The organism is Agrobacterium sp. ST15.16.055 (assembly GCF_027956555.1).
GTDB lineage: Bacteria > Pseudomonadota > Alphaproteobacteria > Rhizobiales > Rhizobiaceae > Agrobacterium > Agrobacterium salinitolerans.
Window position 1 is genome coordinate 54,818 of sequence record NZ_JAQKGN010000018.1, and the last position, 47,311, is coordinate 102,128.

Here is a 47,311-nt window from a genome sequence, read left to right on the forward strand (position 1 = left end):
TCAATCAGGAAATCCGACGCGGCGAAACGCTGCTTGTCGCCGCCAAGGTCATCATCGCCGTCATCAATGCCAATGGTCGGCCGAGGCGCCTTCCGGAGACGGTAGCGGAAAAATTCCTGAAGTAATCGGCGGCCCGGTCCAGTAAACTCGTCCTGCGTCGCCGGGCTGTAACATTCCTTTAACCATAATGGTGTCTTACTTTAGCAACTGGTATTTGTGCGGCGCACGCCTTCCTTTCACCAAATTTATTGGCAAGTAAGGCTTACTGGCAAGTATCGGGGTATGGCTAAGGGGTTGGCGGCTGCGGCCGCATAGCTTCGAGCGTTAACACGCGTTTGAATCGCCCGGTCCCGTACCGGGCGTTTGGATTCGGGGATTGGATATTTATGGAACAGGCAGGTTTGGCAGCGGCGACGCACGATGTAAGTCTCTGGGCGCTGTTTATGCAGGCGGGCCTCATCGTGAAGCTCGTGATGATCGGACTTATCGCCGCCTCGGTCTGGACGTGGGCGATCGTCTTCGACAAGTATGTGAGCTTCGGCAAGGCAAAACGCCAGTTCGACCAGTTCGAACAGGTGTTCTGGTCGGGCCAGTCGCTTGAAGAGCTTTACCGCACGCTGGCGGAACGCCAGAACGGCGGTCTTGCGGCGATTTTCGTTTCCGCCATGCGCGAATGGAAAAAGTCCTTCGAGCGCGGCGCACGCTCGCCCATCGGTCTGCAGATGCGTATCGACCGGGCGATGGACGTGACGATTGCGCGTGAAGGCGAACAATACGAGGCGCGCCTCGGTTCGCTCGCCACCATTGGTTCGGCCGGTCCCTTCATCGGTCTCTTCGGTACGGTCGTTGGTATCATGACCTCGTTCCAGGCGATTGCCGGTTCGAAGTCCACCAACCTTGCGGTCGTGGCGCCGGGTATCGCCGAAGCGCTTCTGGCGACAGCTATCGGTCTTGTCGCGGCTATTCCCGCGGTTATCGCCTACAACAAGTTCACGGCCGACGCGCATAAGCTTTCCGCCCGCATGGAAGGTTTTGCCGACGAGTTCTCCGCGATCCTGTCACGCCAGATCGATGAAAAACTTCAGACACGGCAGGCCGCCCAATAAGCGGCCGCATGCTGTGCAGTAATTTGCCGCAAGGCAAAATGGAGTAGATGATATGGGTATGTCAGCAGGTGGCGGCGGCGGTTCCGGTGGACGCAGGGGGCGCGGCGGACGACGCAGGGGCGGTGCGATCAGCGAGATCAACGTGACGCCGTTGGTCGACGTCATGCTCGTGCTGCTCATCATCTTCATGGTGGCGGCGCCGATGATGACTGTCGGCGTGCCGATCGACCTGCCGCAGACATCCGCCAATGCGCTGAACTCGGACACGCAGCCGATCACGATTTCCGTCAATGCCAATGGCCAGATCCATTTGCAGGAAACCGAAATCCAGGCGGCCGAAGTGGCCGACAAGCTGCAGGCGATTGCCACGACAGGTTATAACGAACGCATCTTCGTGCGCGCGGATTCCGTTGCTGCATATGGCGTCGTTGCCGATGTGATGGCGCGTATCCAGGCGGCTGGTTTCAAGAATATCGGCCTCGTGACCCAGCAGAAACAGGACAATTGACGTAAAGCGATGAAGGGCAGCCTTACCACATCCGCGATCGTGCACGCGTCGCTTCTGGCTTTCGCCCTTGTTTCCCTGGGCTCGCCGGAGCCGCTTGACGTGTCGCAGGCAGAGGCCCTGCCGGTGGAACTGGTGCCTATCGAGGAGCTGAGCCAGATCCAGCAGGGCGACAAGAACGCGCCGAAAGCGGAAAAGTCAGCCCCGGTGCCGACTACGCGGCCGGATATTGTCGAGAACGCCCAGAATGTCGGCAACAACACGGCCGATATCGAAGCGCCGCCGACCCCGACCACCAAGCCCAACGACAATCTCAGCGCCGCCGCTCCGCCAAAGCAGGAAAAGCCGCAACCCGTCGTCGATACCAAGGCGAACGAGGTAAAGGAAATCGTCAAGGAAGAAACCTCGGCTCCGAAGCCGCAGGAAATGGCTGCCTTGCCGCAAACCAAGCCCGAGATCGCGCCGCAGCCGAAGCCGGAACCGCCGCCGCAGGAAACCAAGGCCGAAGAGCCGCCGCCCGCGCAGCAGGAACCGGCCGAAATCCCCGTGCCGCAGAACGTTCCTCGCCCGAATTCCCGCCCCGAGCCGCCGAAGCCGGAAGAGCCGAAGCAGGCTGAGACCAAGCCCGCAGAGCAGAAGCCCGCTGAAAAACCGGCCGAGACCAAGCCCGATCAGGCGAAGTCAACTGACAAGCCTTCCGACAAGAAACCCGGCGAGAAGAAGCAGGAGACTGCGAAATCGGCCTCTTCGAAGGAAAGCGATTTTAACGCTGACGATATCGCCGCGCTTTTGAACAAGCAGGCGCCTTCGGGCGGCGGCGCAAAGCGTTCCACCCAACAGGCCTCGCTTGGCGGCAAGAAGACGACGGGCGGTTCGACGCTCAGCCAGACGGAAATGGATGCGCTGCGCGGCGCGATCCAGAAGAACTGGCAGATCATTCCCGGCATGGCAGATGCCTCGGACGTTCGCGTCCGGGTCACCATGAAGCTCGACCGTGATGGGTCGATCATCGGTCGGCCCGAGATCGAGGCGACCGGCGGTTCCGAAGGGACGCGCCGTGCTCTTTCCGGCGGAGCGTATCGCGCCATCATGCGTTCTGCTCCTTTCACGAACCTTCCTGCCGATAAATATGACGCATGGAACGAAGTTGTCGTGAACTTCGATCCCAGTGAATTGCTATGAATGCTGAAAGGCCTGGCAACATGAAGATATTTTCGCCGATCCGGCTGGTGCTCGCTGTCGCGGCCCTCATGTCGGTTTTCTCCGCACCGGCTTTTGCGCGGGTGGAAATCAACATCAACAAGGGCAATGTCGAGCCGCTGCCCATCGCCATCACCGACTTCATGTCGAGCGACGGCATCGGCGCACAGGTTTCCGCGGTGATTGCCGCCGACCTGCAGCGCTCCGGCCTATTCGCGCCGGTCAACAAGAACGCTTTCATCGAAAAGATCAGCAATCCGGATCAGCAGCCGCGTTTCGAGGACTGGAAGGTCATCAACGCCCAGGCGCTCGTGACCGGCCGTGTCACGCGTGAAAGCGATGGCCGCCTTCGCGCCGAGTTCCGTCTGTGGGATACGTTCGCGGGCCAGCAGATGACCGGCCAGCAGTTCTTCACCCAGCCGGAAAATTGGCGGCGCGTCGCCCACATCATCGCCGACGCCATCTATGAGCGCATCACCGGTGAAAAGGGCTACTTCGATACCCGCGTCGTTTTCGTCTCCGAAAGCGGCCCGAAGACGGCCCGCAAGCGCCAGCTGTCGATCATGGATCAGGACGGTTTCAACGTCCGCAACCTCACCAATTCGAACGATATCGTTCTGACGCCGCGTTTTTCGCCGAACCGTCAGGAAGTGACCTACATGTCCTTCGAAGGCCAGCAGCCGCGCGTTTACCTGCTGCAGTTGGAAACCGGACAGCGTGAAGTTGTCGGCAATTTCCCCGGCATGACCTTCTCGCCGCGCTTTTCGCCGGATGGCCAGAAAGTTATCATGAGCCTGCAGCAGGATGGCAATGCCAATATCTACACCATGGACCTGCGTTCGCGCACCACAACGCGGCTGACGAATACAGCCGCTATCGATACCGCGCCGTCCTATTCGCCGGATGGTCAGCGTGTTGCCTTCGAAAGCGACCGTGGCGGCCGCCAGCAGATCTACATCATGAATGCCGATGGTTCCGGGCAACAGCGCGTTTCCTTTGGCGACGGTTCCTATTCCACGCCGGTATGGTCTCCGCGCGGCGATCTGATCGCCTTCACCAAGCAGTCGGGCGGCAAGTTTTCGATCGGCGTGATGAAGCCCGACGGTTCGGGCGAGCGCATCCTGACCAGCGGCTTCCATAATGAAGGTCCGACCTGGGCGCCCAACGGTCGCGTGCTGATGTTCTTCCGTCAGAACGCCGGCGCGGGCGGTCCGCAGCTCTATTCGATCGACCTGACGGGCTATAACGAACAGCTCATCAAGACGCCGACTTTCGCTTCGGATCCGGCATGGTCGCCGCTTCTGGACTGATATGACTGCCATGACGGCGTCGGTATGAACCGGCGCCGTCATGTTTTACTTGATACGATGGGGAAGTGCGCCTCTTTCTTGCCGCAAAGTGTTGTGAGGGAGCAAAAGGTGGGACATTTCCTTTCTGTTAACCATAAGCGTTTGCCGGCTATTAACCGCGATCAGTTAGTGTCCGGCAACGTTATTGAAATCCTAAGGAGAGACCGGCGATGAGCCGTACACACATTTCGGCACTCAGCCCCATGCAGAAACTGGCCCGTAACCCGGCTGTCATCGCCATGACGCTCGCGCTTGCTCTCGCAGGCTGCGCGAACAAGAAGAACATGCCGAACAGCGCCGGTGAACTCGGCCTCGGTGGCGCGGGCTCCGCAACGCCGGGCTCCCAGCAGGACTTCACGGTCAATGTCGGCGACCGTATCTTCTTCGACACCGACTCCACTTCGATCCGCGCCGACGCCCAGCAGACCCTGCAGCGTCAGGCCCAGTGGCTGGCCCGTTATCCGAACTACGCCATCACCGTTGAAGGCCATGCCGACGAACGCGGCACGCGTGAATACAACCTGGCGCTGGGCGCTCGTCGTGCGGCTGCAACCCGTGACTTCCTGGCTTCCCAGGGTGTTCCGGCAAGCCGCATGAAGACGATCTCCTACGGTAAGGAAAAGCCGGTCGCGGTTTGCGACGACATTTCCTGCTGGTCCCAGAACCGCCGTGCTGTGACGGTTCTCGGTGGCGCGGGCATGTAATGGCCTGACGTTATTGTGAACGAGAATGAAAGGCGGTCTTCGGGCCGCCTTTTGTTTTTTTCATAGTTTGGCCGAAGTTAAGTTGCTTTTTCGGTTGATATGGAAAAAATCCGGCTTGCGCCATTCCGGTGCAAATCAGTTAAGGCAGGACGAATGAGATGAAGAAACTTGTCGTGGCGGGAATGCTGGGGCTTGCAGCCTGCACCGGCTTGAGCGGCATCGCCGTTTCGGGTCCGCTGTTCGGTGCGGGGGGTAGCTTCGGCACGATCAACTCTCAGCAGCCCCCGGTCGTCCGGGTTCAAGCCAATGAAGCCTATCGGGTTCAGCAGCTTGAAGAACAGATCCGGCAGCTCAACGGCCGTATCGAGGAAATGAGCTTCCAGCTTCTGCAGATGCAGGAGACGATCCGCAAAGCACAGGAAGACAATGAGTTCCGCTTCCAGGAACTGGAAAGCGGCAAGGGTGCAAGCCCGACCGCTGCGCCGAAAAAGAAGGCTGAAGCCAGTCCGGTCAATCCGGCCACGCCACCGACCGACGACGTTGCAACGATCATCGAAACGCCACCCGAGGGTGGCGCTTCCGTTTCTCCGTCTGCTCCCTCCAGTGCTCCGACAGGCGCGCCGGGTGAGACGACGCTCGGCTCGATTGAACTCGATTCCAAGGGAATGCCGGTTGGCGGCACGTTGAATCAGGGTGCAAACAATTCCTCCGCCAGCCTTCCAGGCGTCAACACGGGCAATAGCCAGCGCAAGACCGATCCGGTGAATACGGCCGCGCTTACCAGTGAAGGCGATATCTATCAGGCCGCTTACGGCCATGTTCTTTCGGGTGACTACAAGCTGGCGGAACAGGGGTTCCAGCAATATCTGCAGGGTTATCCCAAGGGCGCGAAGGCCGCGGATGCGAGCTTCTGGTTAGGCGAGGCGCAATATTCTCAGGGCAAATTCAATGAGGCCGCAAAAACCTTCCTGAACGGCCATCAGGCCTACGGCAAATCTCCGAAGGCGCCGGAAATGCTGATGAAGCTCGGCATGTCGCTTGCCGCTCTCGACAATACCGAAACCGCCTGCGCCACGCTGCGCGAGGTGCCGAAGCGTTATCCCAGTGCCTCGAAGACCGTGCTGAACAAGGTTGCCAGCGAACAGAAGCGCCTGAGCTGCTGATTTTTCCCTGTCATGGCGGGTATTTCCATGCCGGTTGACGCCCGCATTCTGAGCGAAAAGACTGTTGCACCGCTCGCGGCGGCGAGGTCTTTTGTCAAAAATCTGCACACGCCCGCCCATATCCTTGTCGCAATCTCTGGAGGCAGTGATTCCTGCGGCCTGTTGCTGGCATTGCATGAGGCAGCGGCGGAGATGGGTCAGGAACGGTTACGCCTTTCCGCCGTCACAGTCGACCACGCGCTGAGAGCGGAATCCGCCGATGAGGCGCGCAAAGTGGCGACGCTCTGCGCCGAACTTGGCATCCCCCATTTCATCCGCCGATGGGGGGGCGACAAACCGGTCTCCGGCCTTTCCGAAGCCTCCCGGCTTGCCCGCTACCGCCTGATTGCCGAGGTCGCCCGCGAGACCGGCGCTGATCTTGTCGTGACTGGACATACAATCGGCGACCAGCGCGAAACCGTGGCGATGCGCGCCGCCCGGAACGGCGGTTCTGACAATCTTGGTCTCTCCGGCATGGCGGATGCGGTCTTATACGATGGCCGCCACTGGGTCATGCGGCCGTTCCTGAGGTGTGAGAGGCAGGCGATCCGCGACTATGTGTCTTCCCGCTCACGCGGCTGGTTTGACGATCCGAGCAATGAGAACACCCGATATGAGAGAGTGCGTGTACGGCAGACGCTTCTCGTCTCTCCCGTCCGGATCGATGCGGAAACCTCTTTCAAAAGGCAGGCGCTTTCCGAAACAACGGCCGCTTTCCTGCGCGGCCACACACAGGTCTTTCATGCTGCGCTCGCCAGATTGCCCGGCAATAGTGTCAATCCCGATCTTCCCGCGTTCCGGCATGGGCTGGCGACGCTGATCGCAACCCTTGGCGGAAGGGCATATTTTCCGGCCGCAAGCAGCTTCGAGCGCGTTTTGCGGTTCCTCGATAAGGCTGAAAACGGGCGGTTGACGGTTGGTCGCGTCCTGCTCGATCGCCGGCGGGACGGGCTTTATATGTTCCGCGAGCAGCGAAGCCTGCCAGAGCTTCATATTGGCGCATACGAACAGATGCTGTGGGACGATCGCTTCTTCGTAAAGAACGGATCGGCTTTTCCAGTGCATGTCAAAGCGCGCAGAGCGAGCAATGCTGCGGAAGCCGCCGCACTTTTTCCGTCATTACCTGTTGGCGTAGCGAAACAGGCAATGGCGGGCCTGCCGCAAATTGCCGTAGCGGCCGACGGGCCGGTTTCGTGGGTGGAGACTGTCACCATCACGCCGAGGCTTGCGCCTTTCGATCTTTTCCTACCGCGTTTCGACCTTGAGTTGGCGAACGCAATCTCCAATTTATTCGGGCGCGCCGCATATCCACAGCCCCCGGTTTAAATCCGGCCTCTTTTTCGTGAATTGCCATGGAATAGTTTTTACACCAAAACGCATCAGAAAATGCGCTTTGCCTTGGCAACGGCATATGTCGTCCTTATGTTAGGGGCACATAATGGCGGGCAGCAGATATGTCCGTGTGAGTTCGGGGAGTTCGATGAACCCAAATTTCAGAAATTTCGCCTTGTGGGCCGTGATCGCCCTGCTGCTGATCGCGTTGTTCAGCATGTTCCAGACGTCGCCAACACAAACGGGTTCGCGGGAGATTCCGTATTCCCAGTTTATTCGTGACGTGGATTCCGGGCGAGTTCGCGACGTGACCGTCACCGGTAACCGGGTTCTTGGAACCTACACCGAAAACGGCACGGCCTTTCAGACCTATTCCCCCGTCATCGACGACAGCCTGATGGAGCGCTTGCAGAGCAAGAACGTGACCATCGTGGCGCGTCCCGAAAGTGATGGTTCCTCCGGTTTCCTGAGCTATCTCGGCACGCTTCTGCCGATGTTCCTCATTCTTGGCGTCTGGCTGTTCTTCATGCGGCAGATGCAGGGCGGTTCGCGTGGTGCGATGGGCTTTGGCAAGTCCAAGGCCAAGCTCCTGACGGAAGCCCATGGCCGCGTGACGTTTGATGACGTTGCAGGTGTGGACGAAGCCAAGCAGGACCTCGAGGAAATCGTGGAATTTTTGCGTGATCCGCAGAAGTTCCAGCGCCTCGGCGGTAAAATTCCGCGCGGCGTGCTGCTCGTCGGACCTCCCGGTACGGGTAAGACGCTTCTCGCGCGTTCCGTCGCCGGCGAAGCCAACGTCCCGTTCTTCACGATTTCGGGTTCGGATTTCGTGGAAATGTTTGTCGGCGTCGGCGCGAGCCGTGTGCGTGACATGTTCGAACAGGCCAAGAAGAACGCGCCCTGCATCATCTTCATCGACGAAATCGACGCCGTCGGCCGCCATCGCGGCGCTGGCCTCGGCGGCGGTAACGACGAGCGCGAACAGACGCTGAACCAGCTGCTGGTCGAGATGGACGGTTTCGAGGCGAATGAGGGCATCATCCTCATCGCGGCCACCAACCGCCCCGACGTTCTCGACCCCGCACTTCTGCGTCCCGGCCGTTTCGACCGTCAGGTCGTCGTGCCGAACCCGGATATTGTCGGCCGCGAGCGCATTCTTAAGGTGCATATCCGCAACGTGCCGCTGGCGCCGAATGTCGACCTCAAGGTTCTGGCCCGCGGTACCCCTGGTTTCTCGGGTGCGGACCTGATGAACCTCGTCAACGAAGCCGCCCTCATGGCTGCCCGCCGCAACAAGCGCGTCGTCACCATGCAGGAATTCGAAGACGCCAAGGATAAGATCATGATGGGTGCGGAGCGCCGCTCTTCCGCCATGACCGAGGCCGAAAAGAAGCTGACTGCCTATCACGAAGCGGGCCATGCCATTACCGCACTCAAGGTTGCCGTGGCCGATCCGTTGCACAAGGCGACGATCATCCCGCGCGGCCGTGCGCTCGGCATGGTCATGCAGCTGCCGGAAGGCGACCGCTATTCCATGAGCTACAAGTGGATGGTGTCGCGTCTCGTCATCATGATGGGTGGCCGCGTTGCTGAAGAATTGACCTTCGGCAAGGAGAACATCACATCGGGCGCATCTTCCGATATCGAGCAGGCCACCAAGCTTGCCCGCGCGATGGTCACGCAATGGGGCTTCTCCGATGCTCTCGGCCAGGTGTCCTATGGTGAAAATCAGCAGGAAGTCTTCCTCGGCCATTCCGTCTCGCAGTCGAAGAACGTCTCCGAGGCGACTGCCCAGACCATCGATACGGAAGTTCGCCGCCTGATCGACGAGGCTTACACGGAAGCACGGCGTATCCTCACGGACAACCACGATGGCTTTGTCGCTATTGCCGAGGGTCTTCTCGAATATGAGACCCTGACGGGTGACGAGATCAAGGCGCTGCTGAGGGGTGAGAAGCCCGCGCGCGATCTGGGTGACGATTCTCCCGGCAGCCGTGGTTCGGCGGTGCCGAAAGCCGGCGCCAAGAAGGACGGTCCCAGCGAAGCGAAGCCCGATGGTGAAACAAAAGGCGACGGCGAGGCCGAAGGCGGCATGGAGCCGCAGCCGCATTGATCGTGCGCGCAAGCTGAGAATTGTAAAAGGCCATCCGGGTTTCCGGGTGGCCTTTTCATTTTGGTAACAAGATATAAGCCATTTTTGCGGTAATTTACGTGCTGTTTGTCGTGGTTTGTGGCATCTAGCCAAAAACGCTTCCGGCTGTTTTCAGCTTTTGCCGGAATGCTGGAAAAGATTTGGAGTTTAAATGGCACGCCGTTATTTCGGAACCGATGGTATCCGCGGACAATCGAACGTATTCCCCATGACGCCTGATCTGGCGATGCGTGTGGGCATTGCGGTCGGGACGATATTCCGTCGTGGCCATCACCGCCATCGCGTCGTCATCGGCAAGGATACGCGCCTTTCCGGCTACATGCTGGAGAACGCGCTGGTCGCCGGTTTCACCGCCGCCGGTCTCGATGTCTTCCTGCTCGGGCCCATTCCCACACCGGCCGTCGCCATGTTGACCCGCTCGCTGCGCGCCGATATCGGCGTGATGATCTCGGCCTCGCACAATCCGTTCTCCGACAACGGCATCAAGCTTTTCGGACCGGATGGCTACAAGCTCTCCGATGAGCTGGAACTGGAGATAGAGGATCTTCTCGACAAGGATATCTATGCGCAGCTTGCCAAGCCGAGCGAGATCGGCCGTGCCAAGCGTGTGGACGGCGACATTTATCGTTATATCGAATTCGTCAAGCGCACCTTGCCACGCGACGTGACGCTGAGCGGTCTGCGGATCGCCATCGACTGCGCCAATGGCGCGGCCTACAAGGTGGCGCCCGCTGCGCTCTGGGAACTCGGCGCGGAAGTCGTCACTATCGGCAATGAGCCGAACGGCATCAATATCAATCTCGAATGCGGCTCCACTCATCCTGAAGCCCTGCAGAAAAAGGTGCACGAGGTGCGGGCCGATATCGGCATCGCGCTCGATGGCGATGCGGACCGCGTCATCATCGTCGACGAGCGCGGCGAGATCGTCGACGGTGATCAGCTCATGGCTGTCATCGCCGATAGCTGGGCTGCCGACAACATGCTGCGCGGCGGCGGCATTGTCGCGACCGTCATGTCTAACCTCGGGCTGGAACGCTTTCTGGGCGACAAGGGCCTTACCCTTGCCCGGACCAAGGTGGGCGACCGGTATGTCGTCGAGCACATGCGCAACCACAACTTCAACGTCGGCGGCGAGCAGTCCGGCCATATCGTCCTGTCGGACTATGGCACGACGGGCGATGGCCTTGTCGCGGCCTTGCAGGTTCTCGCCAAGGTCAAGCGCTCGGGCCGCACGGTCAGCGAAGTCTGTCGCAAGTTCGAGCCTGTGCCGCAGCTTTTGAAGAATGTGCGGATTTCCGGCGGCAAACCGCTCGAAAACCCTGTTGTGCAGCAGGCAATTGCGGATGCGGAAAGCGCATTGGCCAATAATGGCCGTCTCGTCATTCGCCCTTCGGGTACGGAACCGCTGATCCGCGTCATGGCGGAAGGCGACGACAGTGCGAAGGTGGAACAGATCGTCAACGATCTCGTCGGCGTTATCGCCAACGCCCGCTCGGCGGCGTAAACGTCCGCTATGGTAACGTGTAAAAAAGCCGGCTCTGCAGCCGGCTTTTTATTGGGTATTTGTTGATAAATGGAGTGGACGGTCGTGGTTGTCATCGAAGCGATGGACTGTCTGAATAGATTCGAAGTTCGTTGCCGCCTTCGGCCTGCCGCCATAGATACCGGGACGGCGCTTGGAGCCAATCTGCGCCTTGACCTCGGCGAGCCGGATCAGACGGCAACGCGGTTCGGGCAGCACATCTCTCCTGATTTCCTCGGCCTGGTCGTTGTCCTTGGCGTTTGACGCAGCAAACTGATCGGGTCATGTGCACGTATCCTGCCCAGGGCCTTCGAAGGTGACCAATGGCAGGATTTGACGAACCGAAGCTAAAAGCATGTCGCATCCCGCCATGCTATGTTCAGGTTCAACATGTTCTGCCTCGTTATGACTGAGACCGTCGCGGCACGGAACAAAAATCATGGCTGATGGGGCGACCCTATTCATAAAAAGTGCATCGTGAAATGCGCCCGACAACATGCGTTCGGTCGGAAAACCACGCTCCCGCGCAGCGCGGTCCAATGCCGAGACGATGCTATCCTGGAAATTCGCGGGTGACATGTCGAATATCTGTTCAATCTTCGCGTCGCACTTTTGGCCCGTCGCAGCTTCGTGCACGATCGCGCGGATTTTGCTCTCCATCTTGGCGAGCGTTTCTGATGATGGATGCCTGATATCGACGGTAAAAGTCACGGATTGTGGAATGGCATTGACGGCGCCAGGTTGCAACGCCATTCGGCCGACGGTGAACCGGGCCGCAGGATCCTGCGGCATCATGGCGGGGAAAAGCGATCCCAGTGCATTGACCGCCGCATGAAAGGGATCGCGTCTGTATGCCAAGGCTGTTGTGCCTGCATGGGCGGTCTGGCCGGTGATTGACACCTTCAGCCAGCGTGTGCCCTGTATGCCCGTCACGATCCCGATGGGAATGCCCTGTTTTTCAAGGGATGGACCCTGCTCTATATGCACCTCGACAAAAGCAAAGACCGGAAAACCAAGATCGCGCATGGTCGCTTCCGGCAGGCTTTTAAGGGTGGCGTCAAGCTCACCTGCAAAACCGGCGCCGTCATCCGTTGCCACAAGATGAAGCCAGTTGTCGGGGATATTACCGGAAGCAAAAGCCATGGAACCCATGCAGCCGGGAGCGAAGCGGCAGCCTTCCTCATTCGTGAAGGCGACCACCTCAATGGGGCGCTCCGTATCGATTCCGAAATCTTCGAGCGTTTCGAGAACCTCGAATGCCGAAAGCGTTCCCAGCGCTCCATCAAACCGGCCGCCTGACGGCTGGCTATCCAGATGGCTGCCGATCAGAAGCGGTGCAAGGCTCTCGTCGCGGCCACTCCTGCGAATGAAAAGATTGGCAAGGGGATCCTGAAACACGGAAAACCCCCGATCAATGGCGAGTTTCGCCAGCAGTCGTCTCGCCTCTCGATCCAGTCCGGTCAATGCCTGCCGGTTGACGCCGCCCTTTTCAGTCGCGCCGATCGCCGCAAATCGATCAAGATTTGCCAGCAGTCTCTCGCCGTTGATCGAAAGTTTTGCCATTGCTGTCTCCTTTTCAGCCATCGAGGCCGCTCTGAGCCGCTGCAACGAAAGAACGTACCCGGGACAGTTCGACCGGGTTCCACCAGACACCGCCTTCCTTCAGCGATGAGGCTACGATCACGCCGCTGGTGCGTTTGAGGATGTCGATGATATTGCCTTCATTGACGCCCGACCCGACCAGCAGCGGCAAATGTGTTGCCGCACCGATTTCCTCGATTTCTTCCAGGGTCGCGCTGTTGCCGGTGCGCTGGCCCGTGGCGATGACCCCGTCGGCGTCGAAGAAGGCAAGGTCGCGAGTCAGTTCATCAATGCTACGATCCGCCGTTATGGCGTGGGCGCCATGCTTGACATGGCTGTCGGCAAAAACCTTTATGTGCTCTGCCCGCAGCAACGAACGGTAGCGCATCGCCTCGGCTGCACGCCCCTCCATGAAACCCTCATTGGCCACATAGGCATTGGCCCATTGATTGACACGGATGAACTTTGCCCCGCCCGCCATTGCGATGGCGAAGGCAGGAATGGGGGCATTGGCCAGCACGTTGACGCCAACGGGAACGCCGGCGGCGCGAACGATACGGTCTGTCACAACGCTCATGAAAGCCGAGGTTTCCGGCCCGATATCGTCGGGCTTGGAAAACGGCACGTCGCCATGGTTTTCGATCATCAGACCGTGCATGCCACCTTCGACAAGCCGTTCGGCATCGCGCATGCACGCATCGTAGATGGCATCCATGCTCGCGTTGCGATAACGCGGCGCTCCGGGAAAGGCCGGGCAATGGATCATGCCGATCAGCGCCTTGCTTCGACCGAAAATTTCCTTGATAGCATTGGCCGCATTGTCGGATATGGTCTGCATTTCAGTCCCTTTCGAAAGTTCTCCATGCGCGCCTTTGTTATCGGCAATATCGCACTTGATGAAACCTATTCCATTGCCGCGCTGCCCGAGGCAGGCGCTTCAATCTTCGGCGAGCAGGCCTCGCGCAGTCTGGGTGGCAAAGGCTGCAACCAAGCCATCGTTCTTTCGCGGTGCGGTGTCGAAACCACGTTGGTCGCCGCCGTCGGCAGGGATGACCGCGCCGTTGCGATCAGAGAAGCGCTTGCCCGCGAACGCCTGACACCAAAACTCATTCCCGTCGACAGCACCAGTAGCGATATTTCCATCATTCTGACGACCCCGGACGGCGAAAACTCGATCATCACCACCCGGTCGGCAGCCGCAGCGCTTGATAAAGACGCGGCTCTGGAGGCATTCGGTGATGCCGTATCGGGTGACCTCGTTGTCCTGCAGGGCAATCTATCGGAAGAAACAACCCTCGCCATTCTCCATGCGGCGAGATCAAAGGGGCTGACGACTGCCTTCAATCCTTCGCCCCTGCAACCCTGGTTCGCAAGCGTCCTGCCGCTCATCGATATCGCCGTCCTCAATCGCATCGAGGCAGAGGTGCTATCAGGCGAGAGTGGCGCTGCGGCCGGCGCTTTTCTGCTGCGGGCCGGCGTCGGCCTCGTTGTCGTCACACTCGGCGGACAGGGCTGCGTGCTCGTGTCTGCCAATGGTGCAATCGAGGTGCTGGCCGCGCCCGCCACGATTGTCGACACCACGGGTGCCGGCGATTGCTTCGCGGGTGTTGCGCTCGCCTCCGCCACGCGTCGCGGCGTCGCGGTGGATGCGCGTGCCCTTGAGGATGCCGCGAGGGCCGCAGCCATCACGGTCGGCCGCCGTGGCACGCAGGACGCCTTTCCCAGCCATGAAGAACTGACAACCATCCTGCGGGCCTGAGCCTGCCGATCACGGCTTTTCCGTCAGCCAGCCGAGAATGTTCTTCCACAGGCGCCCATAGCCGTCCCACTCGCAGAAGGCGGGAGAGAGCCAGTGGGGGCCGATGTCCGAGGTCCATGCGGCCGTGCGGCCCTGGCCGAAACGTCCGGTGACGAGCAAAGGATGGGAACCCTGATCTTCCGGCAGACGGGCAACCACCTCGACATCGGCGCGGTCACGCACCTCGACCTCGTTCACCCCCAGCAGAAGCGGCCATTCGCCGGAAAGGCCTGCGACGGTTGGATGGTCGGGTTTAAGAATATCGGCTGTCGAGCCCTCCGGAATTTCCACACGGTCGTCCCACGGAAGGCAGGTAACGGGAAGGGTGTCTTCCACCGGCGTGCGACGCCAGCGCGCCTTGCCGTCGATGCCCTGGAAGGAAAAATAGCCGCCGACCATCAGCAGGCCACCGCCCTTTTCCACCCATGCCTTGATGAGCTTCAACCGGTTCGGCACGGTCTTGGATTGCAGCCAGACGGCGGGTGGCAGCAGGAGCGAATTCGCACCGATATCCGAGAGAATGATGACGTCATACGCGTCTAGCCCGGCCATCTCGAAGGGGAACTTTTCCACCGCATCATGGGCTGTCATGTAAGTCAGCTCATATTCGCTGCCGTCTAGCGCTTTCACCAGCGGCTCGGCACCGAGGTGAAACGTCACGCTGCCAAATTGATCGAAGCCCTTGTAGTGGGTGGCGGAGCTGACCCAGCTTTCACCGACGAGGAGCACTTTTTTTGTCATGATCTTTCCATTTCCATAGTTTCGTCAGGTCTTTGCCTGGAAGACCGAGCGCGGATTATCCCGCATGAGGGTTTGAAGGGTGGCGTCGTCGAGCCCGTACCGCTTCAGGCGCGGCAGGAAGTGCTTGAGAATATAGGCGTAGCCATTGCCGCCATATCGCGTCAGCATCATTTTCAGGAAGACGTCGTGGGAAAGCAGAATGCGGTCGAGGTAACCGCCCTCCGCCAGCGTGACAATCGAACGGGCGGCATCCTCGTCGCTGGGGCACTGCACCTGCTGGTCGGCATAGAAAAAATCCATGCCGATCATGTCATATTCGATAAAGGCGCCGCGGCCTGCGAGTTCGCGCTGGTAGGTAATATCCGCGTGGGAAGGGTTCATATGGCAAAGAACGGTGTGGTTCAGATCCGCACCTTGCTCCGCGACGATGTCGAGAACCTTATGCCCCAGCCGCAGCCATCCCGGCAGATGAACCATCAGGGGCAGGCCGGTGCGAACATGCGCCTGCGCCGCTCCCCGCAGGGATTTTTCCTCCGCTGCCGTGAAATCCGCGGAAACACCGATTTCGCCGATCAGGCCGATGCGGACATCGGTCCCATCGACACCGTGGAGCGCCTCGTGCACGATCTCGTCGGCTATGGCTTCGACCGTCAGCCCGGCCACCTTTTCGGGGTGAGAGGACGCAAGGTAATAACCCGCCCCCATGACGATATTGAGCCGGGTTGCCTCTGAAATCCTGCGCAGCGCCAAGGGATTTCTGCCGATACCCTGACAGGTCGGCTCAACAACCGTCTGTCCACCGGCCGTGGCGAAATCCTTCAGTTCCGCAATCGCCAGCGGTTCGTCGTCAAGCGTGATATTGTGCTTGTTGACGAAGGGATCCTGACGCAGCTCACCGAGGATTTCCATGCAGACGAATCCCTCGGCAAGATATTGCCGCTCCGGTGTCTTGGGGGCGTGCCACCAGCAACGGCAATCGTTGAGGATGTGCTCGTGCATCAGCGTGACGCCGAGTTGATCCGCAGCGATTGCGCCGCGCACGGTCATGACCTTTCCCGACCGGATATGTCCTTCAGACAGTTCCGTGGTCATCGCATCAGCCCTTTCTCTTCGCGCCCAGGCGGAAGTTCGCGGTGAAGATGCGCGTATTGAGCCAGATTGCGGCAAGGATGATGGCGCCCGTCACGATCTGGGTGAAGAAGGGAGAGATGTGCATGAGGATCAGACCGTTGCCGATCACGGCGATGGTCATGGTGCCCAGCACCGTGCCGAGAATGGTGCCTCGGCCGCCCATCAGCGATGTGCCGCCCAGAACCACGGCCGCCACCACCTGAAGCTCGAACCCGACTGCCGCATTCGAGGATCCAGACCCCAGCCGCGCCGCAATCATCAGGCCGGCAATGGCCGAGGCCACGCCCGCAGCCAGATAGACGGAGGCGAGAATCCATTTGGCGGGCATTCCCACACGGCGCGCAGCTTCGGGATTGGAGCCGACGGCCACGACGCGACGACCATATCGGGTGCTCGAAAGAACGATATAGGCAATCACGGTGACGACGACGCCGATCAGGGCGGGCACAGGCATGCCGAGGAAATCACCCCGCCCGAGGTAAAAGAAACCGGGTGCTTCCGGTATCGGCACGGAATAACCCTGCGTGATATAGAGGGCAACGCCGCGCAGGATGGAGAGGCCGGCAAGCGTGACGATGAAGGCTGGAATGCCCTGATAGGTAATGAACCAGCCCTGCACGAGGCCAAGGCCGCCGCCGAGCACGAGCATGGCGACGACAACCAGCGGCCAGGGGTAACCGGCTGCAAGCAGGATCGCCCCGACGGCATTGATCAGGGCAACCATGGAGCCGACGGACAGATCGATACCGCCGGTGATGATGACGAATGTCATCGCGACGGAGACGATCAGGATAGGTGCGGCCTGACGGACGACGTTCAGAAGATTGCCGGCCGTCAGAAACGTATCCGTCGTCGTGGAGAAGAACACCAGGCAGAGGGCAAAAAAGGCCGCGATGGAAAGCACCTGCGCATTTTCGGCAAAAAAGTCCGAAAGCGGTGAGCCTTTGGCGCGTTCAGTATAGACGGTCAATGACGTTGCCCTCCCACGATCAGCCTTACGAGATCCTCAAGGCTGGTGTCGTTGATCTGGCGCTCCGCCACCTTGGTGCCCTCATACATGACGGCGATGCGGTCACAGACCCGAAAGAGATCCTGAAGGCGGTGGGTGATGAGAATGACCGACACGCCCTTCGCCTTGACGCGATTGATGAGCGAAAGCACCGCTTCCACTTCCGCAACGGCGAGCGCGGATGTCGGCTCGTCCATGATCAGGACCTTGGGATTGAAAGAGGCCGCCCGCGCGATGGCGATTGCCTGCCGCTGGCCACCGGACAGTTTTTCCACCTTCGCGGTGAGACGCGGAATGCGGATTTCCAGCGCATCCAGCATCTTGCGGGCTTCCGAAAGCATGGTTGGCCGGTCGAGAAACGGCCCCCTGGTAATCTCGCGTCCGAGGAAGAGATTGCCGACGACGTCGATGTGGTCGCAGAGGCTCAGATCCTGAAAGACCATTTCAATGTTGCGGTTACGAGCATCGGCGGGGCCTGAAAAGCGAATGGCTTCGCCTTCCATCGTGATCGTGCCTTCATCGGGTATGTAGGTGCCGGAAATCACCTTGGTGAGGGTGGATTTACCGGCCGCATTGTCGCCGACGAGACCGAGGCACTCGCCAGGGAAGATATCGAGATCGACGCCGCGAAGCGCCTGATGCGAGCCGAATGTCTTGCGGATATTGCGCAGGGAGATACGCGCTTCACGGTCGGGCTGCCGGGAGAGAATATCTCCCCCGGCGCCGTCGACAGCGCCTGTGTGCTGTCCGGCCGCAATCATTTGAAGACCGCGCGGTAGGGTTCGACGTTGGCCTTGGTGACGATGGTAACCGGCACGGCGATGGTCTTTTCAACGGTGCCGCCGTCGGAGACGGTCTTGAGCGCCTTGACCGCCGCTGCACCCATGGCGGAAGGATCCTGCTGGATGACGCCTGCGACATAACCCGCATCGATGCCGGCAATCGCCTGTTTGGTCAGGTCCCAGCCAAACACCTTGATGTCTTTCTGCTTGCTCTGGCTTTCAACGGCGGCGACCGCTCCAAGAAGAGCCGGTTCACCCGTGGCATAAATTGCGGTCATATCAGGATTGCCGGTGATGAGGTTTTCCGCTGCCGACAGAGCGGTGTCCTGAACGTTCTGGCCATCGACGACGCCAGCCGTCGTGATGCCGGACTTATCCTTGATCGTGTCTTCAAAGCCCTTCTGGCGGATGTTCTGGATGAAGGAGTTCAGCGCGCCGACGACGCCGATCTTTGCCTTGCCGCCCATGTCCGACTTCACGTAGTCGAGGAAAAATTGCCCCATGTCGGCACCCGCCTTGCCATTGTCGACGCCGATCTGCGCTTTTTGCGGCCCTTCCGGCAAAATGGCGTCAATCGCGACGACGGGAATATTGGCGGCAGCAGCCTGCTTTACGGCCGGCATGATACCGTTGACATCGATGGCGACCACGGCAATGCCGTCCACCTTCTGCTGGATATAGGTCTCGATCGCGCTGTTCTGGGCGGCGGGATCATTGTTGGCGTTGAAGATCACCAGCTTGACGCCGGCTTCCGTGGCGGCCTTTTCCGCGCCTTCATTCATCTGGTTGAAAAACAGCGCCTGCTGGTTGATCTGCACCAAGGCGATTGTTTTTTCGGCGGCGGTGGCAAGACCGGCAGACAGGGTCGCGCCGGCAAGAACGGTCGCAGCGAGCGCTGCGGAAAAATATCGACGTTTAAAATTCAGCATTATCGTTCTTCCTCTGTTGGTTTCGTTGCTTTTTATTTGATCGCGGGCGGCGCAACGGATTCACGCACGACGATTTCGACGGGCAATAGCTCCTCTGACAGCAAAGGAGGTTCCTGGTCCCAATTGGTTTCGAGCAAAAGCGACAGGGCGCGTTGGCCAATGGCGCTGACAGGCTGGCGAATGGCGGTGAGCGGCGGGGCAAACAGATGCAGCGGTCCGACATCATCGAAACCGATCATCGACACATCTTGCGGGATACGCACGTCTTCGGATCGCAGAACTTCGATGAAGCCGATGGCGATTTCGTCCGAACTGGCGAAAACAGCCGTTGCCGGGCGCCCCTCATCCAGAAAGCGGCGCGCGGCAGCCCGGCCAAATTCCACTGTATATGCGCCGCAATATCTGGAAATCGAAAGCTCTGCCTCCGCCACCCGCTCGGTGAGAGCAGATTTTAGACCGCGAAAACGACGCTCCGTACTGATCATGTCCTCTGGTCCTCCGACATAAAGGACATGTTTATGCCCATGCATAGCCAGATGCGCGCCAGCCAGACGACCGCCCTGCTCATTGTCGCAGAAGAGTTTCGGCACGGTGGCGCCGGGCACGTCTTCATCGACCACCACGACCTTTCCGGTGGTATTGATCAGCTCCGCCAGTTCATCGGTATTGGGGTGGTTCGTGATGAAAACGAGCCCATCGACATGATTGCGGGCAAGCAGACGAAGATAGGACAATTCCCGACCCGTACGGTTCAGCGTGGCGAAAAGCGAAAGGGCAAGTCCTCGCCTGTCGGCTTCTTCTTCCACGGCCGCAACGAGCATGCCGAAAAACGGGTTTCCAATATCAGGAACGACAAGGCCGATCGTGTCCGAGCGCCCTCGGCTCAAACGTCTGGCATGGGGATTGGGCACGTAATTGAGTTCACGGATCGCGGCCTCGATGCGCGCTTTCGTTTCTGGCGGCAGCTCCAGCGTGCCGTTCAGAAGCCGCGATACGGTCGCAACTGAAACGCCTGCCGCCAAGGCGACATCTTTGAGGCTGGTCGCAGGGTTTCGCGCCATCACACTCCCGCTTTCTGTTCCACTCTACCGGGTCTTTTCGACCTCTGTTTGGCTTGTAAAGCGATTTACTAAACCGCTTTACAAAAAAGTCTAAAAGCTAGGCCGAGTCAACACGGTTTTATAGCCTCTTTAAAATTTGTCTGTTTCACCGGAGCCGGATCAGGGGACCTGAAAGCCCATGGCGGAGCCTTGCAGCTTCATTTTTCTCCAGAATCTCGAATAGATAGAGACACCCAGGCATGGCGGGTCTCCTCATAAACGCTCTGCGTGGGTTCCATGGCGCTTGAATCTTCAAAACAGCCCAAGGCGATGGCGACGAGCCTGGGCCGAAATTCCGGTAACCAATAAACCGTGGATCCGCAGGCGGGGCAGAAGCGGAACTCCAGGTTCTTTCCGCTATCTCCGGGCCGCATGTAGGTTTTGTACTCTCCCGACGCAGTGACTTGATCGGCTTCATAAAACACTGCGACGCCGAACGCTGAGCCGGTGCGATGCTGGCACGCACGACAGTGACAAACGGATACCTTGCGGGGTTCTCCATTTGTCACGACAGTTAGCTGACGACATGAGCAATGGGCCAAGCGCACAATGTTGTTCCCAGTTCTGAACCCGGACTTTTCGGCTCCGAATATCCCCGCCACAACCGTATCGGAGCAGTCGATTTTGATAAAGGTAACAGTCGGGAAGAATATCAGAACTTTTGCGCCGACATGTCGAAGTAGGGATAAGGAGGCACTGACCCTTGCCTACCAAGCATCTTCGTAGATTCTGGCGGCATCGGACAGCGACACCGTGCGTGGATTGTTAACCAGCAGGCGTGTCTGTTCCATCGCATTTTCCGCCAGCAAGGCAAGCCCGTCTTTTGGTATTCCAACATCTCTCAGTCGCACCGGCAGGTTCAGGCGCACGGGAAGCAAGGCCAGCCCTTCCAGGAAGCCGGCAAGTCGTCCTGACCTGTCGGCAGGCTCCAGCTGAGGAAAAAGACATGGCGCCAGTTCCGCATAGGCATCGCCGCACACCGTTGCGTTGAAATGCAACACATGCGGCAGGACCAGGCTGTTGGAGAGCCCGTGTGGAACATGATAGAGACCGCCAATCGGGTAGGCGAGAGCATGAACGGCCGCCACCGGCGAGTTGGCAAAGGCCTGACCGGCCAACATCGCACCAAGCAGCATGGCCTGTCTGGCAACCATGTCGGTCCCGTTCTTTACGGCGGCCTCGATATTTGCTCCAAGTAGCCGGAGCGCCTCTTTGGCAAGTGTGCGGGAAACAGGATTGTTGTTCGCGCTTGCGGAGGTGAAAGCCTCGATGGCGTGGACCATCGCATCAATTCCCGTCGCCGCCGTTACCGCCGGAGGAAGGCCGACTGTCAGACTTGCGTCCAGGATGGCCGCATCCGGCAGCAGGGTTGGCGACACGACGCCCTTTTTCTGGTGTGCATCCGTGGTAACGATGGAAATCGGTGTGACTTCCGATCCGGTGCCTGCCGTCGTCGGAGCCAGCACCAATGGCAGGCGTTCACCGGTCACCTTGCCGACCCCGTAAATATCGCAGAGCGCTTCACCGCTCCTTGCCAACAGCGCCACGAGTTTTGCGACATCGAGCGATGAGCCGCCGCCGATGCCCAGTATGCCGGTGGCCCCGAATTCGATTGCACGCGCCACAGCGTCGTGGATGACGGCTTCCGGAGGATCAGCGACAACGCCGGTGAAGATCGACGTTTCGGCCCCGCCCTCCGAAAGACTTGCAAGGGCGGGCTGAACAAGCCCAGCCCTGACGACGCCATCGTCGGAAATTACCAGAATACGCGACCCAAGCCCGGTCTTCAGCTCCGAAAGTCTTGAGATACTACCGGGGCCTGCGATTATCTGCGGGACGGTTGCGAATGTGAATGTGGACATCTTATCGGTCTCTCACTCATGCCATTTGACGAGATGCCGATAGTGATGCGGCTGGCGCATAAGGACAAGACCATTTCGCCGGACAATGTTCGTCGGATAGGGTGCATCGGAGTTGGTGGTGTCGGCTGATGCGGCCGCAATCCCGTCCTCGTCCACAATTGCCGGTTTCTGGCGCGGAAAGCTGCGGAAACCCGGCCGCAACACAGCATTTTTTGCCCAAATACACCCGTTGTGCATCCAGCATGTCGTTCACCGAAATCAAGGGCATCGTCGGTTTCGGAGACTGACCGTTACAACCCATCTCCTATCGTGACGCGTTCATCGGGACTCGCCTCGAAATCGGGAAGCGCTAGACCTTCATCCCCATCGCGCAGTGCCGACAGCGATAACAGGGCCGGTTGCCTGACCAGTCGGCGAGCCGCCGAAAGGTTCGACGCTGATGGCGAAGGTTGTGCCTTCGGTGATGCTGTTGCGCATGTCGGCGGGGATGATGAGGTCGCCATTCGTTCCGGGCTGGAAAACGCCGAGCGAGCGGGTCTTGCCGCCGTCCATCACCAGCCACAATTCCAGTGATTTTTCGTCGGTCTTGCCGGTTGCAACAGGCACAATCCGCATCCGTCCGGATTCCGCGTCGTAGGAGGCAAGGAGATTGACCTGGCTGTCCGTCGTTGCAAGTTCGGCCACCAGCGGTGCGGTGCCCTGCCGCTTTTCGGGGAAGGCGGCGTAAACGACGGCGGCAACGGCGGTTGCGCTGGTGGCAACCGAAATCCAGCGCCACAAGGATGCGGAATTCCACAGGCTGCCATTGGTATTGACGGCCTTGCTTCCGAACAGTCGTTGTTCGATACGCTCAAGAACAGTGGCGCTCGGTACGTGCTCCTCGTAATCGGCATTGAAGTCGGAAAATTCCGCTTCCCAACGCTGTACCAGCTGTGCGAAGGCCGCGTCGTCCTGCATGCGTCGTTCCAGTTCCCGACGCTTTTCAAGCGGCAGGACGCCCAGAACATATTCACCGGCGAGGATATCGTCGCGCGAATGCTTGCCGCCGCTCTGTTCGCCCGTGGTCATCGCTGCATGCACTCTCTGAGTTTGAGGAGACTGCGTCGTAGCCAGGTTCTGACCGTGTTGAGCGGCACGCGCAATTCCTCGGCGAGTTCGAGATAACTCAAGCCCTCGACATAGGCCCGGCGAACCGCCTGCGCGTGTACGGTCTCAAGTTCGCGCATGCAGTCTTCGATCCTGCGGCCTTCATCGGCGAGAACGATCTGCTGCTCAGGATCGCGGACGCTCTCGTCGGCAAGATCGTAGGCTTCCTCGATGTCATCGGTTATGGGCTTGCGCGCCCGGATCGTGTCGATGGCATGGTTGCGGGCAATGGCGGCAAGCCATGTGGTGGGTTTTCCGGCACTGGCGGCGAATGTTCGGGCCCGCTGCCAGACCTTGATATAGATTTCCTGCAGAGCCTCTTCGGCTTCCGTCCTGTCCCGCAGGATTTTCAGGCAGATTGCGAAGAGCTTCGGACTGGTCGCCTGGTAAAGCGAGACGAATGCTGAACGATCACCCATGCCGACGCGGTTGATAAGGCTTGCGATCTCTGTGGCCTGCATTCGAACCTTCCTTGCTGCGTCTCCCTTATAGAGCCGTCTTTCGCAGGAAGACAAGAGATGTATGCCGGGAACCCGGCAACGGATACGCTGCAGGGGTATCGGAACGAAGCTGCCGGTAAGAGAGGATGTCGTCATCACAGGCCCGCCGGATTTTCCAGCGGGCCGACGAGCCGCGCCGTTATGAGATAGCCGATTGTGGCCGCCGCTGCGGAGACGAAGGTTCCCCATAAAAGATCGGCGACGGTCAAGGTCGTGGACCAGCTTTTCAACGTCGCCTGATTGGTCAGGTCGTAAGTGGCGTAGGCCATGAAGCCGACCACCGCGCCATAAAGCAGCGCGGTCGTCCATTCCCCCGTCTGAAAGGCCGGGCGAACCGCAAGAAAGGTCAGGCCGGCGGCATAGATGAGGTAAAAGACGACCGCTGGAGCAAGCCTGAAATTGTCCGCCAGAAGATCGCCGATAGCCGGGCGGTAAAGGCGCGACGCCATCGTACTCAACCAGATGAAATCGATCACCAGAAAGGCGACGAGGGTAACAAGGTATGCCGCGAAATAGGTCTTCATCGGTGTTTTCCTTTGCAGGACATTGATGCGGAAGCGAAGATGCGAGGGCAAAGCAATGTGGAGATGTGGCTAGTCGATCCTTGTCCAGTTTATGCCCTTGCACAGCAGACCGGCGACGATACAGCCTTTCGTGGTCATGCCGTTGCCGTTCACTGTCACTGTTATACTGTAGGACTTGTCACGCTGGGGGTCGAAAGCGGTGCCGGAATAGCTGCCCGCCTCTGTCTGCTTTATGTCCATGATCAACTGGTCCCCGGTTTTTTCTTTCGGGGTTCCCGGCTTGATCCAGGTATTTGTGGCGCAGATATTTTCGCCGCAGGGCGCGATCATTACTTTCGCCTTGCCGTCTCCGCGCGCCCAGTTGCCGTCGATATCGGCCGCCATGGCGCTGGATGCAACCAGCAGTGGCCACAGGACGGAAGCAGCTGTCAATCCATTGATCATCATTGTCTCACTCCGTAGTTTGGTCCCGCCTTATCCGTGTTCGATGGTGTAGAATCCGACGTTTATGGTCCCCTCGGCAAAACCTGCCTCGCAATAGCAAAGGTAATAATCCCAAAGCCGCCGGAAGCGGTCATCGAAACCGAGCAGGGATATCGTCTGCCACCGCGCATGAAAACGCTGACGCCATTCGGCGAGCGTGAGCGCATAGGACTGGCCAAAAAGCTCCTTATCCGTGAGCTTCAGGCCGGCCTTGCCGACCGCCTTTTCGAGCGCGTCATTCGAGGGCAAAAAACCGCCGGGAAAGATGTATTTCTGGATGAAATCCGCCTTACGCCGATATGTATCGAAGCGGCTTTCTTCAATCGAAATGATTTGCAGCACAGCGCGGCCGCCGGGTTTCAGGCATCTTTTCAGCGTTTCGAAATAGCTTGGCCAATAGGCTTCGCCGACTGCTTCGAACATTTCGACGGAGACAATCCTGTCGAATTGGCCATTCAGGTCACGATAATCCTGCAGTCTCAGATCGATGCGGTCCGTGCTGTCGGCTTTTTCCGCTGCATTTTTTGCCCATTTCAACTGGGAGGGGGAAAGGGTGATGCCGGTGACGTTGGCTTTGGCCTGGGTGGCAAGGTGAATGGCGAGTGCGCCCCAGCCGCAGCCGATCTCCAATATGTTTTCGCCGCCACTCAATTGCAGTTTATCGACGATACGTTCCAGTTTTTTCAGTTGGGCGGCCTCGAGCGTCGATGCCGTGTCATCGAAGATCGCCGATGAATACAGCATCGAAGGATCGAGCCATTGCCGGTAGAACTCGTTGCCGAGATCATAATGTGCTTCGATATTGCGGCGGCTGCCCCGTCTGGTATTGGCATTCAACCTATGCGCAGTGCGGTGGAGAAGGCGCATGGGCAGGCTGCCGCGCATCGACCTTGTGAACGCCTCGCGATTTTGGGCCGCGAAGCGAATAAGCGCCGTCAGATCCGGTGTTGTCCAGTCGCCTTCGATGAACCCCTCGGCAAAGCCGATGTCGCCGTTCAGCAGCATTCGCCGGAGCGCGCGCCAGCTATGCAGGACAATGGTCGCCTCGCTGCCATTTGTTGCGCCGGATTTTTCAATGAAACCGCCGCCGGGAAGAATAACATGTAATCTTCCTCGGTCGATATTGCTCAACAGCCGGCTGATGAGCCACATGCCAGGGCTGATGCGGCGGTCAAGACGCGTATTTTTCACCGATGATTCCGTGAGATTGTCAAACGGGGTCATGAATTTTGGCCTCGGTTTGCGACGATGAAGGATGAAGGAAGGAGACTGGACTGGCAGGCGGCAGCGGACGTTTTCTGAAACGCACACCCTTCAGCCAAATTTTCAGCGCCTCCCAATGAATGCCCAGAATGACCTTGAGCGTCAGGAGGGGGATGGCGAAGAAAGCTTTCACAAGTGCGCTGTCCGTCAACTCGACACGTCGGGCCAGATGGCGGGCGGTCAGGACCAGGCCGTCATCGTCGAAAGTCTCGATGACGATTTTCAGCCTGTCGCCGGGTGGGGTGACGCGGAAAACATAACGGAGATCCATGTCCATGAAAGGCGAGACATAAAAGGCCTTTTGGCATCGCTGGACGATCTCGGTCGATTTGCCGGCTTCCACGGGGATCAGGTATGCGTGTCTCTCGCCAAACGTGTTGTCCACTTCCCAGAGGATAGCTTTGAGCGACAAGTCGCGCCCGTAACAGAAGAAGACACTGAGTGGGTTGAAGGCCCAGCCGAGCACACGCGGCATGGTGAGCAGACGTATCGGTCCTCCGTCCACCGGCATGCCTGCCGCCGTCATGGCTGTTTCGATCTGCTGGCGCAGCCCGATGGCGCTGCGGCTGCCGCGGTCCCTGCTGTGGAATGAGAAAAGGTTGAACCGGTCTACGGAGAAAAACCGCAATTTTCGGTCAAGCACATTCAACTCATCGAGGTCGAGGAGCAGCGAATAAATCCGGTAGGCGAGTTTATGGGTTTTCGGCTTGAAACGCGCATGCGTTACATGGCCAGGAAAAAGCGCCGAGTTGAGGGGGGACGTCATGCCATCACCTCCATCACTTCCGTGCCTGCCGCAACTGTCGCCAAATTCAGGCGAATGATCCGGCCATTGTCATCGGCAACCTTCCATGGGCGGGATACGCCGCCAAGATCTTCGGCGACGGCGAGGCCGGCCTGGAGGCCGTCCTCGTGGAAACCGGATCCGAAATAAGCGCCGCAGAACCAGGTGTTTCGCAGGCCCTGCAAGGCCCATAGCTCCTGACGCATCTGTTCGGTGCCAGCGTCAAAAACCGGATGGTGATAGGTTTCCTCTGCGATGATTTTTCCTTGATCCGGTTCCCGCGCCGGGTTCAGCGTTACGAAAACGTCCGGGATTTCGCCCAGCGGCTGAAGCCTGTTCATCCAGTAGGTAATGCTCGGCTGGCCCGTTTTAATGCACGTGTCCGCCACATAGTTCCAGCTTGACCAGGCAGCGCGGCGGCGCGGCATGAAGCTGCTGTCGGTGTGAAGCACGGCGCGGTTTTGGGTATAGGTAAAAGCGCCGAGAATGCGCCGTTCGGCGCGTGTTGCGTCGGCAAGGATGTCGAGCGCCTGATCCGCATGGGTTGCGATCACCACCTCATCGAAGCGCACGGCTTCGCCGTCCGCAGTAGTGATTTCGACGCCGTCCGGCAGGCGGTGGATGCGCTTCACCGGTGTCGAGAGGCGAATTCGATCCGCAAAAGGCGCCGTGATGCGTTTCACATATTCGCGCGAGCCACCGACGACGGTGCGCCAGACCGGCCGATTGCGCAGCAACAGCAGGCCGTGATTGCGGCAGAATTTGATGAAATGCGCCGCCGGATAACGGCCGACCTCCATGGCCGGCGTGGACCAGATGGCCGCAGCCATGGGATAAAGATGATCGTCGCGAAACGCTGAACCATACCGGTTGCGGGAGAGATATTCATCGAGAGACAGATCGCCCATCACATGCAGGTCGCGTGGGGCGTTGCGGTAAAAGCGCAAAAGGTCCGCAAGCATCGCCCAGAAACGTGGCCTCAGGATATTGGACTTCTGGGCCAGCAGGCCAAGGCCGGTTCCGCCGGAATATTCGAAACCGCCATCATCCAGAGAAACAGCGAAAGACATGTTCGAAGCCGCCGTGGCCACGTCCAGTGTTCGAAAAAGAGCGGTGAGATTGGGATAGGTCTGCTCGTTGTAGACAATGAATCCGGTGTCGACATGGACTTGTCCGTGGTCCGTCCTGAACGTCACCGTATTGGTGTGGCCGCCGATGCGATCAGCAGCTTCGAAAACAGTTACATCGTGCCGTTGCGACAAAAGCCAGGCCGCCGACAAACCGGAAATTCCCGTTCCGACCACGGCGATGCGGCGCCGGCTTTGTTGTTTTTTCGCTTCGGTGTCGACCATTTTTCCTCGCTATCGCATTGCCAATCCAGTCTTTGGGTCTGCGACATGTACGAGGAGGGCGCCCGATCAGTTTCACCGGCGCATTGATTTTCTGAAATTTTGTTCGACGCCTGAAACTCTTTTGCCGGTTCGGTCGTATTTCCCATCACGAAACCCGACCTCAAACTGTTCACAAGGGCGAGCAAAGTGGTGATATTTTCTGTTGTCCTGGCGCTGGCCATTCTTATGTCGCTTCTGATGGCAGGCGCCTGGGCGTTGCAGAGAGCAACCGGTTCAAGCGGCTGGATCGACACGGTGTGGGCGGCGAGCGTCGGGCTTGGCGGAATTTTCGCTGTTGTTTTCGCCGGCGGAGACGGCTGGCGGCGTGGCGCTACACTTTTCCTGGTCGTTGTCTGGTCCCTGCGGCTTGCCGGCCATATCGGCATGCGCACGCGAGGAGGCGGGGAAGATCCCCGTTATGCAAAGCTTATGGAGCAATGGGGGAGCGCTGCCGCCCTGCGGCTCTTCATCTTCCTGCAAATACAGGCAATCGCTGCTTTTGTGCTCGTTCTCGCGGTCTATCTCGCCGCAAGCAACACCCATGGTTTTCCGCGTATCGTTGACGTGATCGCCATGGTGCTTGCCCTTGGCGCGCTGGCAGGCGAAGCGCTCTCCGACGCCCAGCTCTCGAAATTCAGAAAGACCGCAGCGGCAAAAAACAGTGTCTGCGAAACCGGCCTGTGGCGTTATTCCCGCCATCCCAATTATTTTTTCGAATGGCTTTTCTGGTGCAGTTTTCCGCTGCTGGCCATTCAGGGGCCGGCCTTGTCATGGGCGTCGCTCGCCGCACCGGCGATGATGTACTGGCTGCTTGTCCATGTCTCCGGCATTCCGCCGCTTGAAGACCATATGCTGCAATCGCGCGGGGAAAAATTCCGCGCCCTTCAACAACGCGTCAACGCCTTTTTCCCGGGGCCGCGCAAGAACGAGGACAGGCCATGAACATGCTCGCACTCGCCATCAACGCCGCCGAGCGCACGCCGCTTAGCGATAGCGTGACGCTTGCCGGAATAGATATGCTCTGCGGACGGACGAAGCGGCGGCTTGCCGCCATCCCAGCCGATGCGGAAGAGGTTTTCGCGGCGGATATGGTGAAATTTCCCGTCGCCAGCCATACCGACGACGCGAACAAACAGCATTATGAAGTGCCAGCGGCATTTTTCGCGCTCGTTCTGGGAGAGCATCGCAAATATTCCTGCTGTTATTATGATGATTCAACGGCGACGCTGGATGAAGCTGAAAATGTTGCTTTGGCCAAGACCTCGGCCCATGCCGACCTTGAAGACGGCATGGATATTCTGGAACTTGGCTGCGGATGGGGTTCGTTGTCACTTTATATGGCCGGCCGTTTTCCCAATGCGCGTATCACGTCAGTCTCGAATTCCGTGTCGCAGCGCGAATATATAATCGGTCGTGCGCGAGAATCTGGGTTTTCAAACCTCTCTGTAATAACGGCCGATATGAATGATTTCACGACGAACGATCGCTTCGACCGTGTCGTATCGGTGGAAATGTTCGAGCACATGTCGAATTGGCGCGTGTTGTTTGAGCGTGTTCACGCGTGGCTAAAGCCGGACGGCAGGTTTTTCATGCATGTGTTTAACCACCGCGACCGATCCTATCGTTTCGACCATAACAATCCTGCCGACTGGATCGCCCAGCATTTCTTCACCGGCGGCATCATGCCGGCCTTTGACCTTCCCCATCGTTTCAACCAGCTTTTCACCGTCGAGCGGGAGTGGCGCTGGTCAGGGTCGCACTATCGTCGGACAGCTCTCGATTGGCTCGAAAACTTCGACAGAAAAATTGATCGCATCCGACCCATTTTGCAACAAACCTATGGCGCCGATGCGCGGCTTTGGGAAAGGCGGTGGCGATTGTTCTTCTTGGCCACCGCGGGGCTTTTCGGGCATGATGGTGGTGACGTGTGGGGGGTGGGGCACTACCTCTTGAAGGCGGTGTAGTGTTAGCGCCCCGCAATCGGCATGGGCGCGTTTCAAAAACCGCTCTCGAAACGTTTGCCGAAACGAACGTTTACATCCCCGCAATAATGAATAGGCTGGCCGCATCTTTTGAGCAGGTCGAACGTTCTTGCACAAGGAGCAGCTGGAGAAAGTTATGAGTTCAGTTACGCCGAAACTGGATAGTTGCGGCGCCGAGCCCATCCATATCCCCGGCGCTATTCAGGAGCATGGGGCTCTTCTGGTCTTGTCTGCGCGGGAATTTTCCGTGGTGCAGACCAGTGACAATTTCGCTGACTATATTGGTCGGGCAGTGCCGATCGGTGCCGTTGCAAGCGAGGTGGCGTTGCCGTTTCTCGCAGCATTGTCCGCCTGGTATTCCAGTGAAGAGAGCATTTTCCGATATGTTTGGGCCGAAAAGAAACTCGATGTTTCGGCGCATCGATCCGGCCCTCTGATTATCGTTGAGGTGGAAAAGACGAGGGAGGGCGAATCTGCTGAAAGGCTGATGGGCGAACTCACCCGTCTGGCGCAATATCTGAATAGCGCGCCGTCGCTGGAAGATGCGCTTTTTCGAACAGCGCAACTGGTCTCCGCACTCAGTGAGTATGATCGCACCCTGATTTACGACTTCGGGCCGGACTGGAGCGGCCACGTCGTGGCGGAAGCCGGTAGCGGGGCTTTGCCGTCTTATCTTGGACTACGTTTTCCGGCGGGTGATATCCCGCCGCAGGCGCGGCAACTCTATACCATCAACCGTTTGCGAATGATCCCCGATGCCAATTATCGGCCCGTCCCGGTGAGACCGCAGGTGAATGCGGAAACGGGGGCGGTACTCGATATGAGCTTTTCACAGCTGCGCAGCGTGTCTCCGGTTCATCTTGAGTATATGCGCAACATGGGCACGGCCGCTTCCATGTCGGTGTCGATCATCGTTAACGGCGCCCTGTGGGGCCTGATCGCCTGCCACCACGCCACACCTCATGCGGTGCCCCTTGCCGTGCGAGAAGCCTGTGATTTTGCGGCGCAGTTGCTGTCGATGCGGATAGCGATGGAGCAGAGTTCTCAGGATGCATCCCGCCGCGTGGAGCTTGGCCACGTTCAGGCGCGTCTGCTGAAGCGGATGGCGACTGCCGAAAAATGGGTTGACGGTCTGATTGCAGGCGACGACGAAAGAGAAGACCTGCTGAAACAGGTGGGAGCCGATGGTGCTGCGCTTATTCTTGGCGACAAATATGAACTGGTCGGCAAGACACCTTCACGGGAGCAGGTTGAAGAGCTTGTCCTGTGGCTTGGTGAGCAGGATTTAACCGATGTTCTTGCAACCGACAATCTGGCAGGCGATTACCCTGCTGCTTCGGCCTATGCATCCGTCGCCAGCGGGATTATCGCGATGCGGGTTTCGGAACTGCATGGAAGCTGGCTGATCTGGTTTCGGCCGGAGGTCATAAAAACAGTGCGCTGGGGTGGCGATCCGCATAAGACGGTGCAGGAAAGCGGACGCATCCATCCGCGCATGTCCTTCGAAATCTGGAAGGAGCAATTGCGCGGCACGGCGTCTCCGTGGTCGGAGCCCGAGCTTGCAGCCGCAAGGGAGCTGCGCAGCGCGATCATCGGTATTGTCCTGCGCAAGGCGGAGGAAATGGCGGATCTGACGCGGGAACTGCAACGGACCAACAAGGAACTGGAGGCTTTTTCCTATTCCGTTTCGCACGACCTTCGCGCGCCTTTCCGCCATATCGTCGGTTTTGCGCAATTATTGCGTGAGCGCAGCAACGCCTTGGACGAGAAATCCCTGCATTATCTTCAGATGATATCCGAGGCGGCGCTCGGCGCCGGCAGGCTGGTGGATGATCTTCTGAATTTTTCTCAGCTTGGCCGCACGCAGATTACCATGAAGCCCGTCGATATGCAGAAGGTGGTGAGCGAAGTCCGCCGTTCTCTCGATCCGGCGGTTGCTGAGCGCCAGATCGAATGGCGGATCGGAAAACTGCCGGTGATATTCGGAGATCCGACCCTGTTGCGGCAGGTCTGGTACAATCTGATCGAAAACGCCATCAAATATTCCTCCCGGGAGCCGATTTCGATCATCAGCATTTCAGCGGTTGAAGGCGAAGACGACGTCACCTATTCCGTCGAAGACAATGGTGTCGGCTTCGATATGGCCTATTACGGCAAGCTTTTCGGCGTGTTTCAGCGGCTTCAGCGTGTCGAGGATTTCGAGGGCACGGGCATTGGACTTGCGTTGGTGAGACGAATTGTCGAGCGCCATCACGGTTCGGTCGGCGCTGAGGGAACTGTCGGTGAGGGAGCCACGTTCTCCTTCCGATTGCCGATTGTGAAGATTAAAGAGGACGACATTGCCTGAACTCAGACCTATTCTGCTGGTGGAAGATAATCCGCGCGATCTGGAATTAACGCTGACCGCTCTCGAGAAATGCCAGCTGGCGAATGAGGTGGTGGTGGCGCGCGACGGCGCCGAGGCGCTCGACTATCTCACTGTCGCTGGCAGCTATCACAACCGGCCTGCCGGCGATCCGGCTGTCGTCCTTCTCGATCTCAAACTCCCGAAAGTGGACGGGCTTGAGGTTTTGCAGAGGGTAAAGGGCGCTGATCATCTGCGGCACATTCCGGTCGTCATGCTGACGTCATCTCGAGAGGAGCAGGACCTGGTGCGGAGCTACGAACTCGGCGTTAACGCCTTTGTCGTCAAGCCCGTGGAATTCACACAGTTTTTTAAGGCTATACAGGATCTCGGAGTTTTCTGGGCTCTCCTGAACGAGCCGCCACCCGGTGCACGTCGCAATGGTGGATGAGGCGGTGCGGCGAATGGAAGCAGGCAAGCTTCTTCTCCTTGAGGACAGCTCGGTCGATGCAGAACTGATTGAGGACCAGCTTTCGCGTATTTCACCACCTCCGCTGGTGACCAGGGCGGTCGGCAAGGCGTCGTTCATAGAGGCTTTGGAAAAACAGCCGTTTGATATCATTCTTGCGGATTTCTCCCTGCCGGACTTCGACGGCATGGCGGCGCTTGACGTCGTCATGCAGACCCGACCCGATACGCCGTTTATCTTCGTGTCCGGAGTTTTGGGCGAGGATGCTGCAATCGACGCATTCCGGCGCGGCGCCACGGATTACGTGCTGAAGCAGCGGCTGGTGAGATTGCCGTCCGCCGTCGAGCGCGCGTTGGCGGAAGCGCGGGAAAAACAGGAGCGGAAACGGGCGGAGCTGCACAAGGAACTTCTTGTTCGTGAGCTGAGCCATCGCGTCAAGAACACCATGGCGATGGTCATATCCATTATCCGCAGAACGGCAAAAGGCAGCACCTCGATCGAGGATTATCAGGAACGGCTTGTGGCCCGCGTGAGTTCACTGGCGGAGAGCCATGCCCTGCTTTTTCAGAGCAATTGGGGAGAGACTGACCTGAGAGACGTCGTGAAGCGCGCGATCGAGCCGCATAATGTCTTTGCGAACAGGGTCGAACTTGACGGTCCGGATGGCGTGCATGTGTCGCCAAAATCAGCTTTGGCGCTGGGAATGATCCTGCATGAACTGGCGACGAACGCGCAGAAATACGGTTCTCTGTCCGGCGCAAACGGAAAGGTCGAGGTTTTCTGGAAGAAGTTGCGTGACGGAGATGGGCGCAACCGTGTTGACCTAAGGTGGCAGGAAAGCGGAGGCCCGCCTGTTTCCGCGCCGAAGGAAACCGGCTTTGGAACGACCCTGATAACAAAAGGCGCGCAATACGAATTGCAGGCTGAAAGTGAAATTCGCTACGATCGCGGCGGCCTGAAATATCAGGTCCTCTTTCCCCTGGATTGAATCGCCGGATGAAAAGATGCCGGATGAAAAGATGAAGGTGGGGCGCCAAGCCGCGATCGGCTCGGCCCTAGTCGATCAGTGAAAACTCATTGGCCAGAACACGCGAGAGATTGTCGAAATCGCAAGGCTTGGAAACGACTGTCAGCCCGTCTAGCTGAGCCCGGACACCGGGTACTTCCGCATATCCGCTGCAGATGACGAAGGGAATGTTCGCCGCCTTGAGCTCTTCGATGACGGGGAAGGACAATTCTCCCCTCAGATTGAGATCAATGACCGCGCCGTCGAGATCGGTGACGTTTATTTTTTCGAGCGCGGCGTCAACATGGGAAACCGGCCCGACAACATTGACACCGAGGTCGGAGAGAAAATCTTCCATATCCATCGCGAGAAGTGCGTCATCTTCCAATACGAGGATCTGTTTTCCCTGGAAATCGTAGCTCATTGTCACCGTATTCTCATTACTTCGGCCCCGCAGGCCGCTTTCAATCAACATTGCAAAACCCCTGAACCCCGCGCTGGTTCCACGGATCGATAAAAAGAAAACAGTCGCCTCCGGTGTTGTCATACTCTAGCTTGCACAGCTAATTTAGCGCCTACCGGGAATGTATTGCTGTGACTGGTTTTTCACCGTTTGCCAAACGAAGCCTTTTGATGCTGGCCGTGGGTGTTGCGATTTTGATTGGCATGGTCTCCGTGTCTTTATGGCTCGTCCAGGTGAACAACAGGTACTCACAGGAGACTGCGGAACTCCGACGTTTTCGTGCCGCGGTTTTCGATGTGCTGACGGCGATGCAGGACATTGAGACCGGGCAACGAGGATATCTGCTTGCCAACAACTCGGAATATCTAGCGCCTTATGAAGAGGCTCTGCGTACATTGCCGCAACGCCAGTCGAGACTCTTCGACCTGCTGAAGGAACAGCCTCAATATGCGCAGTCTCTTTCCGGTTTGAGGCGGGCGATCGAAGCCAAGCTGGCGGAGACAAGCGAAACCATTGAGCTGCAGCGCACGGGTCGAATCACGGAGGCAATTGAGATCGTTCGCAACAATGACGGCAAGCGCTTAATGAGCGAGATCAGAGGCATCTTGTCCAATCTGCAATCGAATGTCGACGATCGTTTGCGTGTCATTGTTAATGATCAGCTCGATGCCGCCAATACACTCCGATGGGTAACCGTGGGCGGCGCGCTTGCAATTCTCCTTGTCGTCGGCGGTTCGATCTTCCTTGTCTTCACCTATATCAAGGCTCTGACCCGGTCTCGGGAGGATGTTGACGAGCTTAACCGGAATCTGGAGGAACGTGTAGAAGGCAGGACACGCGATCTCCGCCGCGCCAATCAGGAAATCCAGCGCTTCGCCTACATCGTTACACACGACCTGCGGGCGCCGCTGGTAAATATAATGGGCTTTCTCTCCGAGTTCGACACCTCGCTGAAATCGGTGAATGCTTATGTCCTTGCGGATGGGAAAACCCTGGCTGACGACGTCGTCCGCGAGGCGCGGTTGGCGGTGGAAGAGGATATTCCCGAGGCTATCGGCTTTATCCGCTCATCCACCCGCAAAATGGATCAGCTGATCAACGCGATCCTTAAAATTTCCCGCGACGGCCAGCGCAAGCTGCAGCCCGAGAAGGTCGACGTAGAAACATTGCTCTTGTCACTTTCCGAGACGGTACGCCACCAGATCACGGCGAACGGCGGCGAGATCGATGTCGACACGCCGAAGCTGACGATCGTGACCGACCGCATATCCCTCGATCAGATTCTCGGAAATCTGTTCGACAATGCGGTGAAATACCAGATGCCTGGTCGTCCGCTGCGGCTGACGGCGCGCGCCTATCCGGCCGGGCGTGGTGCGATCTGTATCGAAGTCGGCGACAATGGGCGCGGTATCGGTGAAAAGGATCTCGAAAGGGTTTTCGAACTCTTTCGCCGGGCGGGCAATCAGGACCAGCCGGGAGAGGGTATTGGCCTTGCCCATGTTCGTTCGCTAATCAGAAATTTAGGAGGTGACATTAGAGTTGAGTCCAAACTCGGTGAGGGCAGCACGTTTTTCCTGCTGCTGCCGAGTGACCTCAGACGAGTGACGAAGGAAGGCGACACATGAAAGCGACCGGTCAGGAAGTGACGATCGTGATGATCGAAGACGACGAGGGCCATGCGCGGCTGATCGAAAAGAACGTGCGGCGGGCCGGCGTGAACAACGAGATCGTGCCGTTTACGCTCGGAGCTAAGGCGCTTGACTATATACTGGGCGAAAGTCGAGATGGCCTTGTCAGCAAAGACCGTTATCTTCTTGTCCTGCTCGACCTCAATCTCCCTGACATGTCGGGCATCAACATTCTCGAGCAGATCAAAAGCAACGAATACACCCGTCGTTTGCCCGTCGTGGTTTTGACAACTACCGATGACGAGACTGAAATTCAGAAATGCTATGATCTGGGCGCGAATGTTTACATAACCAAGCCGGTCGATTATGAGGGCTTCGCGACTGCCATCAAAAATCTTGGCCTGTTCTTTTCCGTAATTCAGATACCTTGAAGGCACGATGGCTCTGCGCGTTTTATATGTCGATGACGACCCGGCTCTGGCCCGGCTTTCGAGCCGCGTTCTTGGTCGCCACGGAATGGAGGTGGTTCATGCCGCCTCCGTGGCGTCCGGACTCGAGCTTTTTCAAAACGGGCAGTTCGATATCGTCGTTCTCGACCATTATTTCCAAACCGCGACGGGCATGGAATTTCTCGCCGCTATCGAGACGATACCGGCGCGTGTTCCCATTCTTTATGTGACGGGGTCCAACGAGGCGCAGATCGCCATGGATGCGCTCAGGGCAGGTGCCGCCGACTACGTCATCAAGAATGTCGGAGATGATTTCTTCCCGCTTCTGCTCACAGCCATTAATCAGGCATTGGAAAACCATCGCCTGCGCCAGACGAAGGAGGAGGCCGACCGTTTGCTGGTGAAGGCCAAAGAGCACGCGGAAATGATGGTGAAAGAGATGAACCATCGTGTCGCGAACAGTCTCTCACTGGTTTCCGCCATGATCCGACTGCAAATAAATACCCTGAAGTCGCAGGAAGCAGAAACCGCGTTGCTGGAAACGCAGAGCAGGATTTCGGCAATCGCCGGCGTTCACCGCAGCCTCTATAACACCGCGAATGTGGGCCTGGTCTCTCTCAATTCCTATCTGACCTCGATCATCGGCGATCTGTTTCAGGCCGTGCCCGGCTCTTCCTCCATCACTGTTGAAACGTCGCTGTGTGAGGTCGATTTGAATGCGGACCATGCCGTTGCGCTTGGCGTCATCATCACAGAACTTCTGACCAACGCGCTCAAATATGCCTACCCCGATCAAACCGGCGCTGTCCGGGTCAATCTCTCTGAAGAGAATGGGCAATTCATTCTGGTTGTGGAAGATGACGGGATAGGGTCGAACCCGCACATATCGCCGAAGGGCACAGGGTTGGGCACGAAACTGATCATGGCGATGGCGCAGAACATCGGCGCCCGTGTCGAACAGACACATACCCACCCGGACCGGAAGGTGGGTACGCGTTATACGATGAGTTGGAGCGAGAGATAGGGGCGGCGTTCTCGCCGGCTGTCCCAAGGTTCGCTTCCGCCATCGTGCCGTCCGGCGCATTCAGCACGCCAACCTGGCGGAGCTTTGTCACGATTTCTTCTGCCTTGCGCGGCTTTTCGCTGCCATTTTGTCAGGGGGCCGTCTGCCTTCCGTGCAAAGAGAGATGCCGAATTTTGTAAGGCTTTCATCCATAACCGGATCAGCGCAATAGCTTTTGCACTTCCTTAACCTATGCGTTTTAGGGTTAAGAAAGCGCAAACCGTATCAGTGTGTTTACCATTTTCAGTAACGATTGTTGTAATACAGGTTTCCATTTTAATCGGGACTTAACCATTTTACGACAATCTTCATGACTGAAGAATTCACTGGCATCTGACGCCAAAACCGCATGTGTCTCTTCTGGAGTGGAAGTCATGAAAAACGCCCTGGCCGGATTTCTGGCCGTCCTGCTGACCGGTACCAGCGCCATCGCTGCCGATCTCTATCAAGCCGAGCCTGCCCCTGCTTATGTCGATGCACCCGAAGTGACCGTCACCCAGGCGAGTGGCTGGTACCTGCGCGGCGACGTCGGTTATTCCTTCAACAAGCTGCGCGGCGCCCATTATTATCAGGGTGGCCCCGGCGGCTATCTCGCGGATTTTGACACCGCGACGATCAAGGACAGCTATGTCATTGGCGCCGGCGTCGGTTATCAGTTCAACAACTATTTCCGTAGCGACTTGACCTTTGACTATATGGGTAAGTCGGATTTCCGCGGCTCCACGAGTGGCTCCTGCGGAGGTGGCCCGTTCGGGAGCAACACTCCCTGCGTTTCTACTGATCTAGCCGCGTTGCGAGCCTACACGCTGATGGCCAACGCCTATGTTGATCTCGGAACCTATGGTCGGGTCACGCCTTATGTCGGCGGTGGTGTGGGTGCGTCCTACGTCAAGTGGGACAAGCTTCGTAATACGTCCTGTGCAACGGACGGATCTGGCTACTGCGACCCGACCACTGAACATGGCGGCAAGGGCAAATGGCGCTTCGCCTACGCCCTGATGGCCGGCGCATCCATCGATGTCACCTGTAACCTGAAGGCCGATATCGGCTATCGTTTCCGCCACATCAACAAGGGCGATATGTTCGCTTATGAAAATGGCGGCGGTCCGGGCCGTGACAAGGGCCTTTATTCGCACGAAGTCCGCGTCGGCGGCCGTTATGTCTTCAACGGCTGCGATACCGCGCAATACATGCCGCCCGCCGATATTCCGCTGCAGCCTGCCGTTTATAAATAAACGTCACGCCCTGCTGGTAGTTTCAGACCGTCCGCATCCTCTGGGTGCGGGCGGTTTTGTTTTACCGGCACCTGACGCGGCGCATGACGCATATGGACCAAGATTCTTCTGTGTAGCGACATATTCCGCTTGACTGGGATGGGCGACAGGAATAGCAACGGCGTCAGGACACTCCACCCTAACGTGGAGCGCCTATCTGGAAGGGTAGTCAAATGACAGATATCGTGAAACCGGACGTCCGTCCGGGCAATACGCATTTTTCCTCTGGTCCCTGCTCGAAGCGTCCCGGTTGGTCGCTAGATGCTCTCTCCGATGCGCCGCTCGGTCGCTCGCATCGCGCCAAAGTTGGCAAAGCCAAGCTGAAGCAGGCCATCGATCTCACCCGTGAAGTTCTGAACGTTCCTGCCGATTATCGCATCGGTATCGTTCCCGCATCCGACACCGGCGCCGTTGAAATGGCGCTATGGTCGCTGCTCGGTGAACGCGGCGTCGATATGCTCGCCTGGGAAAGCTTTGGCGCTGGCTGGGTCACTGACGTCGTCAAGCAGCTGAAGCTGAAGGACGTCCGCAAATTGGAGGCCGATTACGGCCTGCTGCCGGACCTTGCCGAAGTCGATTTCGACCGTGACGTCGTCTTCACCTGGAACGGCACGACATCAGGCGTTCGCGTTCCCAATGCCGATTTCATTCCGGCTGACCGCAAGGGTCTGACCATCTGCGACGCCACTTCGGCAGCCTTCGCGCAGGACATGGATTTTACGAAACTCGACGTCGTCACTTTCTCCTGGCAGAAGGTTTTGGGCGGCGAGGGCGGCCATGGCGTCATCATCCTTTCGCCCCGTGCCGTCGAGCGTCTCTTGAACTACGCACCCGCATGGCCGCTGCCGAAAATCTTCCGCATGGTCTCCGGCGGCAAGCTGATCGAGGGCATCTTCACCGGCGAAACCATCAACACGCCGTCCATGCTCTGCGTTGAAGATTATATCGACGCGCTGCTGTGGGCGAAAAGCCTCGGTGGCCTCAAGGCCCTGATCGGCCGTGCCGATGCCAATGCCAAGGTTATCTACGACTTCATCGAGAAGAATAACTGGATCGCCAATCTGGCCGTCAAGCCGGAAACCCGCTCCAACACCTCCGTCTGCCTGAAGATCGTCGATCCCGAGGTGCAGGCATTGGATGCGGCTGCACAGGCCGATTTCGCCAAGGGCATCGTCGCCCTGCTCGAAAAGGAAAATGTCGCCCTCGATATCGGCGCTTACCGCGACGCCCCGTCCGGTCTGCGCATCTGGGCCGGCGCGACCATCGAGACGGCCGATATGGAAGCCGTCATGCCCTGGCTCGCCTGGGCTTACCAGACGCAGAAGGCAACACTTTCCAAGGCTGCCGCCTGATTTCGATACCGGCCCTGCGTTGATGCAGGGCCGCCGATTTCCCGTTCTCAAAAACCACCCCCCTTTTCAAGGAGCCCGTGAACCATGGCACCTCGCGTACTTGTATCCGACGAACTGTCGGAAACCGCCGTCCAGATTTTCCGTGATCGTGGCGTCGAAGTCGATTTCCAGCCGAAACTCGGCAAGGACAAGGACAAGCTGGCTGAAATCATCGGCAATTACGATGGTCTTGCCATTCGTTCGGCCACGAAGGCGACCGAAAAGCTGATCGAAGCCGCGACCAACCTCAAGGTCATCGGCCGCGCCGGCATCGGCGTCGATAACGTCGATATCCCGGCCGCCTCGCGCCGCGGTATCATCGTCATGAACACGCCCTTCGGCAACTCCATCACCACTGCCGAACATGCGATTGCGCTGATGTTCGCAGTTGCCCGCCAGCTTCCGGCAGCCGACAGCTCCACGCAGGCCGGAAAGTGGGAAAAATCTAAGTTCATGGGTGTCGAAATCACCGGCAAGACGCTTGGCGTCATCGGTGCCGGTAACATCGGCTCCATCGTCTGCTCGCGCGCACTTGGCCTCAAGATGCATGTTCTGGCCTATGACCCCTTCCTGTCGCCGGAACGCGCGCAGGAAATGGGTGTGACCAAGGTTGAGCTGGACGAACTTCTGGCCCAGGCCGATTTCATCACCCTGCATGTGCCGATGACCGACAAGACGCGCGGCATCCTGAACGCTGAAAACCTCGCCAAGACCAAAAAGGGCGTGCGTATCGTCAACTGCGCCCGTGGCGGTCTTGTGGATGAAGCGGCCCTTGCCGAAGCCATCAAGTCCGGCCATGTCGCCGGCGCCGGTTTTGACGTGTTCGAAGTCGAGCCCGCCACCGAGAGCCCGCTTTTCGGCCTGCCGAATGTCGTCTGCACGCCGCATCTCGGTGCTTCCACCACGGAAGCGCAGGAAAACGTCGCCCTTCAGGTTGCCGAGCAGATGTCGGATTATCTGGTCAAGGGTGCGGTTTCCAACGCCATCAACATGCCGTCGATCACGGCTGAGGAAGCGCCGCGCCTGAAGCCCTTCATCCGTCTGGCGGATGTTCTCGGCTCCTTTGTCGGCCAGGTGCAGGAAAGCGCCACCAAGGAAATCGAAATCCTTTATGATGGCGCAACCGCCAACATGAACACCAAGGCACTGACCAGTGCCCTGCTGGCCGGCCTGATCCGCAGCCAGGTTGCGGATGTGAACATGGTTTCGGCTCCGGTGATGATCAAGGAAAAGGGTATCATCCTTTCCGAGGTCAAGCGCGACAAGACCGGCGTTTATGACGGCTATATCAAGCTGACGGTCAAGACGGAAAACCAGATCCGCTCGGTTGCCGGCACGGTCTTCTCGGATGGCAAGCCGCGCTTCATCCAGATCAAGAACATCAATATGGATGCGGATGTCGGATCGCACATGATCTACATCACCAATACCGACGTTCCCGGCATGATCGGCTTCATGGGTACCACGCTCGGCGAAGCTGGCGTCAACATCGCCAACTTCCAGCTCGGCCGTGAAAAGGAAGCCGGCGACGCCATCGCGCTGCTTTATGTCGACGGTCCGGTTTCCGAAACCGTGCTCGACAAGCTGCGCGCCAACCCGGCGATCCGCCAGGTCAAGCCGCTGACCTTCAACGTCGACTGATATCGTTCCTCCCAAGGGGACAATAAGGCCCGGCGCAGGGGAGACCCTGTGCCGGGTTTTTCGTTTATCCAGTGTCTCTTTCGTCGCAGAATATATGTGACTATCGCATTGGTTGCATATCACGAAAAATTTAAGGTAACTGCTCTAAAAATGATGATCATGAGTTGCTATATCGCCTGCTGACATGCCGCTCATGGGAGGGCGGCCAACAGGAGATAACGATGTTTGCTGCCTTTCGGCGCTTCAAGGGTTTGTTCGCAGTCGCCGCGCTTGGTATCGCGGTGTCTTTCGTGGCGGTTGATATGGCGGAAGCGCGTCGCGCCAGCGGCGGTTTCGGCAGCCGCGGCACGCGGACCTATTCCGCTCCGCCTTCGACCAGCACGGCACCCGGCCAGACCGCGCCGATAAACCGCAGCATGACTCCCAATACCAATCAGGCAGCGCCGAGCGCTGCTCAGCCGGCCCGTCCCGGCGCGCAGGCGCCGCAGCAGAGCCGCGGCTTGTTCGGCGGCATGATGGGTGGTTTGATGGGCGGCCTCTTGATGGGCGGTCTGTTCGGAATGCTGCTGGGCGGCGGTTTTGGCGGCATGGCCGGTTTCTTCGGTATGCTGTTGCAGGTGGCTCTGATCGGCCTTCTGGTGATGCTCGCCATGCGTTTCTTCGCCTCGCGCCGTCAGGGCCAGCCCGCTTACGGCGCGGCCGGTGCCTCGCAGCGTAGGGATCATTCCGGTTCTTCCTATAATGGCGGTTCGCAGCCGGGTTCTGCTGCATCCTCCTTCAAGATTCCGAAGATCGGCGCGCTGGCCGGCGCTGCGGGCGGCGTGGCCGCCAATGCTGCAACGGCAAAGCCTGCGACTCATGCCCCCGCGCCTCATGCCAATGCCATGTCGGAAGGCGATGAAATCGGCATTACCCAAGGCGATCTCGAAACTTTCCAGAAAATGCTGGAAGACGTGCAGGCCGCCTATGCCGCCGAGGATTATGGCACATTGCGCAAGCTGACGACGCCGGAAGCCATGTCGTATCTCGCCGAAGAACTGAGCGACAACGCGACCAGCGGCGTGAAAAACGACGTGCGCGATGTGACGCTGCTACAGGGCGATGTTGCCGAAGCATGGCACGAAGAGGGCCAGGATTATGCAACGGTGGCTATGCGCTACTCCGCCATCGACGTGATGCGCGACCGTACCTCCGGCAAGGTGATCGAAGGTGACGAGCACCAGCCTTCTGAGGCGGTGGAAATGTGGACCTTCGTCCGACGCCCCGGAAACGATAACTGGCAGGTCGCCGCTATTCAGGCGGCCGCCTGACGAATCGTAGCTTATTTACCCAATAAAGGCCCGGCGGTTCTCGTTACCGCCGGGCCTTTGCTCGTCACGCTCGCGGAAAACATGGTCACGCCGACGCTCGCTCGGCTAAGGGACAACAAGATGCGGCCAAAAAACGACTGATAAATCTAACGGGTGATATCTCCCGCGGCCATCGGCGGTGAATTCCGCTTCGTCCTGCTATGCAACGCTTTTAGCCCTGTTTGTCGCGACATGTTACCCGCGCATGGCTCTTCCGCTTCACGCAATTGCCTTTTTTCATTCATCCGGCATTCAGTCCCGGCGTCCTAACCACAGGGCACACACATCGATGTGACTTTTCGCGCCGGTTCTACACCGCTTTGGAAAGGGAACCTGAGGCGCGAAACAGCGTTGACAATCCATACCCGGCCCTCCCAAGCCGGGCTGGATGGCCGGGCAATGCAGGCCCTGCGAGAACGGAGAGCTATCGAGATGAAACGCTTTGACCTGATCGACGGGATGCGTGGTTACTTCCTCGTCTTCATGCTGATCAACCATCTGGTGTTTGCCGGCGGCTTCTGGCTGGTGGAAATCAATCACCGGCAGTTTGCTTTTGTCGAGGACGCGCAGGGCTTCGTGTTCCTGTCCGGCCTGCTGATCGGCATGGTTTATGCGCGCAAGATGATGAAATATGGCTATGACGCCGGCAAACAGATGATCTGGAACCGCGCGATGGAGCTTTATCGCTATGCCATGGGCCTTGTCATCGCCGTGCTGTTTTTCCGCATGGTCATCCCGCATGCGCCTTATATCTGGTACAACTGGCTTGGCATGACGTCGTTCGACGATCCGCTGCGTCTCGCGGCGATTGCGACATTCCTCTTCCAGCCGACCTTCATGGATATTCTGCCGCAATATATCGTCTACATGATCTTTGCGCCGGTTCTGGTGAAGCTTTGTCTGGATGGCAAGTGGGCCTATGTCATGGCCGGCTCCTTGCTAGTCTGGATGGCAGGCCAGCTTGGCCTGCAGCAAATTGTGACGACCCCGCTCAACGAACTCGTCAAGGGGGCGGATGAGCAAGGTATCCGTGTCAGCTTCAACCTGCTCGGCTGGCAGCTGGTATTCTATTCGGCGCTGGTAATGGGCGCGATGACGGCGCAGAACCGCATTCCGTGGAAGGCGATCTTCTCGCCTGAGCGTACATGGTTGCCGAAAGCGGCGCTCGCCATCTGCCTGTTCTTCATGCCGCTGCGCATCGCCACTGCCTGGGGCCTGATGCCGGATTTCATGATGGGCAAATTCTCTACCATGGAGATCCGCGCCGATTTCGGCCCGGTCTATCTCATCAACTTCCTCGCCGTCGGCGTCGGCTTGACCTGGCTGGTGATTGCCGGTCCGAAGCACCACCGTCCGCTCGTGCGTTCCATCGCCGAAGGCGTCATCTGGGTGCTGTCGCTGAAGTTCCTGCAATTGCTCGGCCGCCATTCGCTGCAGGTCTATGTCTGGCATGTGGCGATCGTCTACGGCGTCTATTATCTCGACGGCCGCACGGCAGAACTGTCGCAGCTCAACAAGACGCTGATCGCCGTCACGGCGATTGGATTGCTGGCCTTGCCAGCCCTGTGGCGGGAGCGCGACAAGTGGTTCGGCAGCAGCGGCCAGAAGACGGCTGGCGCCTGAGGGCCGGGTCCTAGCCCGAATCTGACGGCTTTGCGGGGCGGTTTTCCGCCCCGTACTTGCGTGCGCGGCCATTCCTTTCTATATGCAGCCCTTAAATCCGCAGGATGATGAGACAGGATGGCCAACGAATGGCCAGGTTTCTCGCGACGGATGACCGACAGGCGGCGGGGCCTTTACCCCCGTTATGACTGACGATGGGAAAAAACGTGAATACGCTCGATTTTGACAAGAGGCCGGAAGATACCCGGATCGTTGTCGCCATGTCCGGTGGCGTCGATTCTTCTGTGGTGGCCGGTATCCTCAAGCGTGAGGGCTATGATGTCCTCGGCATAACGCTCCAGCTTTACGACCACGGTGCCGCTGTGCACCGCGCCGGCTCCTGTTGCGCCGGGCAGGATATCGACGATGCGCGCCGGGTCTGCGAAACGCTCGGCATTCCCCACTACGTGCTGGATTACGAAGCGCGGTTCCGCGAAACCGTCATCAACCCCTTTGCCGAAGCCTATGCGATGGGCGAAACGCCGATCCCCTGCGTGGCCTGCAACCAGACGGTAAAATTCGCCGATCTGCTCGCCACCGCGCAGGAACTGGGCGCCGATGCGCTGGCGACCGGTCATTACATCCGATCGCGCCCCAATCCCGTTGCCGGCCAGCCGGGGCGGCGTGCGCTCTATCGGCCGATCGACAGCGACCGTGACCAGAGCTGGTTCCTGTTTGCAACCACGCAGGAGCAGATCGATTATCTGCGCTTTCCGCTCGGCGGCCTCTCCAAGGCCGAAACACGGGCGCTGGCGGAAGAGATGGGGCTTGTCGTCGCCAAAAAGGCCGACAGCCAGGACATCTGTTTCGTGCCGCAGGGCAAATATACCGATATCATCAACAAGCTGAAGCCGAATGCGGCATTGGCGGGCGATATCGTTCATCTCGACGGCCGTGTGCTCGGCCGCCACGATGGTATCGTGCATTATACGATCGGCCAGCGCCGCGGTATCGGTGTCGCGACGGGGGAGCCGCTTTATGTCGTGCATCTCGATGCGCGCGGCCGCCGGGTCATCGTTGGCCCGCGTGAGGCGCTGGAAACCCGCCGGGTCTATCTGCGTGACATGAACTGGCTGGGTGACGGCGAACTGGCCGTCGACGCCGTGCAGGGCTTTGCCTGTTTCGCCAAGGTGCGCTCCACCCGCCCGCCGACGGAAGCGGTGCTGCATGCGGACGAAAACGGCATCTATGTCGATCTGATGACTGGGGAGGCCGGTGTCGCTCCTGGACAGGCCTGCGTGCTTTATTCCGCGCCGGGGGCCGATGCCCGCGTTTACGGCGGCGGGTTCATCGAACGGTCGGAACGCTCAGTGGATGCCGAGGCGTCGCTCAAGGCGCTTCTCGAAAAACCGGTTGCTGCCTGAAACCATTCGCTTTTTGCCATGATGCGGAAAGCGAATTTTTTGCGCATCTTGCGCTTGACACTTTGGGGAGCGGCACCTTATAAGCCGCTCATCCTGATGGAACGGCCGGTCACATGACTGTCACGTTTCCCCTGTGGCGGGGTAGCTCAGGTGGTTAGAGCAGCGGAATCATAATCCGCGTGTCGGGGGTTCAAGTCCCTCTCCCGCTACCATTTTCCTTGATATGAAAAATCCAGACCGCGCCGTTCTGCGCCCGTGTTTCGTTGCTTTTCCGAGGCGGAGAAGCGATTGATTCTGCCAGCAAGTTTCGCCCAAAAAAAGGGAAACCCGCTTACTGCAAAAATGCAGCCAGCGGGTCTCAACCTCTACCCCCTCCCACAAGGGCGGCTGCACAAAAGCACATTGAAAGAATTATGGCAAGATCAAGGCGACCATATTGTTGCTGTTGATGGTCCTGTTCGCCAATTTAGCGGCGGATGGCAGAGCGTGACCTGTTCCGTGTGCCGTTCGTAAGGGGAGCGATAGGACACGATATTTTCGGTGCAGTTCATTTGTACGGGATTGGAATAGGTATTTTCGATCCGCTGCGGTTGATGATGTGTTTTGTGCGGTAAAACCCGTTCCTCACGATAAACCGTGGTATCGGCGGCATGCGATGTGCCGGGTATCGACGAGGCGGCGAATGCGGCAATCAAGAGAATTCTTCTGGGATATGCGGACATGGCTCTTCCCCACGTTGAACAACGCAGGAGAACGTGCTGTGCACATAAGCTGTTCCAGCGACATCGGCAAAAAATGCCCGCTCAAGGCGGGCAATCAGAGGGGAACTGAGGTTAGGAGCCTCGCGTCTGAAACGGACATCTTCCGCATAAGTTCCGCTTGCGGAATAATTTCCGTCGCGCTCTGCGGATAGGCGGCTGCGAAGGCCAAATTTCAAGCCGCACGACACGGAACGATGCTCCGCGCGCGAACGACTATATTTAGAAGACAATTCTATCTTTAGTGTCCGACTTGAGAGATAGGTGACGTTTTGTACCGGAGACATGGGTAACACTTTTCGCTTTGCGGGAGGTGTTGATGCCGTGGAGAGAGACTTCGGTTATGGAAGAACGTCTACGCTTTGTCGCCCG

At 58.5% G+C, this 47,311-nt stretch carries 44 protein-coding genes, 1 tRNA gene and 1 pseudogene (1 of these 46 only partly in view); 26 read left to right on the plus strand and 20 right to left on the minus strand.

What is annotated here, in order from left to right:
• From ybgC to glmM, 10 genes are all read left to right on the plus strand, one after another.
• Nucleotides 1-125, plus strand: partial view of a tol-pal system-associated acyl-CoA thioesterase gene (gene ybgC, locus PL599_RS20300; protein ID WP_065656478.1) — the end only. The gene continues 316 nt to the left of window position 1, outside the view; 125 of the gene's 441 nt are visible here — the last part of the coding sequence; the start codon falls outside the window, past its left edge; its stop codon occupies nt 123-125.
• Between the two features lie 261 nt (nt 126-386).
• Complete coding sequence (gene tolQ / locus PL599_RS20305; protein WP_003497570.1) at nt 387-1,106, plus strand: protein TolQ; 720 nt, start codon at nt 387-389, stop codon at nt 1,104-1,106.
• A gap of 52 nt (nt 1,107-1,158) precedes the next feature.
• A complete protein-coding gene (gene tolR / locus PL599_RS20310; protein WP_077985277.1) occupies nt 1,159-1,614 on the plus strand; it encodes a protein TolR in 456 nt (151 codons plus the stop codon).
• A 9-nt stretch (nt 1,615-1,623) separates the two neighbouring features.
• Nucleotides 1,624-2,793 (plus strand): hypothetical protein, encoded by a 1,170-nt coding sequence (locus PL599_RS20315; protein WP_077985276.1) that lies wholly within the window; start codon nt 1,624-1,626, stop codon nt 2,791-2,793.
• Nucleotides 2,794-2,813: 20 nt separating this feature from the next.
• On the plus strand, nt 2,814-4,121 hold the full coding sequence (gene tolB, locus PL599_RS20320; protein WP_077985354.1) for a Tol-Pal system beta propeller repeat protein TolB: 1,308 nt from the start codon (nt 2,814-2,816) through the stop codon (nt 4,119-4,121).
• A gap of 209 nt (nt 4,122-4,330) precedes the next feature.
• Nucleotides 4,331-4,864: a peptidoglycan-associated lipoprotein Pal gene (gene pal, locus PL599_RS20325; RefSeq protein ID WP_077985275.1), complete on the plus strand. Its 534-nt coding sequence runs from the start codon at nt 4,331-4,333 to the stop codon at nt 4,862-4,864.
• A gap of 158 nt (nt 4,865-5,022) precedes the next feature.
• Complete coding sequence (gene ybgF / locus PL599_RS20330; protein ID WP_162520608.1) at nt 5,023-6,027, plus strand: tol-pal system protein YbgF; 1,005 nt, start codon at nt 5,023-5,025, stop codon at nt 6,025-6,027.
• A gap of 27 nt (nt 6,028-6,054) precedes the next feature.
• Nucleotides 6,055-7,392 (plus strand): tRNA lysidine(34) synthetase TilS, encoded by a 1,338-nt coding sequence (tilS, locus tag PL599_RS20335; RefSeq protein ID WP_271359831.1) that lies wholly within the window; start codon nt 6,055-6,057, stop codon nt 7,390-7,392.
• A 154-nt stretch (nt 7,393-7,546) separates the two neighbouring features.
• On the plus strand, nt 7,547-9,511 hold the full coding sequence (gene ftsH, locus PL599_RS20340; protein WP_077985274.1) for an ATP-dependent zinc metalloprotease FtsH: 1,965 nt from the start codon (nt 7,547-7,549) through the stop codon (nt 9,509-9,511).
• A gap of 190 nt (nt 9,512-9,701) precedes the next feature.
• Nucleotides 9,702-11,054 (plus strand): phosphoglucosamine mutase, encoded by a 1,353-nt coding sequence (gene glmM, locus PL599_RS20345; RefSeq protein ID WP_077985273.1) that lies wholly within the window; start codon nt 9,702-9,704, stop codon nt 11,052-11,054.
• Nucleotides 11,055-11,180: 126 nt separating this feature from the next.
• Here the strand turns inward: glmM and PL599_RS22865 are convergent.
• The 3 genes and pseudogenes from PL599_RS22865 to PL599_RS20360 all read right to left on the minus strand — a co-directional run.
• Nucleotides 11,181-11,299 (minus strand): annotated as a pseudogene (locus PL599_RS22865) (IS3 family transposase); the annotation flags it as partial.
• Between the two features lie 55 nt (nt 11,300-11,354).
• A complete protein-coding gene (locus tag PL599_RS20355) occupies nt 11,355-12,635 on the minus strand; it encodes a Zn-dependent hydrolase (protein ID WP_269827032.1) in 1,281 nt (426 codons plus the stop codon).
• Between the two features lie 13 nt (nt 12,636-12,648).
• Nucleotides 12,649-13,491, minus strand: a complete 843-nt coding sequence (locus tag PL599_RS20360; RefSeq protein ID WP_271359834.1) for a BtpA/SgcQ family protein — start codon at nt 13,489-13,491, stop codon at nt 12,649-12,651.
• Nucleotides 13,492-13,515: 24 nt separating this feature from the next.
• Between PL599_RS20360 and PL599_RS20365 the strand changes: the two genes are divergently transcribed.
• Nucleotides 13,516-14,412, plus strand: a complete 897-nt coding sequence (locus tag PL599_RS20365) for a ribokinase (RefSeq protein WP_269823801.1) — start codon at nt 13,516-13,518, stop codon at nt 14,410-14,412.
• Between the two features lie 9 nt (nt 14,413-14,421).
• Here PL599_RS20365 and PL599_RS20370 read toward each other — a convergent pair whose 3' ends face one another.
• The 15 genes from PL599_RS20370 to PL599_RS20440 form a co-directional block, all read right to left on the minus strand.
• Nucleotides 14,422-15,192, minus strand: a complete 771-nt coding sequence (locus tag PL599_RS20370) for a glutamine amidotransferase (protein ID WP_077985269.1) — start codon at nt 15,190-15,192, stop codon at nt 14,422-14,424.
• A 24-nt stretch (nt 15,193-15,216) separates the two neighbouring features.
• Nucleotides 15,217-16,284, minus strand: a complete 1,068-nt coding sequence (locus tag PL599_RS20375; RefSeq protein ID WP_271359837.1) for a phosphotriesterase family protein — start codon at nt 16,282-16,284, stop codon at nt 15,217-15,219.
• A gap of 4 nt (nt 16,285-16,288) precedes the next feature.
• Entirely contained in the window at nt 16,289-17,293 is a 1,005-nt protein-coding gene (locus PL599_RS20380) for an ABC transporter permease (RefSeq protein ID WP_271359839.1), read from the minus strand.
• A complete protein-coding gene (locus tag PL599_RS20385; RefSeq protein ID WP_077985266.1) occupies nt 17,290-18,093 on the minus strand; it encodes an ATP-binding cassette domain-containing protein in 804 nt (267 codons plus the stop codon). The genes PL599_RS20380 and PL599_RS20385 overlap by 4 nt, the downstream gene beginning before the upstream one ends.
• Nucleotides 18,090-19,043, minus strand: coding sequence for an ABC transporter substrate-binding protein (locus PL599_RS20390; RefSeq protein WP_077985265.1), 954 nt, complete (start codon nt 19,041-19,043; stop codon nt 18,090-18,092). The genes PL599_RS20385 and PL599_RS20390 overlap by 4 nt, the downstream gene beginning before the upstream one ends.
• Nucleotides 19,044-19,075: 32 nt before the next feature.
• A complete protein-coding gene (locus PL599_RS20395) occupies nt 19,076-20,104 on the minus strand; it encodes a LacI family DNA-binding transcriptional regulator (protein ID WP_269823798.1) in 1,029 nt (342 codons plus the stop codon).
• 197 nt (nt 20,105-20,301) lie between these two features.
• Nucleotides 20,302-20,694, minus strand: a complete 393-nt coding sequence (locus tag PL599_RS20400) for a GFA family protein (RefSeq protein WP_077985350.1) — start codon at nt 20,692-20,694, stop codon at nt 20,302-20,304.
• Nucleotides 20,695-20,850: 156 nt separating this feature from the next.
• A complete protein-coding gene (locus PL599_RS20405; protein ID WP_269823797.1) occupies nt 20,851-22,005 on the minus strand; it encodes an iron-containing alcohol dehydrogenase in 1,155 nt (384 codons plus the stop codon).
• Nucleotides 22,006-22,362: 357 nt separating this feature from the next.
• Nucleotides 22,363-23,073 carry an anti-sigma factor gene (locus PL599_RS20410; protein WP_269823796.1) on the minus strand — a complete coding sequence of 237 codons (711 nt, stop codon included), beginning with the start codon at nt 23,071-23,073 and terminating at the stop codon, nt 22,363-22,365.
• Entirely contained in the window at nt 23,070-23,612 is a 543-nt protein-coding gene (locus PL599_RS20415) for a sigma-70 family RNA polymerase sigma factor (RefSeq protein WP_269823795.1), read from the minus strand. Before PL599_RS20415 ends, PL599_RS20410 begins: the two co-directional genes overlap by 4 nt.
• A 134-nt stretch (nt 23,613-23,746) precedes the next feature.
• Nucleotides 23,747-24,175: a DUF2177 family protein gene (locus tag PL599_RS20420; RefSeq protein WP_137411416.1), complete on the minus strand. Its 429-nt coding sequence runs from the start codon at nt 24,173-24,175 to the stop codon at nt 23,747-23,749.
• A 69-nt stretch (nt 24,176-24,244) separates the two neighbouring features.
• Nucleotides 24,245-24,622, minus strand: coding sequence for a DUF2147 domain-containing protein (locus PL599_RS20425; RefSeq protein WP_142914094.1), 378 nt, complete (start codon nt 24,620-24,622; stop codon nt 24,245-24,247).
• Nucleotides 24,623-24,649: 27 nt separating this feature from the next.
• Nucleotides 24,650-25,882, minus strand: coding sequence for an SAM-dependent methyltransferase (locus PL599_RS20430; protein WP_269823794.1), 1,233 nt, complete (start codon nt 25,880-25,882; stop codon nt 24,650-24,652).
• A complete protein-coding gene (locus PL599_RS20435; RefSeq protein WP_269823793.1) occupies nt 25,869-26,687 on the minus strand; it encodes a DUF1365 domain-containing protein in 819 nt (272 codons plus the stop codon). Before PL599_RS20435 ends, PL599_RS20430 begins: the two co-directional genes overlap by 14 nt.
• A complete protein-coding gene (locus tag PL599_RS20440) occupies nt 26,684-28,057 on the minus strand; it encodes an NAD(P)/FAD-dependent oxidoreductase (RefSeq protein ID WP_269823792.1) in 1,374 nt (457 codons plus the stop codon). Before PL599_RS20440 ends, PL599_RS20435 begins: the two co-directional genes overlap by 4 nt.
• A 192-nt stretch (nt 28,058-28,249) precedes the next feature.
• Here PL599_RS20440 and PL599_RS20445 point away from each other — a divergent pair, with 192 nt between their 5' ends.
• From PL599_RS20445 to PL599_RS20465, 5 genes are all read left to right on the plus strand, one after another.
• Nucleotides 28,250-29,038 carry a DUF1295 domain-containing protein gene (locus PL599_RS20445; protein ID WP_142914123.1) on the plus strand — a complete coding sequence of 263 codons (789 nt, stop codon included), beginning with the start codon at nt 28,250-28,252 and terminating at the stop codon, nt 29,036-29,038.
• Nucleotides 29,035-30,060: an SAM-dependent methyltransferase gene (locus PL599_RS20450; RefSeq protein WP_269823791.1), complete on the plus strand. Its 1,026-nt coding sequence runs from the start codon at nt 29,035-29,037 to the stop codon at nt 30,058-30,060. The genes PL599_RS20445 and PL599_RS20450 overlap by 4 nt, the downstream gene beginning before the upstream one ends.
• Nucleotides 30,061-30,214: 154 nt before the next feature.
• Entirely contained in the window at nt 30,215-32,425 is a 2,211-nt protein-coding gene (locus tag PL599_RS20455; protein ID WP_271359842.1) for a sensor histidine kinase, read from the plus strand.
• A complete protein-coding gene (locus PL599_RS20460) occupies nt 32,418-32,873 on the plus strand; it encodes a response regulator (RefSeq protein WP_269823789.1) in 456 nt (151 codons plus the stop codon). The genes PL599_RS20455 and PL599_RS20460 overlap by 8 nt, the downstream gene beginning before the upstream one ends.
• 13 nt (nt 32,874-32,886) lie before the next feature.
• A complete protein-coding gene (locus tag PL599_RS20465) occupies nt 32,887-33,879 on the plus strand; it encodes a sensor histidine kinase (protein ID WP_271359844.1) in 993 nt (330 codons plus the stop codon).
• 67 nt (nt 33,880-33,946) lie between these two features.
• Here PL599_RS20465 and PL599_RS20470 read toward each other — a convergent pair whose 3' ends face one another.
• Nucleotides 33,947-34,321, minus strand: a complete 375-nt coding sequence (locus tag PL599_RS20470) for a response regulator (RefSeq protein ID WP_077985252.1) — start codon at nt 34,319-34,321, stop codon at nt 33,947-33,949.
• A 209-nt stretch (nt 34,322-34,530) separates the two neighbouring features.
• Here PL599_RS20470 and PL599_RS20475 point away from each other — a divergent pair, with 209 nt between their 5' ends.
• The 10 genes from PL599_RS20475 (at nt 34,531) to PL599_RS20520 (ending at nt 46,393) form a co-directional block, all read left to right on the plus strand.
• Nucleotides 34,531-35,985: a sensor histidine kinase gene (locus tag PL599_RS20475; protein WP_077985251.1), complete on the plus strand. Its 1,455-nt coding sequence runs from the start codon at nt 34,531-34,533 to the stop codon at nt 35,983-35,985.
• Nucleotides 35,982-36,419, plus strand: a complete 438-nt coding sequence (locus PL599_RS20480) for a response regulator (protein ID WP_269823787.1) — start codon at nt 35,982-35,984, stop codon at nt 36,417-36,419. The genes PL599_RS20475 and PL599_RS20480 overlap by 4 nt, the downstream gene beginning before the upstream one ends.
• A 7-nt stretch (nt 36,420-36,426) precedes the next feature.
• Nucleotides 36,427-37,461 (plus strand): sensor histidine kinase, encoded by a 1,035-nt coding sequence (locus PL599_RS20485; protein WP_269823786.1) that lies wholly within the window; start codon nt 36,427-36,429, stop codon nt 37,459-37,461.
• A gap of 413 nt (nt 37,462-37,874) precedes the next feature.
• Nucleotides 37,875-38,735, plus strand: a complete 861-nt coding sequence (locus PL599_RS20490; RefSeq protein ID WP_173991040.1) for an outer membrane protein — start codon at nt 37,875-37,877, stop codon at nt 38,733-38,735.
• 212 nt (nt 38,736-38,947) lie between these two features.
• The gene (locus PL599_RS20495; RefSeq protein WP_269823785.1) at nt 38,948-40,126 is read left to right on the plus strand and encodes a phosphoserine transaminase; all 1,179 of its coding nucleotides are present in this window, start codon (nt 38,948-38,950) and stop codon (nt 40,124-40,126) included.
• Between the two features lie 84 nt (nt 40,127-40,210).
• Nucleotides 40,211-41,806 (plus strand): phosphoglycerate dehydrogenase, encoded by a 1,596-nt coding sequence (gene serA / locus PL599_RS20500; RefSeq protein WP_046799887.1) that lies wholly within the window; start codon nt 40,211-40,213, stop codon nt 41,804-41,806.
• 221 nt (nt 41,807-42,027) lie between these two features.
• Nucleotides 42,028-43,116 (plus strand): Tim44 domain-containing protein, encoded by a 1,089-nt coding sequence (locus PL599_RS20505; protein ID WP_269823784.1) that lies wholly within the window; start codon nt 42,028-42,030, stop codon nt 43,114-43,116.
• Nucleotides 43,117-43,587: 471 nt separating this feature from the next.
• Nucleotides 43,588-44,778 carry an OpgC family protein gene (locus tag PL599_RS20510; RefSeq protein ID WP_077985247.1) on the plus strand — a complete coding sequence of 397 codons (1,191 nt, stop codon included), beginning with the start codon at nt 43,588-43,590 and terminating at the stop codon, nt 44,776-44,778.
• A gap of 206 nt (nt 44,779-44,984) precedes the next feature.
• A complete protein-coding gene (mnmA, locus tag PL599_RS20515) occupies nt 44,985-46,181 on the plus strand; it encodes a tRNA 2-thiouridine(34) synthase MnmA (protein ID WP_173991033.1) in 1,197 nt (398 codons plus the stop codon).
• A gap of 135 nt (nt 46,182-46,316) precedes the next feature.
• A tRNA-Met gene (locus PL599_RS20520) sits at nt 46,317-46,393 on the plus strand.
• Between the two features lie 210 nt (nt 46,394-46,603).
• On the opposite strand, the gene PL599_RS20525 is transcribed toward PL599_RS20520, so the two are convergent.
• On the minus strand, nt 46,604-46,903 hold the full coding sequence (locus PL599_RS20525) for a hypothetical protein (RefSeq protein ID WP_131829435.1): 300 nt from the start codon (nt 46,901-46,903) through the stop codon (nt 46,604-46,606).
• Nucleotides 46,904-47,311 lie beyond the last annotated feature (408 nt).

What these genes read in the sequence shown, in the direction of transcription:
- PL599_RS20450 (WP_269823791.1), top strand. Translation starts at nt 29,035, where the DNA reads ATGAACATGCTCGCACTCGCCATCAACGCCGCCGAGCGCACGCCGCTT.
- PL599_RS20415 (WP_269823795.1), bottom strand. Translation starts at nt 23,612, where the DNA reads ATGCAGGCCACAGAGATCGCAAGCCTTATCAACCGCGTCGGCATGGGT.
- PL599_RS20375 (WP_271359837.1), bottom strand. Translation starts at nt 16,284, where the DNA reads ATGACCACGGAACTGTCTGAAGGACATATCCGGTCGGGAAAGGTCATG.
- PL599_RS20395 (WP_269823798.1), bottom strand. Translation starts at nt 20,104, where the DNA reads ATGGCGCGAAACCCTGCGACCAGCCTCAAAGATGTCGCCTTGGCGGCA.
- PL599_RS20405 (WP_269823797.1), bottom strand. Translation starts at nt 22,005, where the DNA reads ATGTCCACATTCACATTCGCAACCGTCCCGCAGATAATCGCAGGCCCC.
- tolQ (WP_003497570.1), top strand. Translation starts at nt 387, where the DNA reads ATGGAACAGGCAGGTTTGGCAGCGGCGACGCACGATGTAAGTCTCTGG.
- pal (WP_077985275.1), top strand. Translation starts at nt 4,331, where the DNA reads ATGAGCCGTACACACATTTCGGCACTCAGCCCCATGCAGAAACTGGCC.
- tolB (WP_077985354.1), top strand. Translation starts at nt 2,814, where the DNA reads ATGAAGATATTTTCGCCGATCCGGCTGGTGCTCGCTGTCGCGGCCCTC.
- PL599_RS20480 (WP_269823787.1), top strand. Translation starts at nt 35,982, where the DNA reads ATGAAAGCGACCGGTCAGGAAGTGACGATCGTGATGATCGAAGACGAC.
- PL599_RS20470 (WP_077985252.1), bottom strand. Translation starts at nt 34,321, where the DNA reads ATGAGCTACGATTTCCAGGGAAAACAGATCCTCGTATTGGAAGATGAC.
- PL599_RS20455 (WP_271359842.1), top strand. Translation starts at nt 30,215, where the DNA reads ATGAGTTCAGTTACGCCGAAACTGGATAGTTGCGGCGCCGAGCCCATC.
- tilS (WP_271359831.1), top strand. Translation starts at nt 6,055, where the DNA reads ATGCCGGTTGACGCCCGCATTCTGAGCGAAAAGACTGTTGCACCGCTC.
- PL599_RS20355 (WP_269827032.1), bottom strand. Translation starts at nt 12,635, where the DNA reads ATGGCAAAACTTTCGATCAACGGCGAGAGACTGCTGGCAAATCTTGAT.
- PL599_RS20370 (WP_077985269.1), bottom strand. Translation starts at nt 15,192, where the DNA reads ATGACAAAAAAAGTGCTCCTCGTCGGTGAAAGCTGGGTCAGCTCCGCC.
- serA (WP_046799887.1), top strand. Translation starts at nt 40,211, where the DNA reads ATGGCACCTCGCGTACTTGTATCCGACGAACTGTCGGAAACCGCCGTC.
- PL599_RS20435 (WP_269823793.1), bottom strand. Translation starts at nt 26,687, where the DNA reads ATGACGTCCCCCCTCAACTCGGCGCTTTTTCCTGGCCATGTAACGCAT.
- PL599_RS20385 (WP_077985266.1), bottom strand. Translation starts at nt 18,093, where the DNA reads ATGATTGCGGCCGGACAGCACACAGGCGCTGTCGACGGCGCCGGGGGA.
- PL599_RS20365 (WP_269823801.1), top strand. Translation starts at nt 13,516, where the DNA reads ATGCGCGCCTTTGTTATCGGCAATATCGCACTTGATGAAACCTATTCC.
- PL599_RS20430 (WP_269823794.1), bottom strand. Translation starts at nt 25,882, where the DNA reads ATGACCCCGTTTGACAATCTCACGGAATCATCGGTGAAAAATACGCGT.
- PL599_RS20420 (WP_137411416.1), bottom strand. Translation starts at nt 24,175, where the DNA reads ATGAAGACCTATTTCGCGGCATACCTTGTTACCCTCGTCGCCTTTCTG.
- PL599_RS20410 (WP_269823796.1), bottom strand. Translation starts at nt 23,073, where the DNA reads ATGACCACGGGCGAACAGAGCGGCGGCAAGCATTCGCGCGACGATATC.
- PL599_RS20315 (WP_077985276.1), top strand. Translation starts at nt 1,624, where the DNA reads ATGAAGGGCAGCCTTACCACATCCGCGATCGTGCACGCGTCGCTTCTG.
- PL599_RS20525 (WP_131829435.1), bottom strand. Translation starts at nt 46,903, where the DNA reads ATGTCCGCATATCCCAGAAGAATTCTCTTGATTGCCGCATTCGCCGCC.
- PL599_RS20495 (WP_269823785.1), top strand. Translation starts at nt 38,948, where the DNA reads ATGACAGATATCGTGAAACCGGACGTCCGTCCGGGCAATACGCATTTT.
- tolR (WP_077985277.1), top strand. Translation starts at nt 1,159, where the DNA reads ATGGGTATGTCAGCAGGTGGCGGCGGCGGTTCCGGTGGACGCAGGGGG.
- PL599_RS20505 (WP_269823784.1), top strand. Translation starts at nt 42,028, where the DNA reads ATGTTTGCTGCCTTTCGGCGCTTCAAGGGTTTGTTCGCAGTCGCCGCG.
- ftsH (WP_077985274.1), top strand. Translation starts at nt 7,547, where the DNA reads ATGAACCCAAATTTCAGAAATTTCGCCTTGTGGGCCGTGATCGCCCTG.
- PL599_RS20465 (WP_271359844.1), top strand. Translation starts at nt 32,887, where the DNA reads ATGGAAGCAGGCAAGCTTCTTCTCCTTGAGGACAGCTCGGTCGATGCA.
- PL599_RS20475 (WP_077985251.1), top strand. Translation starts at nt 34,531, where the DNA reads ATGCTGGCCGTGGGTGTTGCGATTTTGATTGGCATGGTCTCCGTGTCT.
- ybgF (WP_162520608.1), top strand. Translation starts at nt 5,023, where the DNA reads ATGAAGAAACTTGTCGTGGCGGGAATGCTGGGGCTTGCAGCCTGCACC.
- PL599_RS20360 (WP_271359834.1), bottom strand. Translation starts at nt 13,491, where the DNA reads ATGCAGACCATATCCGACAATGCGGCCAATGCTATCAAGGAAATTTTC.
- PL599_RS20490 (WP_173991040.1), top strand. Translation starts at nt 37,875, where the DNA reads ATGAAAAACGCCCTGGCCGGATTTCTGGCCGTCCTGCTGACCGGTACC.
- PL599_RS20425 (WP_142914094.1), bottom strand. Translation starts at nt 24,622, where the DNA reads ATGATGATCAATGGATTGACAGCTGCTTCCGTCCTGTGGCCACTGCTG.
- PL599_RS20510 (WP_077985247.1), top strand. Translation starts at nt 43,588, where the DNA reads ATGAAACGCTTTGACCTGATCGACGGGATGCGTGGTTACTTCCTCGTC.
- PL599_RS20485 (WP_269823786.1), top strand. Translation starts at nt 36,427, where the DNA reads ATGGCTCTGCGCGTTTTATATGTCGATGACGACCCGGCTCTGGCCCGG.
- PL599_RS20390 (WP_077985265.1), bottom strand. Translation starts at nt 19,043, where the DNA reads ATGCTGAATTTTAAACGTCGATATTTTTCCGCAGCGCTCGCTGCGACC.
- PL599_RS20440 (WP_269823792.1), bottom strand. Translation starts at nt 28,057, where the DNA reads ATGGTCGACACCGAAGCGAAAAAACAACAAAGCCGGCGCCGCATCGCC.
- glmM (WP_077985273.1), top strand. Translation starts at nt 9,702, where the DNA reads ATGGCACGCCGTTATTTCGGAACCGATGGTATCCGCGGACAATCGAAC.